59 protein-coding genes (1 of these 59 cut by a window edge) are annotated in these 56,656 nt (G+C 40.4%); 30 read left to right on the top strand and 29 right to left on the bottom strand.

Annotated features, from left to right (window positions below; genetic code table 11):
• Together EHO58_RS09365 and EHO58_RS09370 are read left to right on the top strand one after the other, a co-directional pair.
• Window positions 1-144 carry the 3' end of a DUF1761 family protein gene (locus tag EHO58_RS09365; protein ID WP_135679740.1) on the top strand. 252 nt of this gene lie to the left of the window's left edge, so only the last 144 of its 396 coding nucleotides appear in the window; its start codon lies off the left edge, out of view; it ends in the stop codon at window positions 142-144.
• Window positions 141-548 (top strand): hypothetical protein, encoded by a 408-nt coding sequence (locus tag EHO58_RS09370; RefSeq protein WP_135679741.1) that lies wholly within the window; start codon window positions 141-143, stop codon window positions 546-548. The genes EHO58_RS09365 and EHO58_RS09370 overlap by 4 nt, the downstream gene beginning before the upstream one ends.
• 4 nt (window positions 549-552) lie before the next feature.
• Here the strand turns inward: EHO58_RS09370 and EHO58_RS09375 are convergent, their stop codons facing one another.
• From EHO58_RS09375 to EHO58_RS09390, 4 genes are all read right to left on the bottom strand, one after another.
• Complete coding sequence (locus EHO58_RS09375) at window positions 553-1,494, bottom strand: MBL fold metallo-hydrolase (RefSeq protein WP_135679742.1); 942 nt, start codon at window positions 1,492-1,494, stop codon at window positions 553-555.
• 63 nt (window positions 1,495-1,557) lie between these two features.
• Window positions 1,558-2,730, bottom strand: a complete 1,173-nt coding sequence (locus EHO58_RS09380) for a CaiB/BaiF CoA transferase family protein (RefSeq protein ID WP_135679743.1) — start codon at window positions 2,728-2,730, stop codon at window positions 1,558-1,560.
• 119 nt (window positions 2,731-2,849) lie between these two features.
• Entirely contained in the window at window positions 2,850-3,716 is an 867-nt protein-coding gene (locus EHO58_RS09385; protein ID WP_135679744.1) for a polysaccharide deacetylase family protein, read from the bottom strand.
• Window positions 3,717-3,876: 160 nt separating this feature from the next.
• Entirely contained in the window at window positions 3,877-4,254 is a 378-nt protein-coding gene (locus EHO58_RS09390; RefSeq protein ID WP_135616872.1) for an SMR family transporter, read from the bottom strand.
• Window positions 4,255-4,398: 144 nt separating this feature from the next.
• Between EHO58_RS09390 and EHO58_RS09395 the strand changes: the two genes are divergently transcribed.
• Together EHO58_RS09395 and EHO58_RS09400 are read left to right on the top strand one after the other, a co-directional pair.
• Entirely contained in the window at window positions 4,399-5,226 is an 828-nt protein-coding gene (locus EHO58_RS09395; protein ID WP_135679745.1) for an alpha/beta fold hydrolase, read from the top strand.
• A 15-nt stretch (window positions 5,227-5,241) separates the two neighbouring features.
• Window positions 5,242-6,024, top strand: a complete 783-nt coding sequence (locus EHO58_RS09400) for a helix-turn-helix domain-containing protein (protein ID WP_135679746.1) — start codon at window positions 5,242-5,244, stop codon at window positions 6,022-6,024.
• A gap of 72 nt (window positions 6,025-6,096) precedes the next feature.
• Here EHO58_RS09400 and EHO58_RS09405 read toward each other — a convergent pair whose 3' ends face one another.
• Window positions 6,097-6,633, bottom strand: a complete 537-nt coding sequence (locus EHO58_RS09405; protein ID WP_135679747.1) for an Mpo1 family 2-hydroxy fatty acid dioxygenase — start codon at window positions 6,631-6,633, stop codon at window positions 6,097-6,099.
• Window positions 6,634-6,790: 157 nt separating this feature from the next.
• On the opposite strand from EHO58_RS09405, the gene EHO58_RS09410 reads away from it, so the two are divergent.
• Genes EHO58_RS09410 through EHO58_RS09435 form a run of 6 tightly spaced genes read left to right on the top strand, consistent with a single transcriptional unit; the run spans window position 6,791 to window position 11,374 of the window.
• The gene (locus EHO58_RS09410) at window positions 6,791-6,970 is read left to right on the top strand and encodes a tautomerase family protein (protein WP_020771166.1); all 180 of its coding nucleotides are present in this window, start codon (window positions 6,791-6,793) and stop codon (window positions 6,968-6,970) included.
• A 2-nt stretch (window positions 6,971-6,972) separates the two neighbouring features.
• Window positions 6,973-7,797, top strand: coding sequence for a YdcF family protein (locus EHO58_RS09415; RefSeq protein WP_135679748.1), 825 nt, complete (start codon window positions 6,973-6,975; stop codon window positions 7,795-7,797).
• A 7-nt stretch (window positions 7,798-7,804) separates the two neighbouring features.
• Window positions 7,805-8,203 (top strand): cytochrome c maturation protein CcmE domain-containing protein, encoded by a 399-nt coding sequence (locus EHO58_RS09420; protein WP_086446084.1) that lies wholly within the window; start codon window positions 7,805-7,807, stop codon window positions 8,201-8,203.
• Window positions 8,200-10,383: a heme lyase CcmF/NrfE family subunit gene (locus tag EHO58_RS09425; protein ID WP_135679749.1), complete on the top strand. Its 2,184-nt coding sequence runs from the start codon at window positions 8,200-8,202 to the stop codon at window positions 10,381-10,383. The genes EHO58_RS09420 and EHO58_RS09425 overlap by 4 nt, the downstream gene beginning before the upstream one ends.
• Complete coding sequence (locus EHO58_RS09430) at window positions 10,380-10,964, top strand: cytochrome c-type biogenesis protein CcmH (RefSeq protein ID WP_135679750.1); 585 nt, start codon at window positions 10,380-10,382, stop codon at window positions 10,962-10,964. Before EHO58_RS09425 ends, EHO58_RS09430 begins: the two co-directional genes overlap by 4 nt.
• A complete protein-coding gene (locus tag EHO58_RS09435) occupies window positions 10,964-11,374 on the top strand; it encodes a zinc ribbon domain-containing protein (RefSeq protein WP_135628759.1) in 411 nt (136 codons plus the stop codon). Before EHO58_RS09430 ends, EHO58_RS09435 begins: the two co-directional genes overlap by 1 nt.
• Window positions 11,375-11,382: 8 nt before the next feature.
• On the opposite strand, the gene hisE is transcribed toward EHO58_RS09435, so the two are convergent.
• Window positions 11,383-11,661 (bottom strand): phosphoribosyl-ATP diphosphatase, encoded by a 279-nt coding sequence (gene hisE / locus EHO58_RS09440; protein WP_008593771.1) that lies wholly within the window; start codon window positions 11,659-11,661, stop codon window positions 11,383-11,385.
• A gap of 120 nt (window positions 11,662-11,781) precedes the next feature.
• Here hisE and EHO58_RS09445 point away from each other — a divergent pair, with 120 nt between their 5' ends.
• A complete protein-coding gene (locus EHO58_RS09445) occupies window positions 11,782-12,606 on the top strand; it encodes a thioredoxin family protein (RefSeq protein WP_135679751.1) in 825 nt (274 codons plus the stop codon).
• Here EHO58_RS09445 and EHO58_RS09450 read toward each other — a convergent pair.
• The 5 genes from EHO58_RS09450 to EHO58_RS09470 are packed head-to-tail and all read right to left on the bottom strand — an operon-like array spanning window position 12,603 to window position 16,862.
• On the bottom strand, window positions 12,603-13,913 hold the full coding sequence (locus EHO58_RS09450; RefSeq protein WP_135628764.1) for a UDP-glucose dehydrogenase family protein: 1,311 nt from the start codon (window positions 13,911-13,913) through the stop codon (window positions 12,603-12,605). The genes EHO58_RS09445 and EHO58_RS09450 overlap by 4 nt on opposite strands.
• Window positions 13,914-13,955: 42 nt before the next feature.
• Window positions 13,956-15,158 carry an ABC transporter ATP-binding protein gene (locus EHO58_RS09455; protein WP_135679752.1) on the bottom strand — a complete coding sequence of 401 codons (1,203 nt, stop codon included), beginning with the start codon at window positions 15,156-15,158 and terminating at the stop codon, window positions 13,956-13,958.
• Window positions 15,155-15,925, bottom strand: a complete 771-nt coding sequence (locus EHO58_RS09460) for an ABC transporter permease (protein ID WP_135679753.1) — start codon at window positions 15,923-15,925, stop codon at window positions 15,155-15,157. The genes EHO58_RS09455 and EHO58_RS09460 overlap by 4 nt, the downstream gene beginning before the upstream one ends.
• 38 nt (window positions 15,926-15,963) lie before the next feature.
• The gene (locus EHO58_RS09465; RefSeq protein WP_135628771.1) at window positions 15,964-16,635 is read right to left on the bottom strand and encodes a JAB domain-containing protein; all 672 of its coding nucleotides are present in this window, start codon (window positions 16,633-16,635) and stop codon (window positions 15,964-15,966) included.
• A gap of 2 nt (window positions 16,636-16,637) precedes the next feature.
• A complete protein-coding gene (locus EHO58_RS09470) occupies window positions 16,638-16,862 on the bottom strand; it encodes an LIC12298 family protein (RefSeq protein WP_010515858.1) in 225 nt (74 codons plus the stop codon).
• A 291-nt stretch (window positions 16,863-17,153) separates the two neighbouring features.
• Between EHO58_RS09470 and EHO58_RS09475 the strand changes: the two genes are divergently transcribed.
• The gene (locus EHO58_RS09475) at window positions 17,154-18,020 is read left to right on the top strand and encodes a hypothetical protein (RefSeq protein ID WP_135679754.1); all 867 of its coding nucleotides are present in this window, start codon (window positions 17,154-17,156) and stop codon (window positions 18,018-18,020) included.
• Window positions 18,021-19,319: a hypothetical protein gene (locus tag EHO58_RS09480; protein ID WP_135679755.1), complete on the top strand. Its 1,299-nt coding sequence runs from the start codon at window positions 18,021-18,023 to the stop codon at window positions 19,317-19,319.
• An 89-nt stretch (window positions 19,320-19,408) separates the two neighbouring features.
• On the opposite strand, the gene pssA is transcribed toward EHO58_RS09480, so the two are convergent.
• The 9 genes from pssA to EHO58_RS09525 form a co-directional block, all read right to left on the bottom strand.
• Entirely contained in the window at window positions 19,409-20,167 is a 759-nt protein-coding gene (pssA, locus tag EHO58_RS09485) for a CDP-diacylglycerol--serine O-phosphatidyltransferase (RefSeq protein ID WP_135679756.1), read from the bottom strand.
• Window positions 20,164-21,180, bottom strand: a complete 1,017-nt coding sequence (gene tsaD, locus EHO58_RS09490; RefSeq protein WP_135679757.1) for a tRNA (adenosine(37)-N6)-threonylcarbamoyltransferase complex transferase subunit TsaD — start codon at window positions 21,178-21,180, stop codon at window positions 20,164-20,166. The genes pssA and tsaD overlap by 4 nt, the downstream gene beginning before the upstream one ends.
• A 2-nt stretch (window positions 21,181-21,182) precedes the next feature.
• Window positions 21,183-22,550 (bottom strand): S41 family peptidase, encoded by a 1,368-nt coding sequence (locus tag EHO58_RS09495; protein ID WP_135628780.1) that lies wholly within the window; start codon window positions 22,548-22,550, stop codon window positions 21,183-21,185.
• The gene (locus EHO58_RS09500) at window positions 22,540-22,842 is read right to left on the bottom strand and encodes an LA_1448 family UV-C exposure upregulated protein (RefSeq protein WP_100710357.1); all 303 of its coding nucleotides are present in this window, start codon (window positions 22,840-22,842) and stop codon (window positions 22,540-22,542) included. Before EHO58_RS09500 ends, EHO58_RS09495 begins: the two co-directional genes overlap by 11 nt.
• Before the next feature lie 59 nt (window positions 22,843-22,901).
• Window positions 22,902-23,510: a transcriptional repressor LexA gene (gene lexA, locus EHO58_RS09505; RefSeq protein WP_086446331.1), complete on the bottom strand. Its 609-nt coding sequence runs from the start codon at window positions 23,508-23,510 to the stop codon at window positions 22,902-22,904.
• 55 nt (window positions 23,511-23,565) lie between these two features.
• Entirely contained in the window at window positions 23,566-24,747 is a 1,182-nt protein-coding gene (locus tag EHO58_RS09510; RefSeq protein WP_135628782.1) for an efflux RND transporter periplasmic adaptor subunit, read from the bottom strand.
• Window positions 24,744-26,213, bottom strand: a complete 1,470-nt coding sequence (locus EHO58_RS09515; RefSeq protein ID WP_135628784.1) for a TolC family protein — start codon at window positions 26,211-26,213, stop codon at window positions 24,744-24,746. Before EHO58_RS09515 ends, EHO58_RS09510 begins: the two co-directional genes overlap by 4 nt.
• 74 nt (window positions 26,214-26,287) lie before the next feature.
• Window positions 26,288-26,884, bottom strand: a complete 597-nt coding sequence (locus EHO58_RS09520) for a hypothetical protein (protein ID WP_135628786.1) — start codon at window positions 26,882-26,884, stop codon at window positions 26,288-26,290.
• Window positions 26,885-26,917: 33 nt separating this feature from the next.
• Complete coding sequence (locus EHO58_RS09525) at window positions 26,918-28,480, bottom strand: tetratricopeptide repeat protein (RefSeq protein ID WP_135628789.1); 1,563 nt, start codon at window positions 28,478-28,480, stop codon at window positions 26,918-26,920.
• A gap of 292 nt (window positions 28,481-28,772) precedes the next feature.
• Between EHO58_RS09525 and EHO58_RS19720 the strand changes: the two genes are divergently transcribed.
• The 5 genes from EHO58_RS19720 to EHO58_RS09550 are packed head-to-tail and all read left to right on the top strand — an operon-like array spanning window position 28,773 to window position 31,950.
• Complete coding sequence (locus tag EHO58_RS19720; protein WP_244241120.1) at window positions 28,773-29,075, top strand: hypothetical protein; 303 nt, start codon at window positions 28,773-28,775, stop codon at window positions 29,073-29,075.
• Window positions 29,072-29,737 carry an ABC transporter ATP-binding protein gene (locus tag EHO58_RS09535; RefSeq protein ID WP_100723101.1) on the top strand — a complete coding sequence of 222 codons (666 nt, stop codon included), beginning with the start codon at window positions 29,072-29,074 and terminating at the stop codon, window positions 29,735-29,737. Before EHO58_RS19720 ends, EHO58_RS09535 begins: the two co-directional genes overlap by 4 nt.
• On the top strand, window positions 29,734-30,639 hold the full coding sequence (locus EHO58_RS09540; RefSeq protein ID WP_135679758.1) for an ROK family protein: 906 nt from the start codon (window positions 29,734-29,736) through the stop codon (window positions 30,637-30,639). The genes EHO58_RS09535 and EHO58_RS09540 overlap by 4 nt, the downstream gene beginning before the upstream one ends.
• Window positions 30,636-30,983 carry a histidine triad nucleotide-binding protein gene (locus tag EHO58_RS09545; RefSeq protein WP_135679759.1) on the top strand — a complete coding sequence of 116 codons (348 nt, stop codon included), beginning with the start codon at window positions 30,636-30,638 and terminating at the stop codon, window positions 30,981-30,983. The genes EHO58_RS09540 and EHO58_RS09545 overlap by 4 nt, the downstream gene beginning before the upstream one ends.
• Window positions 30,984-31,002: 19 nt before the next feature.
• On the top strand, window positions 31,003-31,950 hold the full coding sequence (locus EHO58_RS09550) for a lysylphosphatidylglycerol synthase transmembrane domain-containing protein (protein WP_135628798.1): 948 nt from the start codon (window positions 31,003-31,005) through the stop codon (window positions 31,948-31,950).
• Window positions 31,951-31,957: 7 nt separating this feature from the next.
• On the opposite strand, the gene EHO58_RS09555 is transcribed toward EHO58_RS09550, so the two are convergent.
• On the bottom strand, window positions 31,958-32,476 hold the full coding sequence (locus EHO58_RS09555; RefSeq protein WP_135679760.1) for an OsmC family protein: 519 nt from the start codon (window positions 32,474-32,476) through the stop codon (window positions 31,958-31,960).
• A gap of 81 nt (window positions 32,477-32,557) precedes the next feature.
• The gene (locus EHO58_RS09560) at window positions 32,558-32,986 is read right to left on the bottom strand and encodes an LA_2478/LA_2722/LA_4182 family protein (RefSeq protein WP_135679761.1); all 429 of its coding nucleotides are present in this window, start codon (window positions 32,984-32,986) and stop codon (window positions 32,558-32,560) included.
• 178 nt (window positions 32,987-33,164) lie between these two features.
• On the opposite strand from EHO58_RS09560, the gene EHO58_RS09565 reads away from it, so the two are divergent.
• Both EHO58_RS09565 and EHO58_RS09570 read left to right on the top strand, forming a co-directional pair.
• On the top strand, window positions 33,165-34,451 hold the full coding sequence (locus EHO58_RS09565; protein ID WP_100723110.1) for a beta-ketoacyl-[acyl-carrier-protein] synthase family protein: 1,287 nt from the start codon (window positions 33,165-33,167) through the stop codon (window positions 34,449-34,451).
• Window positions 34,452-34,458: 7 nt separating this feature from the next.
• Complete coding sequence (locus EHO58_RS09570) at window positions 34,459-34,998, top strand: SiaB family protein kinase (protein WP_135679762.1); 540 nt, start codon at window positions 34,459-34,461, stop codon at window positions 34,996-34,998.
• Window positions 34,999-35,037: 39 nt separating this feature from the next.
• Here the strand turns inward: EHO58_RS09570 and EHO58_RS09575 are convergent, their stop codons facing one another.
• The 4 genes from EHO58_RS09575 to EHO58_RS09590 all read right to left on the bottom strand — a co-directional run bounded on the left by EHO58_RS09575 (window position 35,038) and on the right by EHO58_RS09590 (window position 37,972).
• Window positions 35,038-35,802: a PP2C family protein-serine/threonine phosphatase gene (locus tag EHO58_RS09575; RefSeq protein WP_135628807.1), complete on the bottom strand. Its 765-nt coding sequence runs from the start codon at window positions 35,800-35,802 to the stop codon at window positions 35,038-35,040.
• A 96-nt stretch (window positions 35,803-35,898) separates the two neighbouring features.
• Window positions 35,899-36,660, bottom strand: a complete 762-nt coding sequence (locus EHO58_RS09580) for an SDR family NAD(P)-dependent oxidoreductase (protein ID WP_135679763.1) — start codon at window positions 36,658-36,660, stop codon at window positions 35,899-35,901.
• Window positions 36,657-37,535 carry a four helix bundle protein gene (locus EHO58_RS09585; protein ID WP_135628811.1) on the bottom strand — a complete coding sequence of 293 codons (879 nt, stop codon included), beginning with the start codon at window positions 37,533-37,535 and terminating at the stop codon, window positions 36,657-36,659. The genes EHO58_RS09580 and EHO58_RS09585 overlap by 4 nt, the downstream gene beginning before the upstream one ends.
• Complete coding sequence (locus EHO58_RS09590; RefSeq protein ID WP_135679764.1) at window positions 37,532-37,972, bottom strand: acyl-CoA thioesterase; 441 nt, start codon at window positions 37,970-37,972, stop codon at window positions 37,532-37,534. The genes EHO58_RS09585 and EHO58_RS09590 overlap by 4 nt, the downstream gene beginning before the upstream one ends.
• A gap of 330 nt (window positions 37,973-38,302) precedes the next feature.
• On the opposite strand from EHO58_RS09590, the gene EHO58_RS09595 reads away from it, so the two are divergent.
• The 6 genes from EHO58_RS09595 to EHO58_RS09620 all read left to right on the top strand — a co-directional run bounded on the left by EHO58_RS09595 (window position 38,303) and on the right by EHO58_RS09620 (window position 49,046).
• Window positions 38,303-40,114, top strand: coding sequence for a CoA-transferase (locus tag EHO58_RS09595; RefSeq protein ID WP_135628815.1), 1,812 nt, complete (start codon window positions 38,303-38,305; stop codon window positions 40,112-40,114).
• Window positions 40,115-40,186: 72 nt separating this feature from the next.
• Window positions 40,187-41,164: a ketoacyl-ACP synthase III gene (locus EHO58_RS09600; RefSeq protein ID WP_135628817.1), complete on the top strand. Its 978-nt coding sequence runs from the start codon at window positions 40,187-40,189 to the stop codon at window positions 41,162-41,164.
• 48 nt (window positions 41,165-41,212) lie between these two features.
• Window positions 41,213-46,591: a protein kinase domain-containing protein gene (locus tag EHO58_RS09605; RefSeq protein ID WP_135679765.1), complete on the top strand. Its 5,379-nt coding sequence runs from the start codon at window positions 41,213-41,215 to the stop codon at window positions 46,589-46,591.
• 32 nt (window positions 46,592-46,623) lie between these two features.
• The gene (locus tag EHO58_RS09610) at window positions 46,624-47,175 is read left to right on the top strand and encodes a SiaB family protein kinase (protein WP_135628821.1); all 552 of its coding nucleotides are present in this window, start codon (window positions 46,624-46,626) and stop codon (window positions 47,173-47,175) included.
• Between the two features lie 2 nt (window positions 47,176-47,177).
• A complete protein-coding gene (locus tag EHO58_RS09615) occupies window positions 47,178-47,552 on the top strand; it encodes a DUF1987 domain-containing protein (RefSeq protein ID WP_086446050.1) in 375 nt (124 codons plus the stop codon).
• 21 nt (window positions 47,553-47,573) lie between these two features.
• Window positions 47,574-49,046 (top strand): adenylate/guanylate cyclase domain-containing protein, encoded by a 1,473-nt coding sequence (locus tag EHO58_RS09620; RefSeq protein WP_135628823.1) that lies wholly within the window; start codon window positions 47,574-47,576, stop codon window positions 49,044-49,046.
• 47 nt (window positions 49,047-49,093) lie between these two features.
• Here the strand turns inward: EHO58_RS09620 and EHO58_RS09625 are convergent, their stop codons facing one another.
• On the bottom strand, window positions 49,094-49,552 hold the full coding sequence (locus tag EHO58_RS09625) for a VOC family protein (protein ID WP_135679766.1): 459 nt from the start codon (window positions 49,550-49,552) through the stop codon (window positions 49,094-49,096).
• Between the two features lie 70 nt (window positions 49,553-49,622).
• Window positions 49,623-50,708 (bottom strand): endonuclease/exonuclease/phosphatase family protein, encoded by a 1,086-nt coding sequence (locus tag EHO58_RS09630; protein WP_135679767.1) that lies wholly within the window; start codon window positions 50,706-50,708, stop codon window positions 49,623-49,625.
• 149 nt (window positions 50,709-50,857) lie between these two features.
• Here EHO58_RS09630 and EHO58_RS09635 point away from each other — a divergent pair, with 149 nt between their 5' ends.
• Window positions 50,858-51,883 (top strand): hypothetical protein, encoded by a 1,026-nt coding sequence (locus EHO58_RS09635; protein WP_244241122.1) that lies wholly within the window; start codon window positions 50,858-50,860, stop codon window positions 51,881-51,883.
• 14 nt (window positions 51,884-51,897) lie between these two features.
• Here the strand turns inward: EHO58_RS09635 and EHO58_RS09640 are convergent, their stop codons facing one another.
• Window positions 51,898-52,848, bottom strand: a complete 951-nt coding sequence (locus EHO58_RS09640) for an alpha/beta hydrolase (RefSeq protein ID WP_135679768.1) — start codon at window positions 52,846-52,848, stop codon at window positions 51,898-51,900.
• Between the two features lie 262 nt (window positions 52,849-53,110).
• Between EHO58_RS09640 and EHO58_RS09645 the strand changes: the two genes are divergently transcribed.
• From EHO58_RS09645 to EHO58_RS09655, 3 genes are all read left to right on the top strand, one after another.
• Window positions 53,111-54,496, top strand: coding sequence for an MFS transporter (locus EHO58_RS09645; protein WP_135628828.1), 1,386 nt, complete (start codon window positions 53,111-53,113; stop codon window positions 54,494-54,496).
• Complete coding sequence (gene mtnC / locus EHO58_RS09650; RefSeq protein ID WP_135679769.1) at window positions 54,497-55,201, top strand: acireductone synthase; 705 nt, start codon at window positions 54,497-54,499, stop codon at window positions 55,199-55,201.
• A gap of 158 nt (window positions 55,202-55,359) precedes the next feature.
• Window positions 55,360-56,637 carry a tetratricopeptide repeat protein gene (locus tag EHO58_RS09655; RefSeq protein WP_135628832.1) on the top strand — a complete coding sequence of 426 codons (1,278 nt, stop codon included), beginning with the start codon at window positions 55,360-55,362 and terminating at the stop codon, window positions 56,635-56,637.
• The last annotated feature ends 19 nt before the right edge of the window (window positions 56,638-56,656 follow it).

The following is a 56,656-nucleotide window of genomic DNA, read 5'->3' on the forward strand; positions in this document are numbered from 1 at the left end:
TTGTGGTTCGGATTTATATTTACTTCCAGCTCTATCGATGTGATTTGGAAAGGTAAACATCTAAAATTATGGATTTTTGAATCTATATCCTCCCTAATTACGATCCAAGTTTTAATGTTCGTTCTATTACTATTTTATAAATGAAACAAGCTCGATTCATTCTTACACTCGATTCGACCGGTGCATTAGTAGTAGGAGTATTTATTCTTCTTTTCTCTTCTCTAATTTCAAACTTGAATGGCTGGCAGGAAAGTTTTACTCACATCGAGGGTTTTGCGAATTTGGTATATGGTTCATATTCCGGAATTCTTCTATTACTCTTCAGAAAGAAAAATCTTCATCGTGTATTTGTTTTCATATTAATTATCGCAAATTCACTTTGGGGCTTACAATGTTTTGCCCAAGCCTGGAGATTAAAAGAAGAAGCCACTCATATCGGAACCGCCGTATTATTGCTGGAAGGTATTTATCTAATAGTATTAGCTTATTTAGAGGCAAAATTCGTTTTGCCTCAATGTGTTTCCGACTCGCCCGAGTATCGTAAATAAAAAACTATTTAGAAGGAGTAGGAATACTTTGGTGTCCTGGATGGATCTGAATTTTCGGGAACTTAGCCGCTACCGCCTGCAACAAATCTAGACTCACTTTGTTCCTTTCCAAATCCTTGGTAAAACCTCCTGGAGTCACATTATTTAGCCAACCCCAGCTAGTATGACAAGTATCCCCCGTAACTAGTTGGACCCCGTTCGTGGATTTTATTAAAAATGCAATACTACCTTCCGTATGACCGGGAACGGAAATTATATAAAGAGATTGATCCCCGAAAAAATCTAAAAATCGAATCGGAGAACCTTCTCTTCCCAAGAAGTTTAATTCGGAAAGTGAAGTATCATGTCCGAGTAACGCATCAGTACTTCCTTGTACAAAAAGGTGTAGAAAACGAGAATCTCCCGGTTCGTTCTGTCCGGTATACATTGAAGTTCCCGCTGGAAAATCCTGAGTGCCTAAAATATGATCTAAATGTAAATGAGTAAGGAAGATACCTTCTACTTTTTTGGGTTCTTTTTGCAGCCATTCCTTAATCGTAGTATGAATCTTCAGCTCACCTAGATTCATTTGAGAAGCAACTATACCTGAAACAGGCCATTCTTTTTTATCTTTGCGAAATATATCGGCTAACCCGGTATCTATTACATATCTGCCGAACTTAGGATGATCCATTACATAAAAATAAATTTGGATCGACTCCTTGCCCGATTGCAAACCTGCAGCAACTGCTTTTGGATCCTTTAAATTGATCAAACCCTCACGTTCTGCCAACCAATCTGCAGCAATAATTTTTTTAACGATGATCGGTCCTTTGTCAGAAGGACTTATATCTTGGATATTTGCCGGAGTTCCTTTATTCACCAGAACGGAGCGATTGGAAGTAACTGCACAAGCTGTTAGGATCCCGATAGATATAACTGAAAAAATGATTCTTTGGATTTTCACAAGAGATAGACCTTATACATTTAAGATAGTTCGAAAAGGATTTTAAATTCCAGTCTCTTTTAATTAAATTACTTTGTCTTTCTTTAATTCTTCAATCTCAGAGTCCGTATAACCCAAAGATTTTAGGATTTCCTGATTATGCTCCCCATGATCAGGAGGATCTGTCCGGTAGGTCACCTTACTTTCCGAGAAAGGAAATGGGGAACCGAATTGTATATAATCCCCGTATTGTTTGTGCTTACGATCCAGGATCATTCCCTTTTCTCTCATTACTGGATCTTTAGAAACCTCGTCCAGGGTTTTGACAGGAGTAAGACATGAATCAGGATTTTGGAATATTGGCTCCAGGTCAGCCAGAGTTTTAGAGGAGAAGTATTCCGTCAGGATCTTTTTCCATTCTGCAAAATGTGTTTCTGCAATAGGTACTTTTTCCAAATGTGAGTCGAGGCCGGATTGCCTTAAGAATGTTTTGAAAAACATTTCTTCCAGAGCGCCTAACGCGACCCAACGGCCTTCTTTGGTTTTGTATGTGGAATAATTCGGAAGTTTTCCGGATAATAATTCATTTCCGCCTTCCGGATTTTTTCCTGTAGCAGAATATATACCGCCATATAAAGAGATGAATTGAAGAGAAGCTTCCATCATAGAAATAGCGATCTTTTGTCCACGACCCGTTTTTTCTCTATAATACAATGCGGCTAAGATGGATGAGAGTGCGGTTAACGTCCCTCCTCCTATATCCGCCAATTGGAATCCAGGTGCCTGAGGATTTTTTCCCGTTTGATCCAATACTCCTGAGAGAGAAAGATAATTTAAATCATGTCCTGCAAAATCTTTATAAGCGCCGGAATCTCCATAACCGTAGATACCGCAATATATCAGTTTCGGGAATTTTTCTTTTAGGTCATCATAACCGAGTCCCATTTTGGAAAGTCCGTCCGGACGGAACCCTTCCAAAAGTATATCAGCATCTTCTAATAGTTTGAATAAGATCTCTTTGGACTTTTCTCTTTTGAGATTAAGTGTGATCGCTTTTTTATTCCTGTTCAACATCAGATATAAAGAAGGAGCACCATTTTCCTTTTTGAACATCACTCTAGTTGCATCCATTGCTCTCGGATTTTCTACCTTGATGATCTCGGCTCCCATATCTCCTAAATACATGGAGCATAAAGGGCCAGGTAACAATAAGCTTAAATCTACTACCTTAACTCCCGAAAGTGGACCTTTGTTCATTTTTATAATTCCCTGAATATAGTCCTCTGCTTCTGAAGCCCGAGAAGACTAAAAACTTTCGACCTGTTTAGATCCAGAATGTGGGAAGAAAAGTGTTTTTTGTTTTTAAAAAACGGTGTTCAATCCGAGGCTTCTTCGCTTAACTCTTCGCTGGTTTTTCCCCAACGCCATCTTGTATAATCCTCAGCAGTAGCAAAAGTATATCCTTCTGATCTCAATTTTTCTATGATATACGGTAGGACTTCTTTGGTAGTAGGATGTGTATCATGGAATAAGATCACTACTCCCTGTCCTTCCGTTTTATATACTAATGAGTTATAGATACGATCCATTTTCTTTCTGAATTTTTCACTATCCGGATCGATCCTCGGCCCTTTTTCATACCATTCTCCCTTCACCCATTCTTTGGAATCCGTAGAATCGAATTCTTTAGTCCACATGAATACAAGGCCTTTTCCTTGTAACACTGAACTTACTCTTTTTCGAACTACTTCGTTTTTAGTTTTGATATAAGGAGACCCGAAAGGTGGTCGGATCCATATTAATTTTCCGGAATATTCTCCCAGTTCATTTTGGTATAATTTTTGGTTTTCATACAATTGACTTTCTATCTTTTTCGGAGACATGTAAGCGAAGTTCCGGTGACCAAGCGTGTGATTTCCGATCGTATGGCCTTCTTCTTTCATTCGGATCAAAACCGTTTTGTATTTTCGGAAACTATTCCCTCTGGTACTGGCCTTAGGCAACCACGCACCGCATACAAAGAATGTAGCTTTCACATTTTCTTTTTTAAGCACATCCAATACATCACCGGTCCAGTCGGAAGGTCCGTCATCGAACGTCAAGAATGCAGTTTTAGGAGGAAGTGGATCTCCTTCGTAGTATCCAATAGGGCCGTTTTTATGATTCGTTTGGGTATTTGTGGAAGTTTCGAAACTGGAACAGTAGATTAGAAACAGTAAAGATACTAGAAAGGTGGTCTTCATAAAACTCATACCATCCTATAAAGTTGAAAAACTTTAAGCTTGGACCGGTTTGAATTTTTAGCTTATCTCCTGTAATTAGACTCCAGGAGTAACGATCTCAGCCGCAAAATGAATTCGAGATCACTACTCTATTCGGTTTATTATTTATTAACTTTATGATTTAGACAAACATTTCCGCAGAAGTCAACCATACTCCAGCGAGTATCAAACCGATGCCGGTCCATTGGGTCCAGTTTAGTTCTTCTTTAAAAAATATAGCGGAAGCAACGAGCACAATGATAAATCCTGCGGAAGTGAAAAGTGGATACGCTAAGGATAATTTTAATCCATTACCTAATACCCATCTATAACCTAATAACGCGATCCCGAAAGAAGCAAGTCCCGCAAAGAACACTGGATGTAAAAATGCTTTGATCAATCCTTCTATTCCGGAAGCCGTATTTGTTTTATCTCCTAAAGAACTTGCCTTGATTAAAATATTTGCTAAGGCATTGAAGAATAATGCGACTACGAAAATGATTATCACCGTTAATTTCATCTATCTCTCTCAAGAATTCGATTATTGTTTTCTTGTAATCTCCCCTTAGGAAGAGTGTATTATCCCGCTTTGGGGAATCGGTCGAAACTCCGAATTCCTGTCCATCGAAAGCAAAGGGAAAGAAATAGCAAGGGCAAATCTTGAATGGATAGAAAAACGTTTAACTTCCGTGGGATCAAACTTTCTTATATTGATGCGGGCAATAAATCCTTAGATCCGATCTTGATCGCTCATGCTAATGGATTCTCTGCAGGTTGTTATACTTATTTAATACAAAAACTTTCTAAAACTCATAGAGTTCTTGCTTTGGATTTTTGTGGTCATGGCCAATCGGAACCAAACTTGGAATGGAAGGATTGGTTTTTCTTTAGAGATCAGATTTTAGCTCTGATTGAAACCGAAGGTTTGAAGAATGTTGTGGGAGTCGGGCATTCTTTAGGAGGGGCAAGCATGTTACTTTCTTCTTACCAAAGACCTGATTTGTTCCGTAAAATTTTTGCAATGGATCCTGTGATCTTAAATTTCGCTTACCTTCTTCTTGCATCGGCTTTCGATACTCCTTTAGCAAAGGGTGCAATAAAAAGAAGAAGAGAATTTAAAGATCTGAGCCTTGTCAAAAAAGCATTTAGAAAGACTCCCACTTTTGTGAACTGGTCCGATGAAGTGTTCGAAGATTATTTGAATTCTTGTTTTAAAAAAGAAGGAGATAAATGGGCCTTATGTTGTCCTCCTGAATTAGAAGCTAAAATTTTTAACTCTGTTAGCTTCTTAAGTTTACTACAATATAGAAGGATCAAAACAGAAACACATATCACGATTCCCAGAAAATACGAAGTATGTTCTCCTTCTGCCGCAAAAAGGATTATCAAAGGAAATCCAAACTCAAGTTTAGAGTTATGGGATGGTGTATCTCATTTTTTTCCGTTCGAGCGTCCTGAAAAAACCCTGGAAAGAATCATTCAAAAATTATAATCCGGTATTCGGGAAATGGAAGAATCTCAAATCGGAACATTATTCTATTTCGGAGCCAGAGTATTCTTGGCCCAAAAAGGACTGACCACAGATCCCCACTCTCACTATGCAGTTTCCATCTTAATCTCTTTGACTTCTAAGTTCAAAGTGATAGAAGAATCCGGCAATGTGTTGGAGTTCCAAGCTGTGGTTTTAGCTCCGAATACTTATCATACTCTTTCTGCAGAAAATTCCGATATGATCGTTTTGCAGATCGACCCCTATGGTATCGACTATGCATCTGTTGCTGATAGGTTTGGAAGAAAAGGAATCTCAGAGATCCCTTTTGAAAATTTAGAACCCGTTCTCTCAAGATGTAAGAATCTATTTCATGAAAATATAAATTGCCAAGCCGCCAAAGAACTTTTCGAAGATATTCTTGCTTGTGTAGGAACTGAAAAACCTTCCAGAGTTTCTTTAGACCCCAGAGTTCTATCAGCAACTCTTAGGATGAAATCCGCTCTTCCCGGTTCCATCTCCGTTCCGGAACTTGCAAAAGAAACAGGGTTCTCAGAAACAAGGTTTATGCATGTTTTCAAATTGCAAATGGGCCTTCCTGTAAGACAATACCAACTTTGGTTGAGACTACATGAAGCAGCAAAACTTTTGAAGGAAGGCGGAAATCTGACCGAAGCTTCTCATGCTGCCGGTTTTGCAGACCAAGCACATTTAAGTAGGACTTTCAAAAGAATGTTCGGTGTACAACCTTCTAAGTTTTTAGGTGCGAACACGAACGTTGCAGTCCATTTTTGCGTTTAATAAATATTGAATATTATAGAAAAGAAAATCGCCCGCTAAACGCGGGCGTTTGCGTAAAAGCAAGAGAGAATGTTAATGAGCAGTGCTGAAGTTTTTTAATTTGCCTTGTGCTGCGAGTTCTTTACGAACCGCTTCTTGCACATCTTTTCTGAGTCCCAATTCGAAAAACACATCTGCAATTACGAAAATAGGAGCAGAAACTACTGCTTGGAATAAATTGTCGAACAATGCAGGACGGCTTTTTTCAAAGATAAAATGTCCGTAGAATTGAGCTCCCCAACCTATCAACTGAGCGACTGCGAATATGCTCCAAGCAGTGGTAGCGGTCAATGATAGGGTGATGTATTGAGCGAGAAACATTAAAGATCCGAAGACCACAGTAGTCGCCGCAGCAAAAATAAAATCCAAGGTGAAATAGTAGGCAAGCACTACGATCCCAAATACGGTAGCAGCGGTTACTGTATAACCTAAAACATTAACTAACTCTAATCTATTCAGCACCAAAAATAAGGTGAAGGTGATGGTAGGAACTCCTAACACGTGGATCCACACGTTTCTTTTTTCTTGGTGGTACGCGGAATAGAAGGCCATTTCCTTAGCGAATTTCATGGATAAAACTCCTCACAATTTCAGTTTCAGTATATACCCGATTCCCAGGTTTCGGCTTGAACGAACCTGCCATTTTAGAAAAAAAATCCGTTGCGTAATACTCGTTCGAAATAAACCATTGAGTCGGTCCTCAAACCTATTCAAACCAGGGAATTATATGCCATATATCAATTTAAAAGTAGCCGGGCCTCTAACCAAAGAGCAAAAACAGCAGATAACTAAAGAATTCACAGAAACTCTTACGAAAGTTGCCGCAAAACCTCCTGAATCCACATATATCGTGATCGATGAAGTTTCCAGAGAGAATTGGGCAGTGGGTGGAAAACTCTTAGAGTAAAAATGGATACGATCTTTTTTGCGGCCTCCAAACTTGCAGGGGCCTTCTTATTTCCCCTACCCGCTTCCCTTCTTTTGTTGGTACTTTTTGCCTTCAGACTTCCCAAATTCAAACATAAGGTCTGGGTTTTAGTTCCTACACTTATTATCTGGGTCGCCGCCACTGATAGTTTTTCCCAATGGTTGGTCAAAGGCCTGGAAGAAAAACATCCTCCGGTCCGTTTAGAAACTCTGGAAAACTCGGATGCAATTTTAGTTTTGGGCGGGGCCGTAGACAATCTTGCCTTATACGAACAACAGGTACAATTGACTTCTGCTGCGGAACGAATGACTGACGCTGTAAGGTTATTTCAAAAAAGAAAAGCGCCACGTATCGTTTTCACCGGAGGTTCCGGGAATTTATTCTTCCAAACTAGAAAAGAATCCGACTTCGCTCTTCAATTTTTCGAATCTTTAGGAGTTCCTACAAAGGTCGTTTTTCTGGAGACTGAAAGCAGGAACACTAAGGAGAATGCGGAAAAAACGGCAGAACTTTTTAGTAGAAATAAATGGAAGTCCGCAATCCTGATTACTTCTGCATTTCATATGGAAAGGTCTCTACTGGTATTTGCAAACACTGGGATCAAGATACATCCTTGGCCAACAGACTATAGGTCCAGAGTCAAAATTCTGACTATAGACGATTTTATACCTTCTTCCCAAAGTCTGGAGAATACAAGCATCGCTTGGAAAGAGAGAATAGGCCTATTCGTTTACGGATTTAGAGAGAGTATTTCCACTTTTCTTCCCCTCCGTATCCGATATCCTTGGTCTAAGGACTGGAATTAAAACACAGATGAACGTGAAATTTACCGTACTTGCGAGTATCATCGCACTTTCCTTGGGAACAATCGCATTCTTTTCTTCTAAAGAAACTTCTTATACTTTATTAGATGCTTCCGATTTAGCTGCAAATACCACTAAATACGAGGCGGATGATCTATTAAGAGTAAGAGGATTCGTAAAATTAGGTTCTCTTATCCGGGAAGGAAAAACTGCCAAGTTTGTTCTCCAACTGAACGAAAAAGAAGTGCCAGTTTTTTTTACGGGAGCTACATTATTACCCGACGCATTTAAAGAAGGTGCCAGAGCAAGAGTGGACGGAGTTTGGAAAAACGGAGTCCTGGTTGCTGATAAGGTAGAAGCGAAATGTGCATCCAAATACGAAGCAGGTTATAAAGAAGAAGAACAATGAATGATTTAGGCGCAGTTTGTCTCATCTCCTCCTTCTCCATCCTATTATTTTCCATTATCCAAACAAGTTACGGGATTTTTAAAAACGATTCTAGGGCATTAGAATTAGGCCGTTATACTTTGATGGCTAATTTTGCGGTCATCCTTCTGGCTTTTATAGTGTTGGTTGTCCAACTAATGAGGACCGATCTATCCAACTATTATGTTGCGATGCATTCCAGTGAACATCTTCCTTTATTTTATAAGATGACATCCGTTTGGTCTGGATCTTCCGGTTCACTTCTATTCTGGAATTTATTACTCTCCGGATTTACATTCGTTGTTCTCTGGCAAACAAAAGATCTGCTAAACGAAAGAATTCCGGTTATGCATCTTTCTTTGGCAGTGATCACCTGTTTCTTCTCATTCTTAGCGATCTTTTTTCCGGATGCACAACCTTTTCGTGAATTCCAACCTGCTGCAGTCGCCGGCAGAGGATTAAATCCGTTATTACAACACTGGGCAATGATCATTCACCCGCCGATCTTATACATAGGTTATGTGAGTTTTGCGATCCCATTCGCGATCGCTTCTTCTGCATTGATCACAGGGCAATTATCAGAGAACTGGTTTAGATTCGTAAGAAGATGGAGTATCTTCTCTTGGTTTTTCTTAGGAACTGGAATACTTTTAGGTTCTAAATGGGCTTACGAAGAATTAGGATGGGGCGGTTATTGGGCCTGGGACCCGGTTGAAAACGCAAGTTTAATGCCTTGGCTTCTCTCCACAGCATTCTTACATTCGATGATCATCCAAGAAAGAAGGGGAATGTTAAAGTTTTGGAATATGCTTCTGATCATTCTGGCATTCCATTTCTGTTTACTCGGAACCTGGATCACTCGAAGCGGAGTTTTAGAAGGACCACATTCTTTCTCTAAGTCCAGTATCGGAACTCCGTTTATAGTTTTTATCGGCGTAAGCTTCTTCTTCTATCTAGGAATTTTAATCTATAGAAAAGAAAGACTGAAACCGGAGAGAAATTTAGAAGCAATCACTTCCAAAGAAGGAAGTTTTTTACTTAATAATTTCCTTTTGGTGATCGCAACACTTTCCATTCTATTGGGAGTATTCTCTCCTTTATTGTCAGGAGTAGAATATAAAGCTCCTTGGTTCAATTCCTGGGGAGTTCCTGCTGGAATTCTACTCATCCTACTTATGGGAGCGGCTCCACTACTTGCATGGAGAAAAGGCGCTGACCAAATATTTTTCACTACATTATTAAAACCTCTGATCGCTGGAATCATTGGAGCCGGGATCTATATTTTATATTATAAAAACAATTTCTCCATCAGTGATTATAGCCTGGGTGATGTAGTAGGAGAAGTTTATAGCGTTCTGACGGTAGGACTGGGGATCTTCACGATAGCCGGTATAGTACAAGAATATCATAATGGAATCCAGGCGAGAAGGTCCGCTATCCAAGGAGAAAATTATCTCCAAGCCGGATTCAGAATGCTTCTGAAAAACAAAAGAAGATACGGTGGATATTTGGTTCACTTATCCATGGTAATTTTGTTTATCGGTCTTGCAGGAAACGCATTTAAACAGAACACTTCCGTAAAGTTTTTCTATTTCTTAAGATTTTCTCCTACGAATGAGCTTATTTATACGAGCGATGATACTGCGATTTTAGGAGATTATACGATTGGCGCAACCACTCTTAAGATCAAACCGATTGTAAACGGAGATCCGGAAGCTGGAGTCAATCATAGAAACGTAATCGTTTCTCATGAGGCAACCTTCGAAGTCAAAAAACAACTGAAAAGTTTTGATACGATGGTAACCGAAAGAAGATATTATCCTCAAATTTCACATTTGAGCGGGGACTTTGAGACACATATTCCTACTAGTGAACCTTCTATCTCTTCTACCCCTAAAGAAGATCTTTATATCCAATTGGGAGCGATAGAGCACGCGGATCTTTCGGATGAGAATCCGGATCTTCCAGGAATGTTCCTGGACTTTTTCTTTACTAGAGATCCTGCGATCAAGGCTGCAAAATATCTGAAATTCCCGAATCAGATCGTAGCGAATTTAGAAGTCTGGGTCAATCCAATGGTGAAATTTATATGGGCAGGATCTTTGATGTTCTTCTTATCCGGACTATTGATCCTATTACCGATAGGAGAAGATAAAAAATGAAAGTTTTAGTCTCTTCTAACCTATATAAGAAAATCCTAATTTCAATTTTTGGATTTTTCATTTGGATCGGTGCAGTAAATGCAGATTCTACTTTTACGAATCTGACCGACCAAGAACAAATCCGCACATTCCATAATGTGACTGAAAGAATACGATGTATTTGTATTCCATCTATCGCGATCAAAAGTTGTTCCTTCAATAACTGTACAGTTTCTGCAAAACTCAAACTTTTCATAGAGAACAGGATCAGAGCTGGAGAATCCGCGGATTTGATCGTGGACAAAATGGTCCACGGATTTGGCCAAGATATTGTTTCAGATCCTATCATCGCAAAGTTTATCGAAACCGGAAACCAAGGAATGGCTCAAGGAGTCATCATGGGTTTTGGTCCCGACATTCTGGCCAAACCGGATTCTTCTTGGATCGATTTTAGTATCGCTGCTGCCGCTGCATTCGGGATACTTCTTATCTATCTGTATTTAAAAAGAAGGACAGCTCCAAAAGCAGCAATCGCAACAGAATCGGAAAACCATTCTTCTTTTGATAAATACATCTCCGAAATAGAGGAGAAACAGAAATAATGGATTTTTTATTAATTTTCTTTTATATAGTTTTGGTCGCTATTATCGCGGCACCATTCGTTTACGTGAGTATGTTCGCAAAACAAATCCCTTACGAAACGGATCCTAAAAGTTCCGAGTTATTTGATAGAAGGGACGTTCTTCTGGATAACCTGAAAGATCTGAAAATTGAATTCGATACCGGAAAATTGACCGAGACAGAATTCAAATCTATCTCTTCCGGTTTAGTAAAAGAATTAGAAGAGCAGGACAAAAAGATCAGCCAAGGTGCAACCACCACAACTTCTTCCAAAGCGGAAACTTCCGCCAAACCTCAGCTTGGTGGAAAGTTCTGTCATAACTGCGGATTTAAAATAGAAATTTTTGGAGCGAAGTTTTGCCCTGAATGTGGGACAAAACTCCAAGTCTGAACTGATTTTTAAGAATGTCTTTTTTTAAGTTCTTCTACTATGTCGGAAAGAGAAAGACCTCTTTCCACAAGAAGAACTTGTAAATGAAAGAGTAAATCCGCGGACTCGTGAGTGAGTTCTTTTTTGTCCGCGTTTTTTGCCGCGATAATCACTTCTCCAGCTTCTTCCCCTACTTTTTTAAGGATACGATCCACGCCGCCTCGAAAGAGGTCCGCAGTATAGGATTTTTCGGGAAGTTCTTCTTTTCTTTTTTTAAGGATTTGCTCTAACTGAAGCAGGAAGTCCATCATTACCACCGGAGATACTTCGAATATTCGGGCCCGTTCTTGACGGTAAACAAAAAATTCCGTATTTCTGCATTTCCTTAAAAACGAAACGGAGAAAAAAAGGTCGAAGAGATGAGACCAATGCTCCCTTTTTCAAAAACCCGATCCGTCCTAGTCTTGATCTGCCTTGCACTCGCATCCGAAATCAGCTCCGAGGTTTGGGAAACTTCCGTCGAGACAGCTTTTAATAAGGCGAAGAAGGAAGGAAAACCCATCTTTATAGATGTATATGCAGATTGGTGCGGTTATTGCAAAACCCTCAAAAAGGAAATTTATCCTAAAAAAGAGGTAAAACAGGAATTATCCAAGTTCGTACTACTTTCTCTGGACGGGGATAGATTTCCGAACTTAAAGAAAAAGTATGATGTCACGGGATATCCTACTCTCTTATTTTTAGATAAGAACGGAAGTCTTACAGAGAAGATCGCAGGAATGCCAGATCATAAAATGGTGATCAAGACCTTAAGATCGGCGTATTCAAAAAGAGACAAAGAAGTTAGCCTACTTGCAGATTTAGAAAAAGATCCTGAAAATAATCTTCTTCTTTTAAAGGTGGGAGAATATTACTTCGAAGCAAAAGAATACAAAAAGTCAGCAGATTACTTCTACAAATCATTCGCGTCAGAAGATCCAAGAATGCCTGAGAATAAACATAAGGCTTTATTCAATCTGGGACTTAGTTTTACAGAATTGAAAAATTGGGAGAAAACGATCAAAACGTTTTCTTTATATTTGGATAAGTTCCCAACGGGACATTCCAAAGCGGCTTTGTATTATAGAGGAGGAGCTTACTCTTCGCTCGGCCAAAAAACGGAAGCGAAAGAAGATCTGAAAAAAGCCCTGGAACTCAGCTCTGATCCGGAGGAAAAAAAAGAGATCCAGGACTTATTGAATCGGTTGAATTAAACCGATTGTTTACCGATAGAGAAGTATTTGAATCCTTCTTTTTTCATATGATCCGGACGATATTGGTTTCTACCGTCAAAGATCACATGACCTTTCATTAATTTTTTAATTCTGGAAAAATCAGGTTCTCTGAATTCTCTCCATTCGGTAAGAAGAAGAAGTGCATCCGCTCCCTCTAACGCGTCATACGCGTCTTTCGCATATTCTATCTTGTCTTTAAAATAGTATTCGGAAGTTTCTTTCGAAACGGGATCGAATGCCTTGATCTTAGCGCCTTCTTCATGCAATTTTAATAATAAAGGAATAGAAGGAGCTTCTCTCATATCGTCCGTGCCCGGCTTGAATGCGAGTCCCCAGACCGCGAGAGTTTTTCCTTTGATCTGGCCTTTCCCGAAGAAGTCCTCTATCTTAGTATATAGGCGGACCTTTTGGTCTTCGTTCACTCTTTCTACTTCTCTAATAATACGAAGAGAAGAAGAAAAATTTTCGGAAGTGCGGATCAATGCGCGAACGTCTTTAGGAAAACAAGATCCACCGTAGCCGATACCGGCATATAAGAATTGGCGACCAATCCTAGAATCGGTTCCCATTCCTTTTCTTACATCTTCGTAATCTGCGCCCACGGTTTCGCATAAGTTCGCGATCTCATTTGCAAAAGAGATCTTAGTAGCTAAGAATGCGTTACATGCGTATTTAGTTAACTCTGCAGAAACGGTTCCCATTTTGATGATAGGATTTCCGTTCAATACGAATGGAGCGTAAAGTTGAGCAACAAGCGATCCAGCTCTTTCGCTGTCTGCGCCGATCACAACTCTTTCAGGTTTCATGAAGTCGTCGATCGCCGCACCTTCTTTCAAAAATTCCGGATTGGATACGACGTCGAATTCGTGTTTGGTGTTTTTAGAAATAATTTCTTTTACTTTAGCAGCGGTCCCTACTGGAACTGTGGATTTATCCACGATCACCTTGTAACCGTTGATTGATTTTCCGATCTGTTCTGCTACAGCAAATACGGCGCTTAGATCGGCGGATCCATCGTCCGATGTTGGAGTTCCAACGGCGATAAAAATGATTTCTGAGCCTTCTACACCTTCTTGGATAGAAGTGCTAAAACCCAGTCGATTCTCCTTATGGTTATTCAAAACCAATTCGGAAAGACCAGGTTCATAAATAGGTATGATTCCTTTTTTTAAGTCCTCTATTTTTTTAGAGTCCTTATCCACGCAGATCACATGATTTCCATATTCAGCGAAGCAAGCCCCGGCCACAAGACCCACATAACCGCTTCCAATTACGCAAACTTTCATACGAAAACCAGAATCCTTTCAAAGGGGAGGCTGGGAAGGAATTTATCCGGAAAAATCCCCTTTTTTCGCCTCAACTTTGACCGGGATCCAAGCGGCGCCTTCAAATTTGGGGACATCCAATCTTTCTAGCTCGAATTGTAAAACCCCATCCTTCCAAAGATAAGAACCTTCCGCATGACTTTCACCGGAATGTAATGCAATTCCCAAAGAATATTTCCCAGGAGAAAGATTTAGTGGAAAACGAAAATCTATCCGAACAGGTTCCTTGGGTTTTAGATCTTTTTGGCGACCACCAATATGGAATGTATTTGTTCCGAACACTCTGATCCCTCTATGATCATCGATATGAAAACCGACGGTTAGATCTTCTAGAGAAGAACGAAATGATGCTGCTACTCTTAATAAAACTTCCGCGCCCACCGGCAAGATAGAAGGATTTGATTTACCGGCATATTGGATCTCTACATCCAAAGATTCCACCAAAGAATCCTTATCCTGGATCTTAGTGTTTCCTTCTAAGGAAGAAGAAGCAATGATCTGCATATATTCCCTAAAGCCGTCTATCGGATCTCCGTCAAATACCAGCTTTCCTTTTTCCAAAACAATAAGTCTAGTGCAGACGGATTTTAAAAGTTCCAGGTCATGACTTACAATTAAAGTAAGAGTTCCTTCTTCCGAAAACTTACGAAATCGGTTTAAACTTTTCTGTTGGAAGCTTGCATCACCTACAGCCAAGGCCTCATCCACGATCAAAATATCAGGACGTTTTGCAGTCGCGAGTGCAAATCCCAATCTCATAGTCATTCCCGAGGAATAATTCTTTAAAGGACTTTTGCGGAATTCAGACAAACCTGAAAAACGGAAAATTTCCTCGGAAGATTTGATCAACTCTTCCGGATCCAATCCCCAGACTAGACCGTTATAGTATAAGTTTTCTTCTCCGGAAAGTTCAGGATTAAAACCGACGCCCAATTCTAAGATAGAACGAACAGTTCCCTTCTTCTCCAATTTTCCGGAATCCACTTTGGAAACTCCGGTCAGCAATTTAAGTAGGGTGGATTTTCCGGCACCATTACGACCGATGATACCGATGACTTCTCCCTTCTCCGCAGAAAAAGAAATTCCATCTAACGCCTTGTATTTTACATCCAAGCCGAAATATCCGAATGTAATCGCACTTAATAACCGATTCCAAGGTTTACTATAACCTTGGTAGGTCTTTGAAATATTCTCTATCTTAATCAAAGGTGATCCAACACTATCTGATTTAATTTAGTACGACTGAAAAAAAAGATCCCGAGGAAAATCCCAAAAAAAGGAAGAAAGTCCAAAATGTTTCCTTGAGGAGTATATCCGACAAGCAATGCAGATCTAAAAACTTCCAAAGGAAAAAAGAATGGATTGAATACATTCAATTTTCCTAAAATACCTTTCGACTCGTAAAGAATAGGAAGACCCCAGAACAAGAATTGGGTCAATAATCTCACTAAAGGGGAAATATCCCTTAAAATAATATTCACACGAGCAAGATAACTTTGGAGGCATGCCAGAAATAATCCGGTGCAGAACATAGATAAAAAAGAAAGAGGTAAACTCCAAATCCCGAGCTTACCTGCCCAGGCCAAAAAGATAAAGATAGGAATAGAAGTCACAAGCCAATGAAGCAAAAATTGCACAAATGGGATCCAAAGAAAAATTTCAGGACCAAGAGGAGATCTTTTGATCAATTGCCTGTTATCAGTCAGGATCCCCGTACCTCTGATCAAATATTCCTGCAAAGGGATCCAAAATAAAAGTCCGCTAAGTACATTAGAAAAATATTCTATGGAATTTTCGCCTTGGGACCTGATCCCAATAAAATAAAATACGACCGTATAGATCAGGATTAAACTTACGTTTTGTAGGAACATCCAGGCCAGGCCCAATGCGGAACCTGCGTATTGCAATGCATAATCCCTTCTTACAAGAACCGATAAAATTCTGAGATTACGCAAAAAAAAGAAAGAGGTCACTCTATAACCTAGGACTAGAATTTAAGAGGAGAAATCGATCAGTTCTCTCCTAGTCGAGTAGATTGTCTGCAGGAAAAGATCCCGTCAATTCCAAAAATCCAATGGTCCAAAAGCTCCACATCCAAATTAGAGAGTATATCCTTTAAGTTGGTATAAACTTCCCAATCTTCTTGGCTAGGAAAACAGATCATGCCGGGATGATTATGAGCCAGTATCGCCTGGGAAGCCTCGTCATTGAGTATGATCCGGACCAAGTCTCTTGGAAGAACTCCCACTTCTTCCAAACTACCTTTGGAAACTGTTTCCACTCTTAAAAGATCTCCTGCCGGGGAGATGGTGGCTAAAACAAAACATTCTCTTTTTAAAGGGGAGAATAGACCCTGCAGATAAGAAGAAAGTGTGGTCGGGTTATAACCCGCCATTCGGATGGATTTATATTTAAGCCTTTTAGCAAGTTCTAAAGCAGCAAGTAAGATGCTGACTTTTACCTTACCTAAACCGTTGATACGAAAATTTCTAGGAATATTGGATGAGAGAAGTCCTCCCAACCCTCGGGACTTTTTTAGAATATCTCGGCTGAGATCTTCGATAGGAAGGCCCCTGCTCCCTTTACCCAAAAGAACGGCAATCAGCTCCCAATCTTCCAAATTCTCCGCATCATGAAAGATACGGGATCTAGGATCCGGACCTGAGCCCCAGCGCTCAGCCAAGTTTAAATTTTTCTCAGGTTCTTCTTGCTCAACTCGGAAAGTGTTTCAGAAAACCAATTTCCGTCCTGGACCAAGTCCCCTTGGAAAGATTCTTCCAAATAATCCGCGAAGGTCTTAGAGTTCGGTTCAGAAGAACGAACTTTTTCCCTCCAATCGAATCCCGCCCCAGCGAGACCTTTACGGTTTCTCTCGTAAGCACCTGAATCTTGTAGAGATCGAATCATCATAACTTTTCTCTCCCTCGCCTAATTAGTTAGACGACATAAATTGAATTTATTACACCAATAATCTACTAAACGGTTATTTATATACTATACGAATTTATAGCTACCGTCAAGCGTTTACCGTGTTTTTTTAGAGAAATTTCCGAATATCTGACCGGAAGTTTCTCACTCACAAGATCCATTCTACCCCCAGCCCGGACAAATCCTGAATTCAACCTGGTTTCATTTTGGAAAAAATAGGCCAATTTCCAAAAAATCGCACTCGGCCCTTACTGAATTGGACCCGTCTCTGGAATGAGGTTCCACCATTTAGTCATCCTTCTTCTTCCCAGCGCTTTTGTTTTCGGATCGGATCTAAACATACCGGCAGAGATCTGGTTCAGACCTTGGTGGAACGGAGGAGAAATATCCTTTTTCGGAATATACGAAAAAGAAGAAGTTCCGCTCTCCGGAATTTCTCTCCAGCTCCCATTCTCATCAGGCACAAAAGAAGAATATAGACTCTCCTATGTTCGCAGCGGCCGGACCAAAGAAGGGAAATTTTTCGAAACAGTTTCCTTAGGTTATCAAATAGAGCTAAGCCGTAATTTAGGTTTTAGGTTTCGCTTTGGAGCAGGAGGTTTTGGGCCTTCTTCTTATTTTACTTCTCTAGGGATCTATGGTTCCAAATTAAGTTGGGAATTTTTTGGAAGAAAGGCTCAGGAAGAAAATTCATTAGGAATATTACTCAACTCTTCTCAGGACTCAGAATTTCGGATCGGTTTAGGTTATGAAAGAATTAGAAACAGCTCTTTAGATTTTGAAGATAGAGTCTCACTCGGGGTCTATTGGAGCTGGGAAGGATTTTTAGGACAGTTAGAAGGATTCGAATCGGAAAAAAGTCCAATCGGATTTGTCGGACTTGGATATTCTCCATTTTATAAAAGAGAAGAAGATCCAAAACCTAGTCCTCCACCGCAAACGCCCGCCGAAAAAACGAATATATATCCATCTCTAAAAGTAGAAGAACTTTTGAAACTTGGATTTTCCTTACAAGAATCCATTTCCATTTCTTCGCATTCCGAAGGACCTGCTGAAAAATTCGGAACCTATTTAGATTCACTTCCGGAACCCAAAAGAAGAAAAATCAAAAGGCTGATCCGCTCCAAAAGAGGATTTTAAATGAAAAAATCCCTTTTTGTTTTATTCATTTTTTCGAATATTCTATCCGCTGAGAACTTACCTACTCCTTTCTCTACGGGAGTTTCCTTTTCAGGATACGATTCCAGATATTATACAAAAAGACAGGAGACCGTATGGTTCAGAGGAGAAGTTTGTTTTAAAAATTTCGTTTTAGCTCTTCCCCATGAAGAATGTTCCAAACATAAAGTATTTTTAGAAAAAAGAGGAGAAACATATTTAGGCTCCTATCTATTTGAAAATAAGAATATGTATCTTTCTTATGGAAATCGATTCAGACCTTTGAATCATTTTTTCTTTTTAAGAGAGAAATTTGATTTTTCTTCTTTCTGGTTCTTAGAACAACCGACTGTCAGAACCGGATTTTTAGGCTTAAAATTTGGAGAGAGTATATTAGGTACTTATTATGCGGAAAATTCTGCAGATAAACGGCCCGGCTTCTTCTTCAAACCATATAAAAATTATCTGGAACTGGCATATTCTCCCCAAACGAAAGAAGGATTTATACTTTTAGAATTCCCTTCTTCCGAAGAAAGAAAATCTGAAAAGAAACCATACTGGTTTAGGACTGAAATTTTCGGCACCAAAGACGATCTTCAAGGAATTCTATCGGCAGCATGGTCGGACAAAGAGAAAGATAAAAGAATATTCGTTTCAGGATTTAGGGGAAGATCGGGGCAATTATTCCAACTTTCAGAAAAAACGGATCCGGAAGAAAAAGCGGAATTATTCAGATTTGTTTGGGAACCGGGACCATATAGAAGATTACAATTCGCGGAATCCAGTCGATATTCTTCGGATGGGAAAGAATTGTACTCGGCTAAATCTATTTTGGGTCGGATGGAAATTTTAGAATTCCCATGGTTTGCAATCTTAGCACAGGTTAGAGCCTACTCTTTTTCGGATCATTCTTCTTGGATTTTTGGAAAAGGTTTATACCTATCTTACCGGAAAAAATTTTGGAGATGGGAATTAGGGCAAGAGTGGAGAAAGAATGGGGACAGACTTACTGAAGCAGGGGTACAAATTTCTGTGGGTAAAAACTGGAAAATCTACGCAAGCCTCATCTATGCAGAAGAGAAAAATTTATATCCTGCGTTCGCTGAGGAATCCATCACTCCGGAGGAAACAGGGTTAGTTGTAACCGATAAATCTTTTTATTCTTTTTTACGGATCTCTCATTCTTACTTTGCTATTCATATTCGCCACACTAGAGAGAAGGAAGGTAAAGGAGACGGTTTAAGTATGAGATTCCAGGTGTATGTTCCGCTCTTTGATTAAAAAATCTAAATAGATTGTCGGAATAAAAAAAGGAGAAGTGCTTTTGGGCAACTTCTCCTTTCCAAAAATAGAAAGTTCTAAAAAACTATTTAATCTAGTTTGACTCTCAATTCTTGCAGAATATGGATTAGGAAAGTCAAAATCCCGGAGAAGATATAAAGACAGATCAGTCCATAAACAAGCCAAGGCCAGCGAGGAAATCCTACAAAGTATAATGCAATCAAAGCAGCGCCTAACATTAAACCTGCACGCAAAGGAGTTAGCTTGGAGCGAATCGCAACCTGAGGTTTGCCATATCGAATATTAGAAACCATTAAAAAAGCAATTAGGATAAACAAAGGAATTCCCAACCAATGAGGAAGAGTATGATCTTTTCCTAAAAAGATAGGAAGAAATCCGATAGTAATTCCTGCGATAGGAGATGGCAGCCCGGTAAAAGAAGAAGGGTCATGAGCCACATTAAATCTTGCTAATCTGTATGCAGCACAAGCAGGGAAGATAGCAGCGATCAACATTCCGATCGGAAAAAGATCTTCTTTTCCGAAAACATCTATCTTATATTCACCCAGAACCATATTATAAAAAAGGAATCCAGGTGCGATACCGAATGCGGTAAGATCTGCAAGACTGTCTAGGTCTGCACCGAGTTCGCTAGTTGCATCCAAGGCTCTTGCAGTCATTCCATCCAATCCGTCGCAGATCGCTGCGAGCAGGATGAAAAATCCGGAGAGTATATAGGATTGAGGTCCGTTACCTGTTGCCTCGGAAGCAATAAGTATGGAAACAAATCCCATACTCAAGTTCCCGAGAGTGATCATATTTGGAATCCAATGTAGCCTGCGATTCATATATAGGTCTCCTGCCTTACCGGACTTACAGTAAAGTCCAAACTCTTAGAATATCCCTGTTTAAATAGATAATAACCGAGGGCAGCAACCATCGCGCCGTTATCCGTGCAGTAGATCTTTTTTTGGGGAGAAAAAAATTCCAGGGAATTTTTATCCGCGAATTTGGATAATCTGTTACGAAGTGTAGAATTCGCCAAGACCCCTCCCCCTGCCATGATCCTTTTGATCCCGGTGATAGAAACCGCACGTTTTAGATTCCTCTCCACAAGTTCAAATGCTGTCTTTTGGAAATGATAACATACTGCCTGAGAGGAAAGATCCGGTTGTTTTGCAATCAAATGAGAAACAGCAGTTTTTAAACCTGAAAAAGAAAACGCAACACGATCCTGTTCCAGATTCCTAAGCAAAGGAGGTAAAAGATCTTTCTCCTTTGGCTCAGGAACATACTTGGATGCTTCCTTTTCAATTGGGGGTCCACCGGGATAAGGTAGGGATAATAACCCTGCAACCTTATCGAATGCCTCACCTAAGGCATCATCCATCGTATCTCCCACCACTTCCATTTTACCAAAATGAGGAATCTTATAGATTGCGGAATTCCCACCGGAAAGAAGTAAACCTAATACCGGAAAAACAGGCTCCACACCTTCTAAATGTAATACTGCAAAATGAGCCTGTAAATGACAAAGTGGAACGATAGGAGTTCCATATACTGCATGAATAGACCTCGCCAATTGAGCACCGATCATTAGTGAACCGGTCAAACCTGGGGATCTGGTCACAGCCACATAGTCCAGATCGGAAAGTCCGAGTTTGGATTCTTCTAAAACTTCGGAGAGAAGAGGATTGATCTTTTCTAAATGAGCACGAGAAGCGATCTCCGGAACAATCCCTCTAAAAGGTTTGTGAAGATCTATCTGGCTAAAAATTTTGAGGGAAAGTAATTCTTTCCCATCTTTTACGATCGCTAGACTGGTTTCATCGCAGCTAGTCTCTATTCCAAGACCGATCATAATTAGGATTTGGAAGAAAGTAGATCCACTGCTTTTTTCAATTGAGGATCCAATTCCAAATCGGTCATACTTCTGTCTTTTTCTGCTTGGGTTTTATTTTTAAAAACCGCTCTGGCAACATCCGAACTGAGTTTGATCCCTTGTTCTTTAAGCGCCTTTTCAAAATTCAAAAAGTTCTGCTCATTATAATCAGGGTATTTAGAAGCAAGTTGATCTAATAATTTTTTCTCGCTCATCTTTCTGAGATAGAAACGATCATCTTCATTAGGTTCTATCCCTTTTACGATCACATCCGGTTGAATCCCTTTTCCATGAAGTGATTTTCCGGAAGGAGTATAATACTTTTGGACCGTAAGTTTGACGGCCATTCCGAAAGAAAGTGGATAAACAATCTGTACCGAACCTTTCCCGAAAGAAGTAACTCCTACAATTTTTCCTCTTTTGTGGTCCTGGATCGCTCCGGCAAAAATTTCAGAAGCGGAAGCAGAACCTTCATTGATAAGGACGACTAAAGGTATAGAGGTATATTTATCTCCCTTGCCTGTAGACTTGGACACGTCCGCAAGTTCTCCACCTCTTCCTCTTACGGAAACTATATCCAATCCTTCCGGAAGAAAAATATCGGACAATGCAACAGATAAAGGTAATAAGCCGCCCGGATTCATTCTTAAATCCACGATTAGACCTTCGGATTTTTTATCTGCGAGTAACTTCAGATGTTTTTTAAATTCTTCTAATGTGTTTTCTCCCATAAACTGGTTCAAACGGAGATAACCCACTTTTTCTTTTTCGAAGAAATAAGAACGAACATATCGTATCTTAATGTTTTCACGAACTAATGTGAATTGCAGAGGTTCTTTTATATTTTTTCTTTCTACTTTAATGCTTACGGAACTTCCCGGTTTTCCACGCATTAGTTTGATCCCTTCTGCATAGCCCAAGTTTGCCGTACTTTTTCCGTCTATCTCAATGATCCTATCTTGAGGTAAGATACCCGCTTTCATCGCAGGAGTATCTTCGATAGGAGAAACAACTACTATAGCTCCGTCAGTATAAGCCACTTCCATTCCGACTCCGCCGAAAGATCCACGAGTCTCTTCCCGCATTTGTCTGTATTCTTCTTCTTCCAAGAAGGAAGAATGAGGATCTCCCAGAGATCCGAGCATTCCTTTGATCGCACCTAAGAATACTTTTTCTTCGTCTACGGTTTCTACATAACCGTTTTGCATGAGTCCGAAAACTTCATGGAATAATTGCAGATATTTTTCAGCAGTTTCTGAAACCGCTTTTGCATGTACCGGACGAAATACAAGCGTAGTAAATAAGATCAGAACCAAACCGGCCCAGGCAAATCTTTCCTTACTCTTCATTTTTGCCGACCAATGCGAAGTAAGTCTTCGGATATTTGATTCGAATTTGTTCCATTACGGAATCCTTATCTAGTTGGTATCTTTCGCAGGCAGCTTCCAAAATTTCGGAATCCTTTCGAATGGTTTGTTCGGAAGCGTAATTCAATCTTTCCGCAAGGCGGGCCTCGGTCAGATATTCAAGGACTAATTTTAAGTCCCTGTCTCCGATCTCTTTTTTTCGGGAGGCGCAATCGAATAATAGAAGTAATAAGAAGAAGGCCGCGAATACGCGGAAAAAGGAAAGATTATTCACTCTTTCAAAATCTTTCCTCTCTCAAGGGTTAATGTCAACTCCGAAATCCGGAGAGCTTATCAATAGGAGCGATAAAGGCCGATCAACTTTCCTACGATGGTTACTTTTTTACTACGGATCGGTTTGTATTTTGGATTTCTAGCTTCCAAACGAATATGATCCGCTTCTTTAAAATACACTTTTAAAGTTGCCTCGTCTTCGATCAGAGCAACTACGATCTCTCCGTTCCGAGCTATATCCTTTTTCTGGATAATCGCCACGTCTCCGTCATTGATCCCGGCTTCTATCATGGAATCCCCTTGCACTTTCAGGGCGAAGGTGATTCCTTTGGAAGCCATCTCTTCCGGAACTGGGATATAAGCTTCTATGTTTTCTTCCGCTAAAATTGGAAGGCCGGCAGCAACTCTACCTAAGAGGGGAATGCTCGGAGTGGGAACTGGTAAACTTTCGAATGGACTTTGGCGGGTAAGCTCTATTGCTCTGGATTGGTTTTTGGAGGTCTTGAGATATCCTTTTTTCTCGATGGCTTTTAGGTGATCGTAAGCACCCTTTGCCGTAATCCCAAACTCATCTCCGATCTCTCTGATCGTTGGCGGAAAGCCTCTTTCTTTGATTACATTGGTAATAAACTGTAAAACAGCGAGTTGCTTTTCCGTTAGATCTTTCATGCTTAACAAGTTATTAGTGAATAAATGTTGTGCAAGTACTTTTTTGGTGATATGATTAAAACTTAAGGAATTCACTCTTAAGAACGAAGGAACCTTTCGAGACAACTTCTGCGCCGTCAGGAAGCCCACCTAAGATGATAATATCATCTTCTATCGTGTCCCCTACTATGACGTTTACCGCTTCAAAACTGCCTTCCCCATGAGGAATGAATACGAAAAATTTTCCTTCTATCTCGTGGACTGCTTCCAGAGGGATCATCTTTCGTTTCCCTCCACCGGTGCTCACAACAAGACCGGCCACTTTTGCAGTAACCGTTTGGCCGGGTTTTAATTTATTTCCTTTATTCGAGACCATGATCCTGAGTTTTGCAGTACGTTTAATATTGTCCAAAACCGTTCCTACATAACCCACTTTTCCTTGGATCTGAACGCTACTATGTTCGTCACCTAAAGGAAATATAGTTGCCTGCGCACCTTCTCTCACTCCGCCCAGATCTTTTTCATATACATCTAATAAAACCCAAAGATGATTTAAGTTAGCAATCGTGAATAACTCTTCGTTACGATTGATCTGCTGGCCTAGAACAGCTTTTCTTTCGGTAACTTCTCCGTTGATAGGACTTCGCAGAATAAGATTAGAAGATACATAGATACCTCTTTCGATCCCTTCGATCTCGGAAGGAGTCAGACCGTAATTGTCCAACTTGATACGAGTGGTTTCCACTTCTGTTTTTGCAGTTTTGTACTGCATGGTTGCGAACTCATATTCTTTTGCAGAGGTAACTTTCATTTCGAAAAGTTCCTTAGCACGATCCGCTTGCATCTTCAATGCATCCAAAGATGCTCTTGCTTTTACATATGCCGCTTCTACTTCTCCCAATTGAATGGAAGAAAGAATTGCTAACGGGGATCCTTGGCTGACCTTATCCCCTTCTTTAACCAAAACTTTTTTAATCCTGGCTTCGACCTGAGAGCCTACTTTGGCCATACTTTCCGGATCGTAGGTGATCCTACCCGGTAATGCAAGTTCTTCGAATTGGGAGACTTCTTTTAAGCCAACATAAGTGAGTGGATGTCTTCTGATCACGTCTTCCGGAACAGTGAATACGTTTTTGTTCTCTTCAGTGATCTTTTTTTCAGGTTTTTTTTTGGAGAAGTATTTGAACCCGAAAAATGCGATCGTAATTCCCAAGGCTAAAACGATCAGAACTTTATATTTTTGGAATAATAGTTTCATTGTGATTCTCCCTTCGCCCTGTTTGCCGAAGAAATTTCCGCGATTTTTCCGGTTGCGGCTTTATAATTTTCTACCGCATTAAAATATAAATATAGTAGGTCGTAATATTCTCTGAGGATGGTGAGGTAGTTTTTTTCTGCTTGGAGGAAGGTTACTTGATCGGAGGCGCCGCGGACATATGCAATTCTGGATTTCTCTTCCAATTGTTTGTTTTTCTGGAGAAGATTGATCCTTTCGTATTTGGTTAAGAGTTCTTCTCTCGCCAATAATTCTTTTTTAGCGGCCTCGATCTCGGCGTTTACTTCTCTTTTTTTTGCATCTAAGGCGAGTTCGAATTTTCTATATTCTTCTTTTGCAGAATATATTTTTCCTTGGCCTCTATCATTCAAAGGAATTGGGATGGAAGCGAATACTCCTCCATAATTTTCCCCACCTTTGACCCTCCACTCTCCACCTAACTGCAACCAGCCTAAGGCTTCCTTTCTTTGCAGTTCAATGTTCATCTTCTTCTCTTGTAACCTTTGCTCGAGCGCAGTAAGGTCAGGACGTTCTACAGAAGGAAAATTTTCTTTTAAGTGTAGTCCCATTTCTTCCAAAGTTCTGAACTTCATGGAGTCCACTTTGAAAGCGAATACACCTTCTTCCTCAGATAAACCGGAAAGGATGCGTAGATCTTTTTCGATAGCCTGCCTGCGAACGATCGCATCACGGTAGAATTTTTCTACCTGTATCCTTTCTAACTCTAAACGTTCGAATTCGAGAGGAGAGATATCTCCCTTCTGCACTCTAAACTTTGTGAGTTCTAAAAGATCGCTATAGTTTTCGTAGAATTCTTTGTTTGTATCTACAAGAAGTGTAAGAAATACGAATGCCCAATAATTTTGGCGAAGCCTCATCCGGAAGATACGATCGAAATTCCAGAAATCTTGGATTGAAGCTTCGAATCCTTTTTTGGCTACTCTTGTTCTAAGAGGAACAACTCCATACACGTCCAACTCTTGGTACATTCCGGGTGCTGTTTCCGGACTTCCACCTTGTGAGTTTGGAGTTCCGCCAATGAACTGTTGTTGGAATTGAAGGACTGGATTTCGATATAAGGAAGCGGTGATCACCCGTCCTCTTTCGATCCCCATATTTTGTTTTTCGGATAAATACAGAGGGTTGTTTGAGATCGCATATTCAGTTAAACGATCCACATCCCAGTCTATGACCTTGCCCGCAGTTGGACTAGCATTTGTAGAACTAGTGGTTACCGGACTGGCGTTTTGGCTCGGCTTATTAACCGGATTTCCCTTTTTATCTTCGATAGTCGTTTCGAAAGGAATTGTTTCTGGAAATACAAGTGTTCCGAAAGGGAATAAAAAAGAAGAAGCAGCAAAAATAGAAAGAAGGATCCAACTTCTGTTCTTATTATAGGAAGTTTTATCGAGTAGATCTTGTTCGTGTCCCGATTGGAAGTCTCGCATCCTCTTTCCTTATGGCTATTTCAATATCAAGCCCTGGTACCGCAAGTCCGTTTGCCTTTTTAGAAGATTTCATTTTAGAAAAGCCGGAATAAGTACCATTTCCCGTCTTGCTTTATGAAATACGGATTGATCAGTTCCCTTTCTAGTTTCTGGTTCTCTTTAAATTTGAGTTTTAACTCGCAAGCGTTCTTGCTCTCGTAATAGAAATCGACCTCTATCCCTCCGGAAGAGAGTAACAAATCCCGAACAGTTCTTACTTCTTTCGAATTTTTCTGTTTTTCTAATAGTTCTCTATCGAAGAAGTATATGCGAAAATAATTATCTGGACTAGAAAGCTCTTGTATAAGTTGTTCTCTGGTCCAATTCCCTTTTACGTCTATATACACCCCATCTTTTCTGGAAACAATCTCAGGTAAAAAATTTAGATCTCTAGCTATGGTTCCTGAAACGAGTCTTTGTAATAATTTCAGGATCTCTTCTGTGTTCTTGGAATGTTCTCCAGTATGTCCCGCTAAAAAAACTTTTCCTTGAGTAATAGATGGAGGGATTTCGGGACTTCGCTTAGCAGAAAGAGGAGATTCTCCTCTTGCAGTAACGCAAGAAACTTGTAATAATATTAGAAGTAACAGTCCTCTGAACAAAACGGATCCGTGTAAAGATAGATGGAACATGTTTAGGACCCCGAATAAAGCTGAAGGTTCCCTTTAGCCCTGGGATTTCAGCGCCTTTTTTAAAAGTTCTTCTAAATCTCTTCCGTAGAGTACGGAGAGTCTGGATGGATTATCCGCCAAAAATCTGCGAGCTCCTTCCGTGAAGTCCGCGTCTCCTATGATAAACGCCTTGTCCAATGCCATATCTTTTACTTGGCCCAAGGTATCTCTTAAGAATATATCCGAAATTTTAGCGTCCTTCCATTTTCTGAATTTGAAAAGAGCACGAGTTTCTTTGTCGGTTTTGTTCAGACCTTGGAAATTGACTCCATCCCCTTCTTTGTTCGGGATCTCTCTACTTACTGTATAATTTAGAGCTATGACAACCTTAACGCATAAGTTTTTGAAATCCACACCCTTTAAGGATCTATAATGATCCATGGCGCTGATCCCGATCTTATTCACGTCGATCACGATCTTGTTACCTTCTTCGTCTATAATCCCTTTGATGTGAAAGGACTTGGAAGATTTTAAACCGGAGATCTCATAATAACGTTCTACTGGAAATAGTTCTGTGAATAATTTTCCTAGTTCTTGCTCTGGAAGAAATCCACTCTTAGCGACTTTTCCAAGTTCTAATCTTTTGGTTTCAACTTGGTATTTATAATTTGCAAGTTCTATGATCCGATCATCATCCACTCTTTCGGATTCGGCTTCGATCAGATATTCGCTGGCGTCTTCCAATCTTCCCATATGAACCGCAATCAGGGAGAAATGGAAATCGGAGTCTATCATCTCCTGTTTCCATCCATTATTCCTTGCGATCTCCATGCATAGTCTGGCATGTTTTAGAGCTTCGTTCCAATTTCCTTTCAGGATAAATTCCAACATGATAAATTGGAATAATGTGTAACGAACATACTCGTCTGTGACAACATCTACCACAGAGTTTGCTACACGGATTGCCTCGTCATGTTCTCCGGCTCTTGACAAAGAGACCGCGTATAAAAATCCACCTACGGAAGAAGTAGGATCTTCTTCGAATGCTTTTTGAAAATAAGTTCTGGGATCTCCCTTTCTTAAGATACCTGCAACCACACCTTTTCCTATGAGCAATGCAGGCATTTTGATCTTCTCATCCGGAATCCTGGAGAGGAATTTATCTGCGATCCCGAATTCTTTTTGGCCGATCGCCATAAAGCCGATTCGGATACATGCCTCTAGATTATCAGGGTCTACGGAAAGAGTATCCGAATAATGAAATACAGCTTCTTCATATAGATCTTGTTGGTAATATATATCAGCGAGACGATTAGATACCGCTATTTCCGAAATTTCCTTATCGAAGTTACCGATCTTTTTGATCTTATCTAAATGTTTTGCTTCGTTATTATAATCACCTTCCATGGCGTAAATTTTCGCCATGATAAAATGAGCTCTGGTATTAGATGGATTGGAATCTAAAATATCTCTGATCAGGATCCGAGAGTCGACGTAGTTTCCCATAGCCGCCAAAGCAAGAGCCTTCTCAAAAGAATCCTTTTTGGATTGAATGAGAAAGGAACCTGCTGCGACGATCAGGATGATTCCAGCTGCAACGAGAATTACAAAGATCATTTTTCGGAATTTCTGCTATTAACTAAATAAATGTTGGATAAAATCAAACGTTTTCAATATCCTGCTCCCGATGGGAAGAATCACTTACCTGAGGTTTGCATTTTCCCTTTTTCTCCGGGACTGGATCACCAGTGTACTGCACGTCGTATTCTCGACGTTTTTCGCCTACGGATTTTTATTCGGATTTTTCTCCCTTCGTACGGAAAAAAGACCCACGGACATTTCTAGTATCGATCTATTCCTGAATTCTCCGTACTTGCTTTTATCTCTTTGTGGCCTCGCTTTAATTTTTATGAGCATAGTCAGGGTAATGACTCGTTCCGGGGATAACGGAATTATGATGGCTGTAGGCGGGAATAGACAGGGGGTCGTGCTCCTACAAACCGTGGAACTTTGGATCATCCACGGGATCGGGTTCTTATTTTCTTTAATTTTAAGCGTTTTTATCCCTATCGGAAAGTCAGAATTGGTCTCTCCTCTCGACTATCTTGCAAGTTTGGCCGCCGAAGCGATCTTAATCGGTGGAATCAGCGCACTTGTAGCCTATTTATACACCTTGGTTGATCCTTATAGATCGATCAGGAGGGGAAAATGATCCTAAGGATTAATAATCTCTCCAGACATTACGGTTCCACCAAAGCAGTTAACGGAATTTCATTCGATATCAACCAATCCGACTATGTCGCGATTGTGGGACCTTCCGGTTCCGGAAAAACCACACTTCTTTCCATGATTACAGGTATGTTATCCAGTAGTGCGGGAGAAATTTACTTCGACACTTTAAAACTTTCCTCCATGACCAAAGGGGAACTCGCTCGGTTCAGAGCGAAAAATATAGGATTGATCTTTCAATTTTCGGAACTTGTATCTCATCTAACTGTAGAAGAGAATATTCTTCTTCCTGCATTATTAGTTGGAAAATTCGAAGAGCAGGAATATAGAGAAAAATGTGAGTATTTAATCTCTAGTCTGAATCTTCATACAATACGAAATCAACTTCCAAGCAGTCTCTCCGGTGGACAAATACAGATGACTGCGATAGCAAGAGCACTCATCAACGAACCGGAGATGCTTCTCGCAGATGAACCTTCCGGTGACCTGGATCCGGAAAATAGTGAATTAGTACGTAAACTTCTCTCCGATTTTAATTCCAGAGGACTCACGATCCTACTCGTGACCCATGATATGAATCTGGCTTTTGATGCTAAGACGATCTACGAAATGAGAGAAGGAAGTTTTACCAGAGTCGTTAAATGAGTTCTATTATAGGCGTGGATATCGGCGCCCAAAGTATAAAGGCCTGCCTTACTAACGAATCCGGCAAAATAATTTCTCAATCCGATTGTAAAACCGGACCGGAAATGGATTCCAAACTTTTTCTGTCTTCTTTGGAAGAACAGATCTCTGAACTTATCTCAGGCGCCAAAGATCCGGTGAATGGTATCGGACTAGGAAGTCCAGGACCAATAGATAAAGAAAATGGAATATTGATCTCTTCAGCAAATCTTCCTTTATTAAAAAATGTTCCCTTGGTTGATTTTTTAAAGAAGAAGTTCGGCATTCCGGTATATTACGATAATGACGCGAACTGCGCTGCGTTAGGAGAGTATTGGTTCGGAGAAGGTAAAACTTCTTCCAATCTGATCGTTCTTACATTAGGGACAGGTTTAGGTGGAGGATGGGTTTTCCAAGGCAAACTATTCGACGGCTATCTTGGAAATTCCATGGAGGTAGGACATACCACTATTCATCCTGGCGGAGCACTTTGTGGCTGCGGGCAAAGAGGATGTACGGAAGCTTATTTTAGCGCGAGCGGATTCTCTTCTAGGTTTTTAGAAAAAACAGGCTCCAAACTTTCCGATGTAGAAACTCTATTCGATCTGGCTTCTAAACATCATAAAGAAGCAAACGAGATCCTGGAAGAAGGAATAGAAAGTTTAGCGCAACTCATTCGTAATCTAATCCATTTACTCAATCCTGAGCATATCGTATTGTCCGGAGGGATTGCTAAGTCCTATTCATTCTTCGGAAAACGACTTGAAAATAGGGTGAGAGAAATCATATTTCCCATATTCAAAGAATACGTAAAGATCCTTCCGGGAAAATCGGTCACCGGTGCCCTGGGAGCTGCAAGTTTATGTTTGGACAATAAAACATGACAGATTCCTGTATATTTTGTAAACTTATCAATAAAGAGATCCCGGCTAAGATCATTTTCGAGGACGAGAATCTATTAGCTTTTCATGATATTTCTCCCCAAGCACCAACTCATTTTCTGGTCATTCCCAAAAAACATATCATAGACATAGACAAAACCGATTCTGAGGATAAGGCTCTTCTTGGAGAAATTTTATATAGAGCCACTGAAATTGCCAGATCCCTCGGGCTCAATAAAGACGGTTTCCGTATCGTAAACAATATGGGTGAATTAGGTGGCCAAACGGTATTCCATCTTCATTTCCATGTACTTGGCGGAAGACAAATGAAATGGCCTCCGGGTTGATCTGTAACGAGGATCTATTTTGAAAAAATTATTACTCGGATTCGGGATCAGTGTTTTATCTCTGGGTTTTCTATTTTGGAATCTGGATCTATCCGGTTTTACTTCTATTTTAGAAAGATGGAAACCTATTTTCTTAGTTCCATTCTTCGTCGCAATTCTTTGGGGATTATTTTTATTCTCTTGGAGATGGTATTTACTACTCGGCAAAAAAGTTCCGTTTAGAACTGCACTTCTTTCCGCCTATATAGGAGTGGGAGCCAATCAATTCTTACCGGCAAGAGGTGGAGATATTTTCCGCCTCTATCTCTGCAAAAAGGGAGAGAATATCGGTTACGGAAGTTTGGTCAGTGGGATCTTTTTAGAAAAGGTCCTAGACTTCTCCTTTATATTCTGCGCGGGGTTAGGCGCACTTTTTATTTTAGGAGTTAACGGATCCGAAACCAAGATACTATTTCCGTTACTTGGGATCTTAGCGATCTTCTCCGCTCTAATAATCGTTCGTTTATTTTACAAACGCCTTATTTCTTTGGGAGAATTCCTATTTTCTAAAATAAGGAAGAAGGAATTTTTCTCTGAAAAATTAGCTCCTCAAATTACGGAACTAGGAAGTTTTTTAACTTTTCGTAATGTTTCCAGCTACGGAGTTTTGACAGCTTGCACCTGGCTTTTAGGATATGCAATCCATTATACTCTTCTACAATACTTAGTGGGGATCCATTTAAGTCCTTTAGAAACCGTATTTATTATGTTCTGCGGAGCTGTAGGAGTAATGGTACCTTCTGCGCCATCAGGGGCGGGAGTATATCATGCTTCCATTACATCTGGATTCGTATTATTGGGAAGAGAAAGTTCGGAAGGTCTTGTATATGCAACCACCGTTCACCTTGGACAGATGGTTGCACTCGGGATCTTAACAGCTATACTTTATGTTTACTGGTCTTTTACCGAAAAAGAAAAAGCGAAATAGTCATCTCTCAAACAAGAACTGAACTGTTTGTAATCTTGGTATCGATCTTAGTTCCGGAAACGATCGTCTGGTAAACTACACAATATCTTTCTGTAAGTTTTAACAAGGTCTGGATCTTCTCTTGGTCTGCGTCCGAATTCAAATCGAAAAATAATCTAATATCTTTGAATCCTACCGGGATCTCTTTAGAAACTCCTAAAGTTCCTCTAAAATCCAAATCCCCTTCTGCTCTTACAAAACCTTCTTTGATATTTATTCCGATAGAAGTTGCAACCGCACCTAATGTAACACCTGCGCATGCAACCAGTGCTTCTAAAAGTAAATCTCCGGAACAGGCTAACATTCCGTTTCCGCCGGTTGCAGGATGAAGTCCAGCATCTGCTAATGCTCTGCCAGTCTCTATTTTACAAGAGATGCCCTCGCCTAATTTACCTTTTGCTTTTAATGTATAAACCGCAGAGTCCGGAGTTTCGCGGTATTTGTCTTTTAAAGGAGTTTGGATTTTTTTTAATTCTTCGGAATTCATGTATCTGACTATCTGACCTATATGGGATCTTTATCCTGATATAGGTCTAACAATCGGACCTTTGATAGAAACCGGAAATTTTTAAGGAGATTCCGGTTTTGAGATCTTTTCTAAATTCTCGCAACCCGGCACTCCCAGTCTTGGGCCTCTTTGTCCTTTAAAAGGTTCGCAAGTAGTAGTTTCCAATCCTACTATACAAGCTTCGAAAGAAGCGACAGTTTCCTCGGTCAATTCTCTCTTTTGGGTCTTTCTTTGTTCTCTCGCCTTATCGAAATTCTCTTTAAAATAAGAAACACATCCTTCTTCGGACTGCATAAATACAGGAAGAGTAGCTCTGTATTGAGGAGGTATCTTTGCGATATCGTCCTTACTACATTCAATCATTTTGGAACAAAGAGCTTTCTGGAATCTAGGCGCTAATGCCATAATCTTGTCCTCGGGAGATTTAGAACAAGAGATCATAAGGACGATTCCGGAAAGGAATAGAATTAAAACTCTAATATGTATCATTGGGTGCCTCAAAATAAATTTCCAACAAATTAGAAGGCCGACCCCATTCGAAAATCCTTTTTCCACCTATTTCCGGTTTTATGAGAATTTTCTCTCTTTTTTGCGTCAGATATGTTTCGGAATGATTTTTTTATTTCCAAATCTAATCCACATAGGTAATTTCTAAACCCGCTATTCTATGGATAAATCTAAAAACGGAAAAAACTCCCGGGTAGTCATCACCGGCATCGGAGTCATTCTCCCTAACACTTTTTCAGTACAAGACTTTTGGACAAATCTTTCAGAAGGAAGATCCCAACTGGATTTTATCACTCGTTTCCCTACAGAAAACTTTCCGATCAAGGTCGCAGGAGAGATGAATACTTTCGACTGGAAGAAACATCTGCCCGATCTGAGTGATAAATATTCTAAAAATTATAATACGGAAACTCTAGCATTAATGTCCGCTATGGAAGAGGCAAATAAGGATGCAGGTATCACAAAAGGGGATTTACATCCTAGCAGAGTAGGTTTTATAGATTCGTCTTCCAGAGCTTCTATGGCCTGGTGGGATTTTGCCTGGAGAAAATATTTAGAAGAAAAGGATCATAACGTGTTCGATCGTTATTCAGTTCTGACTTCTATGGCTTCTAACCCCACGAACCTGACTGCTATTAACGCGAATATCCAAGGTTTTGTGACCACTGTATCAGCAGCTTGTGTGGGTGGCCATCATGCAATCAGTTTATGTTACCAAGCGATCCGTAAAGGTAGAGCGGAAGTTATGTATGCCGGTGGTCATGAATTTCCTCTTCTACAACCTTTGATGATGATGTATTCCGATCCGATGAGCCGGGTAATGTCCCTCGAAAAAGATAATCCTAAAAAAGGGATCCGTCCTTATGATAAGAATAGAGACGGGTTTTTATTGGGAGAAGGTGCAGTCGTTCTTGTAATGGAAAGATTGGACAGGGCATTACAAAGAGGCGCTAAGATCTATTCGGAAGTTTTAGGAACTTATAGTTATAATGAAGCGGACCATGCGATGAGAATGGACTTAACCGGGAAAAAAGCGACCACAGGTTTAAGACATTTGATGAAGATCAGCGGACTTCGTTTGGGAGATATTGATTATTTCTGCGGACATGGAACTGCAACGCATAATAATGATTTAGCGGAGAGCCGTGCGATCGGTCATTTGTATGAGGGTCGTCCTAAATTCCATTGGGCACCTGTTGGTTCTATTAAACCGATATTCGGTCATACATTCGGAGCCGCAGGAATTATCAATGTGGCCGCAACTTCTCTTATGTTGAAAAACCAGACTCTATGTCCTACAATCAATTTAGAGGATCCAGATCCTGAATGCGATCATGACCATGTCGCAGAAGGAGCCAGAAAGGCGAAAATCAGATATGCAATTTCCATGGCGTTCGCGATCGGAAGTCAATCTTCATTCGTAAGTTTGGCAGCTCCGGAGTTTTGAGGGGTATATGCAATTATCAAAACAATATAACGTTCTTAAAAGAACCGGAGTGGCTCTTCTTTATAAAGGGCCTTTTTCAGAGACCACCATTTCTTCTTTAAATGATCTTCTAAAAGAAAAGTTAGAAGAAGAAAAGAAGAAGAACCGGATCCTCACAGTATTCGTGGAAATGGCTCAAAACGTCGCCCACTACTCCATAGAAAGGGATGAAAAGAGCGGGATCGGGATTTTAGTTTTAAGAAGAAAGGCTCATAACTGGGAATTAAACTGCGGAAATGCAATCACTCAAGAGCAAGCTACATACTTAAAAGGTAAAATAGAAGAAGTTAAAAAACTTTCCCAGGAAGAACTCAAACAAAGATACAATGAACAAATCCGTTCTGACCGGCCTGAAAAAAGTAAAGGCGCAGGTTTAGGATTTTTCGAAATAGCAAGAAAATCGGATATGCCTTTGGTGTACCAATTAGAGGAGGCGGACAACGGGGATTTATTCTTCCGATTGACCGCCCGATTTCTGTTAGAAGGCGCCTACTCTTCCGGCTTATGAGTGTTAAGTAAAAACGACAGCCCTCTGCGGTATTCGCATTCAAACTGAATCTATCTTGATGATCACAATTGTGTGGTTGTCTCTGGTCAGTCTAAGATTCGCTTCTTCCGAGAGGATTCTACAAGTTTCTCTTAGATCCTCATGTTCTCTCATGATTTTTTCGATTTGGTCGATGTTTAGGACTTCCGTAAGACCGTCTGTGCAGATCAGTATAAAATCTCCAGGCGATAGTTTTCCTGAATAATCGAATGTATCTACTTCTATACTTTTTGTTCCGCCGCCTATACAACTGGTCAAAAGATTTCGACCATAACTGGAACCTAACTCCTCTCCAATATTATGATCTACTGTTACTTTACTGAGTCCTTCTTTGGTGAGATGATAGAGTCGGCTGTCTCCAACATTGAAGATCCAGGACTTTCTTTTTCCTAAAAGGCAACCGACTAAAGTGGTTCCCATTTTAGGTTTTCCTATGGATTCTCCATAGGCATTTACTTCATTATTAATTTTGCGGATTAAGTTTTTCCAACCGGATGAAGGTAATTCTTCGATAGGACGGATCGCTTTTTCCATCCAAGCAAGCTTTTCTAATGCGACTCTGCTTGCGATCTCCCCCGCTTCATGCCCACCCAAACCATCTGCCAGGGCGAATAATCCGGAAAATTCTTCAGTATCTAATTCACGGACTGCTTCTGATTCTCCGTGAGTTTGGCCGCATACCAAACTATCTACGGATAAAAAGGAATCCTCGTTATGAGAGCGAAAGTTTCCTTTGTCTGTGATTGCATAATACCGGAGTTTCATATTTTTTTTGACCGGAAAAACCGCTTACAATTCTTGAAACGGAATTACGCAATTTTGACTCATCTAAACTTTCCTACAAGAAAAAATATTACGTTTTTATTTAGCAGTGTAGCCGCCATCTACAGGAAGCGCCACACCGGTAATAAAAGAAGCTTCTTCGGAACATAACCAAACTGCCGCTTTTGCGACTTCACTCGGCTCGGAAAGTCGATTGACCGGATGTAATCTGGTGATTTTTTTCTCCGCCTCTTTTGGATCAGACGAAGAATGAAACAGTCCTTCTAACATTTCTGTTCGAATAAATCCCGGGCAAACCGCGTTCACTCTGATTTTTTTTTCCGCGTATTCTAATGCTGCGGATTTTGTGAGCCCGACTACTCCATGTTTTGCCGCGGAATAAGGAGCCACTTTCCAATCGGCTCCGACGAGTCCCGCAATAGAAGATACATTTACGATAGAACCGCCTCCTCTTTTTAATAGGAGTTCTATTTCATGTTTCATACAAAGCCAGGTGCCTTTTAGATCTACTGCGATTACCTTGTCCCAAACTTTTTCGGGATATTGGTGCAGATCAGTTGCGAGTCCTCCCACTGCAGCGTTATTTACTGCGTAATCCAATCCCCCAAATTCAGACTCAACTTTTTGTACTAAATCTTTTACCTGAGAATCATCAGACACATCGCATCGGAAGAACTTTACCTTTCCGCCCAGATTGGAAATTTCCTCTTCTGTTTTTTTTCCTTCTTCTTCTCTTCTTCCGCAGAATATTACCTTTGCACCTCTGGAAACAAATTCCAGCACGATTGCTTTTCCAATTCCTGCGTTCCCGCCTGTAACTAATGCGACCTTATCTTTCATCGGATCTTCCTAGTTTCTCCGGTCCTGACTTTGTTCAGATATTTTTTGAGATGAGAATTGATTGTTTGAAGGTCATCTAACTCTTGAGAAGGATCTACTTTTCCAAGATCAGCCACTAAGATCAGAAGATATCTTAACTCTTCTAAATGTACTTTTGCTCTTAGTATATTTTTTACTTTTTCCGCACGAATTCTAGTTCCCCAAGCGCCGGCAATTCTTACTGGCAATAAGGAAGAAATAGATCTGATATGTTCTAAAAGACTTGGCTCTACTTTTCCTTTCCAACTCTCACAAAGTTCGTATAAATGAAGAAGGAACACATGTGAGAGATTCCACACTTCCAATTTACGGAACCCGAATACAAATCCGTCAGGTCCGACTGCACTCGAGATCTCTTTTCCGATCTCCGGACTTTGCATTTTGATGTATTTTCCGGTATCGAATTTATTTTTGAATTCGGAAGGGATCGGAACTACTTTTCTAAGTTTATAATCAAAGAATAAAACTCTGATCTTTACGACGGAGACCTTCTCCGCTCTATTCCTTTTAGAAAGCCTGAAATATAGATCAAAAGACTTCTCCCCGAAATTATCCAGGGAAACATCTATAATCACTTTATCTTTATATAATAGTTCTCCCTGATATTGTATGGAAGCATTTGCAAATATGATGCTATTCCCATGTATATCAGTTACGGAATAACCTAAGTATTGAAAAAATTGAAGGTGAGCTTCCATCACAAGGTCCAACACACTTGCGAAAGAAACATGTATGTCCAAACTCAGATCTATTTTACGGATCGGTATCTCCGTCGAAAAATAATATTCCGCAGGAAACTCAGCTTCCGTCTGAGGAGATTGGACCTTGGAATTCATACTTCGAATTTCGCCCTAAATGCGGACGGGATCTCCAAGGTTTTTTTAGAAACATAGTCGAAGAATACTAGGGAAATTTTTGCGATTCCCACTTCTTCTTTAGAAACTTTTTGAGAAGCCGAGATATGTAATTCACAGGACTTCTTCCCTAAATTAAAAACTCCGGTAGAAAATTCTAAAACGTCTCCCGCTTTTGCTTCGGACTTATATTCCACATCCATTTTCGGAATAATGATATTTGCTCCCGCAATATTCGCCTTGGACCAGGAGTTGGATTCTAAAAATGCATCGAATACTTCGTTTACGAGAGGGATAAATGTTTCGTATGTTAGGTGAGAAACAAAAAGTCCACCTACTACAGTGGCGCTTCTAGTATCCGATCTGCGGACAACTAGCTCTGTCTTGAAGTTAAAAGACTCTTTTGGGGCTTCTGACATTTCAGCTTCTCTTTCTTGAAGGGTTCCATCTTAGTATCGGAGCCTGGAAATCCGATCTTAAAGCCTGGAGTGCCTGTATCAGATGGAATGGGAGGAAGATCTGAAATTTTTATACCTAAGTCTGGTAAAAATGAGAGACCTAATCCCTCTTACTTAGTAAACACTCGCATTAAACGATGTTAGTCTTTAAATACAAAATGTCACCGGATTTAAACTCACGATTTCACGGTATTTTCACCTTGAATTCGTATGAATTCGGCCTTTTTTCCGTCAAAAATTTAACCTTTGGTGAAAACGCCTTTTGTCCGGGCTTTTTTGCAAAATAAACGAATGCCACAAGAATCGAATCATCAAACTACTAAGATTCTTTCTGACCCTGATTCCCTTGTACGGGAATTCGTGAAACCTGGCATGTACTTACACTTGGCCACTACAATGTCTAGGCCAAATGCACTTATTTATTCTCTCTCTCGAGTTTTTGAAGGAACAAATCCTGAGTTCACTATCAGTGTTGCAGGAATTCATTCTAGCGCTCATTGCCTTGCTCTATCGGGCATCGTAAAAAAGATGATCACCGGTTTTGCCGGAGATAATTATCCTAAGCCAAGTCCTAACAGTTTGTATAAGGACTTGATGAGAGGAAAACCTTTCGAGCTGGAACTTTGGTCCCTTCTCACCTTGGTGCAAAGATTGATGGCGGGAGCAATGAAACTTCCAGGTTTCGTTTCTAATTCTTTGGTAGGGTCTGACCTGATTACGGACAAATTGGGAAAGACCGCATTCTTATATCATAAACCTACCGAAGGAAATCCTTATGGAGAAGCGGCAAGCCCTCATCTAGTTTCCGAAAGTAGAGGAACAAAAGAGAAGGACATGGTAGTTCTTCTTCCACTCTGCCCTGAGATCACATTGGTTCACGGAGTGGTGGCGGACGAAGACGGGAATATTGTTCTTTCTCAACCAGGGGGAGAAGGAGCCTGGGGTGCGCTCGCAGCTACAAAAGGTGTGATCGCTACCGTGGAGAAGATCGTACCAAGAGGAACAGTTCCTCCCGAACTAGTGCATATACCGAGTACGAAAGTTTTGGGAATAGCTCCCGCAAGATTCGGAGCACATCCTCAATCCTTAAGAGTACAAGGTTTTCCTGAAATCCCTGCATTCGAAGGTGTGGAATCTTATCTGGATGATTACGAATTCCAAATGGAAGCCAATAAGGCGGCAGGCATTCCTGCTAAGGCTGAAAAATGGTATAAAGAAAATGTAATATTGTCCGGAGGCCACGAAGAATATCTGGATCTGATCGGAGAAACGAGACTCAGACGTTTGAAGATGACTCCTCCGGAACATTCTCTTACTTCTCCTGAAAATCCTAAAACCGTAAATGATTCAGAGCAGATGATCATTCTTGCTGCAAGAGCGATCATTGAGAAGGTTAAAACAAAAGGATACAAAACGATTCTCGCAGGAATTGGAGCCGCACATATGGCTGCCTGGACAGCGGCCAAACTTCTAGAAAAAGAAGGGATTCATGTCAAGATCGTTGCAGAGCTTGGGTTTTATGGAATGAAACCTTTCGTAGGTGATGTTTTTCTTTTCAGTCAACTTCACACTCAGCACTGCTCTATGTTATCTGATATAGTAAGTATATTAGGAACAGTTGTGCCTGATGATTGTTTAGGAGTGATTGGCGCTGCGGAAGTGGACTGGTTTGGAAATATCAACTCAGTCTTAGATGGAAAAGGAAACTTCTTAGTAGGATCAGGCGGTGCGAATGATATCGTCTCCACTGCGGACACGATCGTAGTAGCAAAGGCGAACCGTTTTCGATTCGTGAGAAAAGTAAAACATATCACCTCTCCCGGAGACAGGGTGGTAGAAGCGGTATGTCAGTTCGGTAGATTCAAGAGGACTTCTTTTTCGGACCATCCTTTCGAATTGAGTTCCTGGCTTGCACCTGCATCCGACGATGAAATGGAATCGGAAGAAGCTGTTCTAAGATATACACTTTGGCTTCCTCCCGACGAGGATCTTCCAATCTCCCAAGAGCCTGAAATTAATGCAGATGAATTGACTGCTCTTAGGGAATTAGATCCGGAAAGAATTTATACAGAACAGTTTATGGTCTATACCCGTTTGCCTTAAGTATGATAAAGATGCAGCAAAAGATTGGAATTATGACTGGAAATTTATTATGGACCAAAGGAGTATTGATCCATGGCGAATTCTAAAAACCTAGTTTCGAACGGGGTTCGAATCACCGGGATTGGACATTATCTCCCGGAAAGGATCGTCACTAATGACGAAATTCGACCTAGATTAAAATATCCTGAAATGCATCCTGCCGAAAAAGCAGTTATCGGCAATATCGGCGTAACCGAAAGAAGAAGGGCGAACGAGAAAGAAACTGCCCAATTCATGGCTGCGGAAACTTCCAAAATGATCCTCAAAGACGCGGGGAAAAAAGCGGAGGATGTAGACTTATTTATTCTGGCTAACTGGACAGATCGCCTTTATCTTCCGGATCTTGCGCCTCAGGCATCTAAACTTGCAGGAACTTCCAATTCGTTAGCATTCGATATTTGTACTGCTTGTACCGGATTCGTTCATGGAGTACAAATGGGAGCCGCTTTCTTAAGCAGCGGTAAATATAAGAACGCACTTGTGATAGGAAGCGAAAGATTTTCCGTAAGAACAAGAATGAACGGTTACGGAGAATTCACTGCAGGTGATGCAGCAGCCGGAGTTCTATTAGAGTATACTGGAAACAAAGAATTCGGCATCATAGATTCCTTTCTGAGAGATGATGGAGATCTTGCAAACATCATAGAATTAGGACCAGGGCCGAATTTTTATATAAAAAGTTATCCGGAACTTGTAACGAATGCTGCTGATCTCACACTTTCCGCAATGGATGATCTATTAAAAAAGAATAATGTCTCATTAGAAGAGATAGATTGGGTCATTCCTCATCCTGGTACGGATGTTGTAGTGCAAGACGTTCTCAAAAGAACAAAATTCCCGAAAGAAAAAATACTTTTGAATTTCGAGAGAGTAGGAAATACTTCCGCCGCATCCATTCCGATCGCATTATCCGAATATTATTATAAAGGGATCGTCAAAAAAGGCGATTTAATCCTTTCCCCCGCGGTTGGAGCCGGATTTTATTGGGGCGGACTTTTGTATCGTCTCTGAGAATTCGATATTTAGAATATAATATAAAAATAAAGGTGAAGTAGAAGGATGATCGTAACAGGGTTCGAACTAAAAGAAAGACTGAATGCCGAATCTGCGTCCGAAGTTTATAAAGCTGTTCGTAAAGAGGACAATAGGTCCGTCATCATCAAATTTCTTCCGGTTTTGGATGAATTACATCCTTCAGTGGTCAATCTTAGGAACGAGTTCGAGATCCTAAATTTACTTTCTTCAGGTTATTTTGTTAAACCTATCAAGTTCGAAAAATTGCAAGATGGATTCGCACTTTTCATGGACTTCGTGCCTGGAGGCTCCTTAAAGGATTTTATCTCTAAAAAACCGATGACACTTTCGGATTTTTTCCCTATTTCTATCCAACTCGCGGAAAGATTGAGTGAGATCCATTCCAAAAAGATCATACACAAGGACTTAAAACCTGAAAACATAATATTCAATCGAGATGAAAAACAGATCCGGATCATTGACTTCGGAATTTCCACCAAATTGAATAAAGAAGAAACTTCTTGGTCGGCACCGAATATTTTAGAAGGTTCCATTCATTATGTTTCTCCGGAACAAACCGGAAGAATGAATCGATCTGTGGACTACAGAAGTGATTTTTATTCTTTGGGAATCACTTACTATGAGATGTTGCTCGGAAAACTTCCATTCGACGGGGATGACCTTTTACAATTAGTGCACGCTCATCTGGCTAAGATACCGACTTCTCCCAAAGAAGCAAGATCAGAGATCCCTACAGTACTTTCAGAAATCGTAATGAAACTTCTGGCAAAAAATGCGGAAGATAGATACCAGACTGCGAGAGGTCTCCAAGGAGATTTGGAGAAGGCTTATGCTCTTTGGAAAGAAAAGACCGACTTCCCTTCTTTCCCTCTGGCCCAAACTGATTTTTCTACCGAATTCAAGATCCCTCAGAAACTATACGGAAGGGACGAATATATCAAAACACTTTTGGATGAATTCAAATCCGTAGCCACAAACGGAAGATCCAGAATGGTTTTGATCGGAGGATATTCCGGTGTGGGAAAGTCCTCACTTGTAAAAGAGATCAACAAACCTCTCACTGAATCCAAAGGTTATTTCATTTCAGGAAAGTTCGATCAATACAATCGAAACCTGCCCTTCTCCGCTATCATACAAGTATTCTCCAGTTTGGTGGAATTGATCCTAACTGAATCTCCGGAAAGAATTGAAGCTTGGAAAAGTAAGATCAAAAAAGCGGTAGGTGCCAACGGAAAAGTGGTCACAGATGTGATCCCTGAACTAGAGATCATTATCGGAAAACAAGATCCGGTTTCCGAACTAGGCCCACAAGAGAACGCAAACCGTTTTTATATAGTATTCCAAAACTTCATTAAGGTTTTTGCAAACCCGGAACATCCACTTGCGGTTTTCCTGGATGATATGCAATGGGCGGATACCGCTTCCTTAGAACTTCTTAAAAACTTGATGGAAGACGTAACCGTAAATCACCTTTTCATCATATTGGCCTACAGGGACAACGAGGTGGATTCTTCCCATCCTTTCCAAGTATTATTGGACACTTTGGAAAAAGAAGGCCTCGATCCTTATAAGATCGTTCTACAACCTTTGGCATTAAAAGATGTAAGGCAATTGCTCTCGGATAGTCTTTATATTTCGGACGATAAAACCGTTGAACTCGCGGAAATCGTGCATTCTAAAACGGGAGGAAACCCGTTCTTTATCGGGGAACTTCTGAAACAACTCGCCAAAGAAGATTCCGTATATTTCGATCAGGGCTCCGGAAAACCTGGAGAAGGTATCTGGAAATGGGATATTGCAAAGATCAGAAACACCAAAATTTCGGATAACGTAGTAGAACTTTTGGTAAATAGGATCCGTAAACTTTCCCCTAAGATCCAAGAGACTCTGGAATTAGCCGCATGTATCGGTAGTAGTTTTGATTTAGCACTTCTAACCAGAATTTTAGAAACAGATTATAAAACCGCACTCAGTTCTTTGCAGGAAACAATCGCAGAAGAATTGATCGTTCCTATCGGAGAGAGTTATCGACTTGCGGAATCTTTCGAAGAAACTGCCGCGAATAAGGATAAAAATTACCAGACTGCAAAAACAGTTACTTTCCGATTCCAGCATGATAGGGTCCAACAAGCTGCTTACGAAATTATAGAAGAAGAAAAGAAAAAGAAGATCCGCTTACAATTGGGAAGATTCCTGATAGAAGGCGCGGATTCTAAACAAATCGAAGATAATATTTTCGATATTGCAAATCACATGAATATCGGCTCCGGGTTAATTACGGAGTCTGCTGAAAAACTAAAATTAGCCCAATTAGATCTGATCGCCGGGAAGAAGGCCAAAAATTCCACAGCATACAAACCTGCTCTCTCTTATATAGCAAAAGCGAGAGAATTACTTTTCCTTTTGCCTGAGGCTTCTCAAGGAGATGATGCTCTTTGGAATGCGAAGTATGAACTTTGTTATTCTATCTTCAGGGAATTGGGAGAAACTCAATATCTCACTGGGAATTTCGACGATTCTCAAAAAACTATAGATACACTTTTAAAATATGCAAGATCTCCGATTGAAAAAGCGGATGCTTGTAACCTTCTTATCATCCAATATTCCGCTCTTGGAAAATTCGATTTGGCTCTTCCTATGATCATCAAGGCACTCCAACCTTTAGGTGTGGATATTCCTGAAACAGATCATGAAAAAGTAACTGGAGAAGAGATAGAGATCGTAAATAAGGCTTTAGAAGAAAAGACTGTAGACTCCTTGTTGGACCTCCCACTGATCCAAAAACAAGAACAGATCATGGCAGTGAATCTTTTGATCAGCGCCATTCCTACCGTTTATAATTTTGCATTATCACTCTTTCCGATCGTTTCCTTAAAAATGGTAAACCTATTCTTGAAATATGGAAACCTTTCCGATCCGTACGGATATTCTATGTATGCGATCCTTCTCACTTCGGGATTCCAACAATATAGAAGAGGTTACGAATTCGCCGAACTTGCAATTAAAGTGAGTGAGAAATATAAGAACCCGAGCGGGATCACCAAAGCGGCTAATATTCTTGCAAACTATACCACTCCCTTCGTAAGACATTTAAAATATTCGGAAGAGATCAATCATAGAGGGATCCAGGCAAGTTTAGAGTCCGGGGAATTCCTGCACGGCGGTTACTGCGCAATGAATGATGCAGTCAACGTGGTCCTTCAATCTAAAAATCTAGAATTAGTAAAACCTAAAATAGACGGGCTTTTAAAATTCACTCGAAAGGTAAAAAACAACCTAGCGATCGATACCGTTCTCGCATCTGCACTGGTAGTTTCCAATCTAAGAGGAAAAACTTCTTCTCAACTTGAATTCTCCATCGATGATATGAGCGAGCAGAATTATATAGAATTATGTAATTCTCACCAAAGTCCTTTCCCTGTTTGTCTTTTCAAGATCATGAAGGCAAGAACACTTCTCAGCTATGGAGAATCGGAAAGTGCATTAAAAGAATTAGAAGAATCCGAAAGTATGCTTGGATTCATTTCCGGCCAGATCGCAGTAGAAGAACATGCTTATCTATATTCTTTAGCGATGGCTGCGAACTATAAACTTTCTACCCAAGAACAAAAAGCGAAGTTCTTAGAAAGGATCAAGAAGAACCAACAGAAACTGAAAGTTCTTGCTGAAAATGCTCCTGAGAACTTTGAGCACAAATTCCTTTTGGTAGAAGCCGAACTTGCAAGATTAGAATACAAAAACTGGAAAGCTGCTAAAACATACGAACAAGCGGTTCAGCTTGCGGGTAAAAACGAATATTATAATGACGAAGCTTTAGCTGCAGAACTTGCGTCAAAGTTCTGGTTCTCCAAAGGAAGTATCAAGATCGGTTCCCAGTACATCGCAGAGGCTTACCAAAAGTACGGAAGATGGGGAGCGATTAAAAAGCAGGAACTTCTAAAAGCCCAATTCCCGGAATTCATCCGAGAAAAAGGAGGAAGGGACACTTTCCGCACCACGCGCACGATCGGGACTTTAAGCACAAGAACAGCTTCTGCTACGGAAGTATATTCCGGACAAACCCTGGATTTCCAATCCATTCTAAAAAGTTCCACTGCAATCTCCGGAGAGATCAAATTAGAATCCTTATTGGATACTTTAATGCAGATCTCCATCGAGAATGTGGGCGCAGAAAAAGGAGTCATGATCCTAAGAAGGGACGGAAAACTTTTCGTAGAAGCAGAAGGTAGCACAACCGACGACGAGATCAGAGTTCTTCAAGGGATCCCAATCCAAGAGAGTAAAAATATACCTATCAGCGTTATTTACTATGTGGAAAGGACCAAAGAGGACCTGGTGCTGCGTAACGCGTTCGCGGACGAGAAGTTCAATAAAGATCCGTATATTAAAGAAAGGAAAACAAAATCCGTTCTATGTTCCCCTATCATCAAGCAGGGAGAACTGATTGGTATATTATATTTGGAGAATAATCTTTCCGAGGCGGCATTCACTTCGGATAGACTGCAGACTATCTCCATTCTTTCTTCCCAGGCGGCGATCTCCATTGATAACGCATTACTTTATGCGAATTTGGAAAGTAAAGTAGCAGAAAGAACCAAAGAATTAGCTCAGGCTAACGACGATCTGGCATTAAAAAACCAGCATATTACGGACAGTATTACATATTCATTGAATATCCAGCAGGCTATTTTACCTTCTTCTGAAGTATTAGGAAGTGCACTTTCCGATTATTTTGTGGTATTCCGTCCCAAAGATATAGTATCCGGAGATTTTTACTGGTTTTCAAAACAGGAAGATACAATATATATCGCATCCGTCGATTGTACCGGTCACGGAGTTCCGGGAGCTCTTATGTCCATGATTGGAAATACTTTGCTCAATCAGATTGTGAACGAAATTGGTATCACCGATCCAGGTTCTATTTTAGAACAATTGCATAAAAAAGTAAGGCAGGCCCTCAAACAAGACATGGACCAAACAAATTCCAGAGACGGAATGGATCTTTGTTTATTAAAGATTGAAGGAAACAATTTATACTTTGCGGGAGCAAAACGGCCTATTTTTATAGGAAAAGGCGGAGTCTTGACCGAAATTAAAGGTGATAGATTCTCGATCGGCGGAAGGCAAAAAGAAGAAACGCGAAAATTTACAACACACTCCATTCCCTTGGAAAAAGGAATACGTACGAGTGTTTACTTAACCACGGACGGCTTTATGGACCAGCCAAATCCGGACCGACAAAAAATTGGTACCAAAGGATTGTTAAACTTCTTAAGCGGGATAGAACATCTTTCCTGTGAAGAACAAAAAGAACGTTTAGAATCCTTCCTGTTAGCCCATCAAAATGGAGAGGCTCAACGGGACGACATAACACTAGTCGGTGTAATACTGGGAGGAAGATAAGGAGATGTTTCTGAAAAAGGAAGATGCTGAAGATGGAAAATGAAGTCGTAAATCTATTTAAGACTTATCAGGAAACCAGCGAATACAATCTGCTCGTATCCTTTAAGGGCAGGCTGTCCCAGGAAGTTCTAACTGAATTAGGATCTATGATCCGGACTTCTTTGAGCACGGAATCCAAAATAAAGAAAATTTTCGCGGTATTTATTGAACTAGCGCAAAATATGCTGCACTACTCCGCCGAGCGAAAAATCAACGAAGAGCAGAAAGATGCAGGCGTAGGGATCCTCATAGTTAGGGAAAATTCGGTTGGCTACCATGTTGCTTCGGGAAATTTGGTACTAAACGAGAAGATCGAGTTTTTGACCGAAAGGATCCAAAAAATCAACTCCATGAGTAAGGACGAATTAAAGTCCTTCTACCAACAGCAACTTAGATCGGAGAGGCCGGAAGATAGCAAAGGAGCAGGTGTGGGATTAATCGATATCGCCAGGAAGTCAGACGGACCTCTGGTGTTTCGTTTCGACAAATTGGATAACAAACTATCCTTTTTTACAATCTCCGCATTCTTTACGAAGGAAAACTAATCATGGAATCCTTACATATACAACAGACTAAAACTTCACCGGAAATCATCTTAGAATCGGACAAGGGGCTCGCGGAAATTATCGGAGAATCTTATCCGGAAAACGCAATGGCGTTTTACAAACCGGTCTTTGATTGGTTGTCTGCAATCCAAACTGCAAACAAACAGATCCAGTTCCGTTTTCAAATGGATTATTTTAATACCAGTTCTTCCAAAGTGATCATGGATATTTTGGACAATCTCCAGAAATATCATGACAAAGGTGGAAAGGTAGAAGTCGAGTGGCTTTATAAAGAAGACGATGAAGACATGCAGGAAACCGGAGAAGAATTCTCTTCCGATTTGTCCCTGCCTTTCAAAATGAAATCTTATAAATAAGATTTCTTTCGTGCGGAACAAGTGGAAAAGAACGAAACTTCGAATTCAAAAGAGCAGAATACTTTTTTCGAGCAGGAGTTTAAACTTCTCTCGGATGCTCAGTCTTTTTTAGAAGATTCGAATACAAAAGAGGATCCTAAACTAAAATTAAAAACCCTAGTTGGATCCTACGAGTCCCTTCTCAAACAATCTTCAAAAATTATGAAGATCGGGGACTCCACCCAGCATAGACTTCTCAAAACCCAAGAAGCATTAACCGATTCTAATATAATGTTAGAGGCCGCTTATATGGACCTCAAACTTGTAACAGAGATCGGAAAGATCATCACTTCTTCCCTCGAACCTAAAGTTATCATTCAATCAGTCTATGAGAATACCAAGTCGATCGTTCCAATGGATGTTCTCGCATTCGGAACTTACGACGAAGAAAAAAAAGAGATCAAATATAAGTTTTGCGTAATAGACGGAAGATATGTACCGGCTCCATCCGTGGATTCTTTAGAAGAAGATAATCCTTCTTCCTATTGTGTAAAACAACAGAAAGAACTGATCACTCTGGATATCGAAAAAGATTTTCCGAATTATTTATCTGATATCAGAAAACATTTCGGAGAAAATTCCCAATCCGCATTATACTTCCCACTTAAGGTAGAAGAACGTCTGATCGGGATCCTTACGGTTCATAGTTATTCTAAAAATGCATTCCAGCCCAACCAGTTGAATATTCTCAGGACCTTGGCAAACTATGTGGCGATCGGTGTGGATAACGCGGATGCCTATAGAACACTTTCCAAAAGAAACAAAGAATTAAAAGACTCTTTGGAAAAGATCGAAGTCCTGAACAAGAGTATAGAAGAAGAAAGACAAAAGTCCGAAAATCTTCTCTTAAACATCCTTCCCAGAAGTATCGCAGATCGTTTAAAAGGGGGAGAAGGTGTTATCGCTGATTATTTCCCTTCTTCTACCGTACTCTTTGCGGATATAGTCGGGTTTTCTAAACTCACTACTAAGATCCAAACTCCTACTAGACTAGTGGAGATCTTAAACCGTATTTTTACGGAATTTGATGTGATCGCCGACAAATATAAATTAGAAAAAATTAAAACAATAGGCGATTGTTATATGTTAGCAGGCGGTATTCCAGTTCCAACGGAAGACCATGCCCATAAAGCGGCCCAGGCAGCACTCGATATGTTAAATCGTTTGAACGAATTAAAACCTGAATTAGAATTCGAGTTTAATGTTCGTATCGGACTTCATACCGGAGAGGTTGTTGCGGGGGTAATCGGAAAGAATAAATTCGTGTATGATCTCTGGGGTGATTCAGTGAATACTGCTTCTCGGATGGAATCTCATGGAGCTACAGGAAGGATCCATGTTTCCGAATCCGTTTATCTTTCTTTAAAAGATAAATATAATTTCGAAGATAGGAATGTGATCGAGGTAAAAGGAAAAGGCCCGATGCACACTTACTTCCTGCAAGGCGTTAAGTAATCTTAATATAAAAAAAGGATCTCCGAAGAGATCCTTTTTTTTGATCTTCAGCCTAAAGCTTCGATTACTTCTTTAGGAGCTTGCACGAGCTCCACAAGAACTCCCTCTCCACAAAGTGGAAATTCTTCATTTCCTTTCGGATGAATAAAAGTAACGTCATGACCACCTGCACCTTTGCGGATCCCACCAGGAGTAAAACGAACTCCTTGTGCGCTCAACCATTCTACTGCTTTGTGAATATCATCCACCCAAAGCCCGATATGATTTAGTTTAGGATCATTCACCTTGGGACTTTTGTTTGGATCCACAGGTTCCATGATATCCACTTCTACAGCGTAGGGTCCTTTGCCCATCTGTAGGATATCCTCATCTACGTTCTCTTTTTCACTTCTAAAAGAACCGATGTTTTGCAATCCGAGAGTATCCACCCAAAATTTTTTGAGTTTATCCTTACTATCTCCGCCGACTGCGATCTGCTGCACTCCCAGAATTTTAAACGGTCTCATAATGCCCTATCTTTCGTTTTTTTCCAAATTCTTGCCCTCTTAGAAAAGAGCAAGGATTTGTCCGACCAGATTAACGAGATTCCTGGGAGAAGGTCGTCTCTAAAGGAAGATGATCACTGGATTCGGAAGCCTCACCTTCTTTTAACACTAAGTATTCTTTCTTAATTAAGCCCTTAGAATAGAATATATAATCTATAGTTCTATCCGGTTTTGCGATCTGAGGATCGTTAGGCACATGAGTGAAAAATTTTTCCCGGTTAGGGCCGTTCAATTCTTCCAAACTTGCAGTCGAATTCCATTTTTTGAATAAGGGAGAAATTTCCTCGTCGTCGCTATAATAATAAGCTCCGTTAGGATGTAATTGTTTTTTGGAAAATCCGGGAGGAAGAAGATTAAAATCCCCTGCCAAGACCCATTCCGATTTTTCAGAATCCAATTTTTCCAATAAACTCTCTATAAATGCAACCTGTCTTTGCATTGTATCCGTTCCCATAGAGAATGCATCCAAATGTGTATTCAAAAGTACCAAAGGTTTTTTATCTTTTACATCTATAGAGGCTTCTAAGATCGCACGTTTTAATTGCAATTGTTTAGTGATAGGATCTGCAGGAGGAGTAGGAAGTTGATGGCGAGAAGCAGAAAGAATTTTATATTTACTGAATATAGTCAGTTTCATTCCGACTGAACCCATGATCTTTGGATGAGGAACAAATCCTGCCTTCCAATAGAACGCCTCCGTTTGACATGGGTATTTATCCGAAAGTAGAGGCAGAATCCGTTCTGACTGATTTTCAGAGTAAGTTTTTTTAGCTCCATCGTCCACTTCTTGGAATAGAACAAAATCAGGATCTCTTTCTAAGATCACATTCGCAACTTTTTTGAGAGTAGATTCTATTTCTTCTCTGGATGGCCCGGTATCCGGTCCGGTTTCATCCGGAACATCATACCAAAATACACGATTTCTACCTGCGAAATATTGTATGTTCCAAGAGAGTACCTTAACCGGTTCTGAAAACTTTAGACTCGGAGCACCTTCTTCACATTTTACTTGTACTGATTCCAAATCGGATGGATGGAATGTGGAAAAATAAACCAGCAGAAGTAATAAAGCGAAAACACTTAATAACACCAGAAGGATTCTTTTGAATAATTTCAAGGCAGCCTCTTTCTATTTATATCATTCTTGGGCATCCTTTCTAACGAAATTCCCCGCATTCGTCCACAATTTTAGAGTTTTGGGATTCAAGAATCAGAACGGAAAGACTTTCCCTTTTTCAGGGGATAAGAAACATTGGAATCGGTCCCATGCAGAATAAATTTCTAATCCTATTCTTTTCTCTTTTTATATGTTTTAGCCTATCTCCCTTGTTTGGGGAGGAATTAGAACTACAGATTGTCCTCAAAAATGGAAGCACAGGCGGACCAGGGTCCGCAGAAGGGATCCGCCTCTTCGCCTTAGAAAGACAGATGATGCCTTTACCTCTTCCTGACCAGGGTCCAGTTAGAGGAAGTTTCAAACTTCCTAAGATCAATGCTCCTGATGGACTCCCCATCCTACTACAAGTGACCTATAACGGAGTAAATTATAATAAGATGATCCCTCCGGTGCCTATGATGAGGTCCCGACCACAGGAGGTCACAGTTTACGATAAGACCCTGGATCGTTCCGTAGTTAAAACAAAATCCCTTCTACAAGTAGTGAGAGAAAAAGAAGCATTAGTAATTTCTAAAGTATCTATTCTTACCAATAATACGATTCCACCTAAAAGTTTTCAAAACCCGAATGATCCGTTAGAAGTTTATGTGCCAGAAGGAGCTTTAGAGGTAAGCGCTCAGTTGACCCAGAGCACGAATAAAATGGCGATCCCAATCCAATTGACTAAAGGAAAAAACGGTTGGGTGATTGATAGAGCGATCCTTCCCGGAACTTCTCAGTTATTTGTGAGTTATGTGATCCCTTCCAATAATCTATCCCCTACTCAATTTAAGGATAGGCTCTTATTCGAGAACCAAGAAGGAGAGAAGGTGATCTTCTCTAAACCTAAGGACATGCAAGTTTCTTTTATCGGGCAGAAGGGAACACGCCCTGTTTCCGTGGATGCTCCTCCCGATGTGAATTCGAATATCGTAAGTTATGCAGGTCCTCAGTATGAGATCACTCTTTCCGTGATCGGCGGAGAACCGATCAACGAAACTGCAAACCAGGAAAGAGAGATCAATAATGGAAGTATATTCGTTTCTGCTGAGAAAACGATTTATGGTGTGATTGGAATTCTTTCTTTCTTATTTTTCCTTTCTTTTACGATCACTTATAGGTTAAGAAAAGAATAAAAAAGCGGACTTAGTTACTTCTTCTTTGCCACTGCTTTCTTTTTAGGAGAAGGTTTCGATTTTGCGACCTTCTTGACGCTCGGCTTTTTGGCGGAAGACTTTGTTCTTTCCGGAACCAGAGAATCCATAAATTCTTTGATATCCTTGAGGACCTTATCTCTTTCTCCCACAGGTTCGTTCATAAGTTCATGATAAAAACCTTTGTAAGTCTTCATTCTTTTATTCTTATAAACTAAATGATTATAGAATTCCAAACTTCCGGCAGGATCGGCGATCCCATCCGCTAAACCGTGTAGAATGAGGATAGGAGTTCTTAGGATTCCTGCCTTTCTATTCGCGATCCCACCCTGTTGGAACAATTCGTAACCCATAGAGAATGAAATTTTACCATGAACCATAGGATCATCAATATAAGCTTGGACCACTTCCGGGTCTCTACTCACCAAACTTGTATCCAAATTTGCATCCAGAGTGGTAGAAGGCGCGATCTTACGTAAGAAACCTGCCACAGAGATCTGGAATCTTTGGAATGGAGTAGTAGGGATTTTTAATGCGGAAGAACAAGCAACGACTCCATAGATATAATCCTGATTGATACCTTCTAAGGCGTAGCGGATGACTACCACTCCTCCCATGGAATGTCCTAAAAGTAGGATCTTATCTTTCTGTTCTTTTTTGCGGACCTCTTGCACGAAGTCAGCGAGATCGTCTACAAATGCTTCAAAACCGGAAGCATGACCTCTTTTACCTTCGGATTTGCCATGGCCTCTTAGGTCCAAACCGTAAAAGTTTACATCACTATCCTTAAAATATTGGATGAGGTTGGAATACCTACCGCTATGTTCTCCGAATCCATGACAAAAAACGATTACACGATTGGCTCCGGACTTGGTCCATGCTTGACCGTATAATTTGGTATTGTCTCTGGAAGATTGGAAGAAAAATTCTTTATGTTGGTAGGCCATGCTGTTTGGCTCCAGTTAAGTTAGGGCGGCATCCCTCGTAGTCGGACCGAAGCTATAGACAAGTAAACGTCGGGTCAAGTATTTATTCCAAAACAGAAGAAAGAGGATGTTCTAGGACTAAAATGGGACCGTTCTTTCTCACAAACCTCTGACAGTAAAATCACATTTTCGTTGCCGATTCCTTTTCCCTTCACCAATCTGTCGCTTTACGTGCTTCTTATAGAAGAGAGGCATCAAACAGAAACATAGTGGAGAGAATTGGATGTCTCAACCGACCTCGGAAAAAAGCCTGCTTCGATATTTCGGATTAGGCGAACTTGCCGCCCATGGAGGAAACGCGATCCTCGCCTTTTGGATGATCATGGGAATGGCCTTCTTTCTATTCGCGGACCAAAACCTGATCGCACCGAACCTCAGAAATATAGCAGGCTCTTTCGGGATCACTGACCAAAAAGAGATCGATTGGAAATTGGGAGGACTGATCCCGATTTGTTTCTTCGTATTAGGAGGATTGGTTTCGGTTTATATGGGTTATCTTACCCAAAGATTTCCAAGAAAACCTTTAGTCATCGGAACGGTATTATTGGGAGAGATCCCTTGTCTTCTTTCCGGATTCGCAAGAAATTACGAAGAATTTTTAATCCTCAGAACTCTTACAGGTTTCGGTTTAGGAGGAAGTTTCCCTCTTCTATTCTCTCTAGTAGGAGATTATTTTTCTGACAAGTCCCGTTCTACCGCTGCCGGTTATCTTTCTCTTTCTATGGGACTCGGAGTTGGACTCGGACAATTGGTAGGAGGAACCTTAGGAACTGAAGATCCAATCAATGGATGGAGACTAAGTTTTATTTATATGGCTGCCCCTTCTTTCCTATTTATGCTGATTTATGGATTATTCTGTAAAGAACCGGTTAGAGGCGGAAAGGAAAAGGAGCTGGCAAATGTTTCCACAGACATTAATTCAGAATCCGTTCGTTTAACATGGAAAGATATTCGTACGATTTTTGCCACCAAGAGTAATATCGGTATTTTCCTTCAAGGGATCCCAGGTTGCGTGCCTTGGGGAGTATTCTTCGTATTCTTGAACGATTATTACGAATTCCAATACGGAATGCCGAAAGATTCAGCCTCAGCCATGGTAATCTTTGCCGCGGTTGGGATCTTTATCGGAACCTTTTTCGGTGGGATTGTAGGCCAAAAAATATACGATACGAACAAGACATTATTACCAATCTTTTGTGGGAGCATGATCTTGATCGGAATTCTTCCTACCGTTTACTTATTACATGCAGGTAGCGTAGCAGGAAGTCCTGCATTCATTTTTATTAATATACTTACGGGTATTATTATTTCAGTAACAGGACCAAACGTAAGAGCATTGATCATGAATGTCAATCCTCCAAAAAGTAGATCTTCCATGTTTGCACTCTATAATCTGACTGACAATCTCGGAAACGGGCTTGGACCTGCAATGGCGGCATTGATCCTTACAGTTTTGCCGGATAGAACACAAGCATTTACGATCGCCATCCTATTCTGGATACCGTGTGGACTTGCATGGCTTTATATCCTGAAAAATTTCAAACATGACGAACAAAAGATGCACGAAGAACTGGCAGCAGAAGCTAACAGGATCAAAAGGACAGCATAATTGGAAGAACAAAACACCGAGTTATATTTATTTGATATAGAAGGTACAACCACGCCGATAGAATTCGTGCATAAGGTTTTATTCCCCTACTCGGTCCAAAACTTTAAACCGTTCTTCTCTGAAACCTCGGCGGAAACAAATTTCGCCGAGGAACTGATCCTTGCTTCCAAAAACGAAAACGAATATACGGAAGAAGTTTCCAATTCTCCGGAATCACTTACCCAATTCTGCAAATACCTAGTATCCAAAGATCGTAAATTAGGGATTTTGAAAGAGATCCAAGGAAGGATCTGGAAAAAAGGATATGAATCCGGTGAACTTAAAAGTACAATTTTCTCAGACGTTCCTCTCTTTTTGGAAAGGATCAAAAGATCAGGAAAACGTGCTGCCGTATATTCTTCGGGAAGTGTAGAAGCTCAGGTTCTGATCTATAAATATTGTGAAGCAGGAGATCTTACGGTATATTTCGAAAATTATTTCGATACTGCTGTAGGCGGAAAAAAAGAAGCCGCAAGTTATACTAAGATAGCCGAAAAACTTTCTTTGTCTCCAAGCTCTATCGTATTCTTTACTGACATAAAAGAAGAAGCGGATGCAGCTTTCCAAGCGGGAGTCAGACCTATCATAGTTTCTCGTCCGGGAAACCATCCCCAGGCGAAACATAAGTACCAGGTCATAGAGAACTTTAATAAGATATTGGTCTAACGAACCGCGACAGCGATGCGCAGACCTTTCTTTAGTCCTGGCTTTGCCAGGATGAGCGTGAATGCGCGAAGTCGTAGCAGCGCGGTCCGAGCAAAGCGAGGGGTCGCCCAAACCTTAAAATTTCTATTGCTATACTCCAATCCGGCCGAAAATAAAGTATGGCCCTAACCCGACCTGTAATCATACTATTACTCTGCGCCTTTTCCTCTTCCATCTTCTCCAAAGAATTCGTATATGCGTTCCGAGATGTGGGAATGCCTAAAAATACAGGAAAAGATGGAATGCCCAGAAAAGAAAAAATGGTCTTAGTCGGGGAGACCATTATGTTCGATAAGGTCAAACCGATCGAATATGAGGGAAAATACAAACGTTTCGAATTAGGATACGATACGAGACCGGATATAGTTACGGTCAAAGTACATCATGATCCAGGTATTCGTCCGGGACAGATACTCTACCTGATCGAAAAAGACTTCGATCATGAAACATTCAAAGACGGAAGTATCGTAGGGCAAATAGAAGTTAAATCCATCTTCCAAACTGCTTTCACGGGAAAACAATTAAGGGGTGTCGGATATTTAGGAATGGCAAAGGAGAAGGTACTGACTGTTGCCTATCCGGTATCTTCCGAATTAAGCGGACCTGCATTAGTAGAACGTAAAACCGGTGATTATCATTTTACAAGAGATGAGATCCCGGAAGCGATCCAATCTTTTCGAAAGGCAATTCGTTTAGATCCGATGTCTCCAGTGCCACATTACAGATTAGGAATGTTGTATTTGAACGAAGCTGGAGTGGATTCAAAAGAACCCGTGTGTTCAGGCATCCTGCCAATGAGTGCCGGAGCTGAGTTCTCATCCGCTTGGAAAAAAAGATCCAGATTCGATTCAGACCAGGACATGATCCGATTTTCCAGGGAATATGTTTCCTTCTTAAATTGTAAAGCGGACCAGGCTCCTAGTTTTTCCAAGAACAGTTTTGTTCCGGAAGAATTAGAAAGAGCACAAGAAGTTGCCAGAGAAGGATTCAGACTTTCTAAAACGGATTACGAACTTTTGATCAGAAGTGCAGAGACTTATTATAAATTATATGTTTCTTATTCATCGAGCAAAAGACCAAAAGGAAGTGTCTCTCCTGAAGAAGAACCCAAACTCAGAAATCGTCAGGAAAAGTCTTGGGAAATCGCCCAAAAACTTTTAAAAGAAGCGGGCCTGGATAATATCACGGATTATAGACTTCATAGACTCACTTCACTTCTATTCGGTAAGAGATATATGGAACTTTCAGGTGGAGCAAAGTCCAGCACGATCAGTGAAGAAGCAAACTTCTTGAGAACGAAAACGATCGAATCTATTCAGGCATATAAATTACATAGACCCAAGAATGTTCCGGGAGATAAGGATCTTCTAATATTAGAGAAAGATCTAGGGCTTTAGAATCGCGATGTTGGAATTC

The organism is Leptospira selangorensis (genome assembly GCF_004769405.1).
In the GTDB taxonomy this organism is placed as follows: domain Bacteria; phylum Spirochaetota; class Leptospiria; order Leptospirales; family Leptospiraceae; genus Leptospira_B; species Leptospira_B selangorensis.

What these genes read in the sequence shown, in the direction of transcription:
- EHO58_RS09565 (WP_100723110.1), top strand. Translation starts at nt 33,165, where the DNA reads ATGGATAAATCTAAAAACGGAAAAAACTCCCGGGTAGTCATCACCGGC.
- EHO58_RS09570 (WP_135679762.1), top strand. Translation starts at nt 34,459, where the DNA reads ATGCAATTATCAAAACAATATAACGTTCTTAAAAGAACCGGAGTGGCT.
- EHO58_RS09590 (WP_135679764.1), bottom strand. Translation starts at nt 37,972, where the DNA reads ATGTCAGAAGCCCCAAAAGAGTCTTTTAACTTCAAGACAGAGCTAGTT.
- EHO58_RS09585 (WP_135628811.1), bottom strand. Translation starts at nt 37,535, where the DNA reads ATGAATTCCAAGGTCCAATCTCCTCAGACGGAAGCTGAGTTTCCTGCG.
- EHO58_RS09535 (WP_100723101.1), top strand. Translation starts at nt 29,072, where the DNA reads ATGATCCTAAGGATTAATAATCTCTCCAGACATTACGGTTCCACCAAA.
- EHO58_RS09525 (WP_135628789.1), bottom strand. Translation starts at nt 28,480, where the DNA reads ATGATCTTTGTAATTCTCGTTGCAGCTGGAATCATCCTGATCGTCGCA.
- pssA (WP_135679756.1), bottom strand. Translation starts at nt 20,167, where the DNA reads ATGAATCGCAGGCTACATTGGATTCCAAATATGATCACTCTCGGGAAC.
- EHO58_RS09495 (WP_135628780.1), bottom strand. Translation starts at nt 22,550, where the DNA reads ATGAAGAGTAAGGAAAGATTTGCCTGGGCCGGTTTGGTTCTGATCTTA.
- lexA (WP_086446331.1), bottom strand. Translation starts at nt 23,510, where the DNA reads ATGAAAGATCTAACGGAAAAGCAACTCGCTGTTTTACAGTTTATTACC.
- EHO58_RS09435 (WP_135628759.1), top strand. Translation starts at nt 10,964, where the DNA reads ATGGATTTTTTATTAATTTTCTTTTATATAGTTTTGGTCGCTATTATC.
- EHO58_RS09475 (WP_135679754.1), top strand. Translation starts at nt 17,154, where the DNA reads ATGAGGTTCCACCATTTAGTCATCCTTCTTCTTCCCAGCGCTTTTGTT.
- EHO58_RS09615 (WP_086446050.1), top strand. Translation starts at nt 47,178, where the DNA reads ATGGAATCCTTACATATACAACAGACTAAAACTTCACCGGAAATCATC.
- EHO58_RS09415 (WP_135679748.1), top strand. Translation starts at nt 6,973, where the DNA reads ATGGATACGATCTTTTTTGCGGCCTCCAAACTTGCAGGGGCCTTCTTA.
- EHO58_RS09640 (WP_135679768.1), bottom strand. Translation starts at nt 52,848, where the DNA reads ATGGCCTACCAACATAAAGAATTTTTCTTCCAATCTTCCAGAGACAAT.
- EHO58_RS09595 (WP_135628815.1), top strand. Translation starts at nt 38,303, where the DNA reads ATGCCACAAGAATCGAATCATCAAACTACTAAGATTCTTTCTGACCCT.
- EHO58_RS09645 (WP_135628828.1), top strand. Translation starts at nt 53,111, where the DNA reads ATGTCTCAACCGACCTCGGAAAAAAGCCTGCTTCGATATTTCGGATTA.
- EHO58_RS09635 (WP_244241122.1), top strand. Translation starts at nt 50,858, where the DNA reads ATGCAGAATAAATTTCTAATCCTATTCTTTTCTCTTTTTATATGTTTT.
- EHO58_RS09385 (WP_135679744.1), bottom strand. Translation starts at nt 3,716, where the DNA reads ATGAAGACCACCTTTCTAGTATCTTTACTGTTTCTAATCTACTGTTCC.
- EHO58_RS09575 (WP_135628807.1), bottom strand. Translation starts at nt 35,802, where the DNA reads ATGAAACTCCGGTATTATGCAATCACAGACAAAGGAAACTTTCGCTCT.
- EHO58_RS09405 (WP_135679747.1), bottom strand. Translation starts at nt 6,633, where the DNA reads ATGAAATTCGCTAAGGAAATGGCCTTCTATTCCGCGTACCACCAAGAA.
- EHO58_RS09610 (WP_135628821.1), top strand. Translation starts at nt 46,624, where the DNA reads ATGGAAAATGAAGTCGTAAATCTATTTAAGACTTATCAGGAAACCAGC.
- tsaD (WP_135679757.1), bottom strand. Translation starts at nt 21,180, where the DNA reads ATGATCGGTCTTGGAATAGAGACTAGCTGCGATGAAACCAGTCTAGCG.
- EHO58_RS09515 (WP_135628784.1), bottom strand. Translation starts at nt 26,213, where the DNA reads ATGCGAGACTTCCAATCGGGACACGAACAAGATCTACTCGATAAAACT.
- EHO58_RS09470 (WP_010515858.1), bottom strand. Translation starts at nt 16,862, where the DNA reads ATGATGATTCGATCTCTACAAGATTCAGGTGCTTACGAGAGAAACCGT.
- EHO58_RS09605 (WP_135679765.1), top strand. Translation starts at nt 41,213, where the DNA reads ATGATCGTAACAGGGTTCGAACTAAAAGAAAGACTGAATGCCGAATCT.
- EHO58_RS09400 (WP_135679746.1), top strand. Translation starts at nt 5,242, where the DNA reads ATGGAAGAATCTCAAATCGGAACATTATTCTATTTCGGAGCCAGAGTA.
- EHO58_RS09370 (WP_135679741.1), top strand. Translation starts at nt 141, where the DNA reads ATGAAACAAGCTCGATTCATTCTTACACTCGATTCGACCGGTGCATTA.
- EHO58_RS09450 (WP_135628764.1), bottom strand. Translation starts at nt 13,913, where the DNA reads ATGAAAGTTTGCGTAATTGGAAGCGGTTATGTGGGTCTTGTGGCCGGG.
- EHO58_RS09445 (WP_135679751.1), top strand. Translation starts at nt 11,782, where the DNA reads ATGCTCCCTTTTTCAAAAACCCGATCCGTCCTAGTCTTGATCTGCCTT.
- EHO58_RS09580 (WP_135679763.1), bottom strand. Translation starts at nt 36,660, where the DNA reads ATGAAAGATAAGGTCGCATTAGTTACAGGCGGGAACGCAGGAATTGGA.
- EHO58_RS09520 (WP_135628786.1), bottom strand. Translation starts at nt 26,884, where the DNA reads ATGTTCCATCTATCTTTACACGGATCCGTTTTGTTCAGAGGACTGTTA.
- EHO58_RS09625 (WP_135679766.1), bottom strand. Translation starts at nt 49,552, where the DNA reads ATGAGACCGTTTAAAATTCTGGGAGTGCAGCAGATCGCAGTCGGCGGA.
- EHO58_RS09395 (WP_135679745.1), top strand. Translation starts at nt 4,399, where the DNA reads ATGGATAGAAAAACGTTTAACTTCCGTGGGATCAAACTTTCTTATATT.
- EHO58_RS09425 (WP_135679749.1), top strand. Translation starts at nt 8,200, where the DNA reads ATGAATGATTTAGGCGCAGTTTGTCTCATCTCCTCCTTCTCCATCCTA.
- EHO58_RS09430 (WP_135679750.1), top strand. Translation starts at nt 10,380, where the DNA reads ATGAAAGTTTTAGTCTCTTCTAACCTATATAAGAAAATCCTAATTTCA.
- EHO58_RS09555 (WP_135679760.1), bottom strand. Translation starts at nt 32,476, where the DNA reads ATGAATTCCGAAGAATTAAAAAAAATCCAAACTCCTTTAAAAGACAAA.
- hisE (WP_008593771.1), bottom strand. Translation starts at nt 11,661, where the DNA reads ATGGACTTCCTGCTTCAGTTAGAGCAAATCCTTAAAAAAAGAAAAGAA.
- EHO58_RS09510 (WP_135628782.1), bottom strand. Translation starts at nt 24,747, where the DNA reads ATGAAACTATTATTCCAAAAATATAAAGTTCTGATCGTTTTAGCCTTG.
- EHO58_RS19720 (WP_244241120.1), top strand. Translation starts at nt 28,773, where the DNA reads ATGAGCATAGTCAGGGTAATGACTCGTTCCGGGGATAACGGAATTATG.
- EHO58_RS09390 (WP_135616872.1), bottom strand. Translation starts at nt 4,254, where the DNA reads ATGAAATTAACGGTGATAATCATTTTCGTAGTCGCATTATTCTTCAAT.
- EHO58_RS09420 (WP_086446084.1), top strand. Translation starts at nt 7,805, where the DNA reads ATGAACGTGAAATTTACCGTACTTGCGAGTATCATCGCACTTTCCTTG.
- EHO58_RS09560 (WP_135679761.1), bottom strand. Translation starts at nt 32,986, where the DNA reads ATGATACATATTAGAGTTTTAATTCTATTCCTTTCCGGAATCGTCCTT.
- EHO58_RS09600 (WP_135628817.1), top strand. Translation starts at nt 40,187, where the DNA reads ATGGCGAATTCTAAAAACCTAGTTTCGAACGGGGTTCGAATCACCGGG.
- EHO58_RS09540 (WP_135679758.1), top strand. Translation starts at nt 29,734, where the DNA reads ATGAGTTCTATTATAGGCGTGGATATCGGCGCCCAAAGTATAAAGGCC.
- EHO58_RS09480 (WP_135679755.1), top strand. Translation starts at nt 18,021, where the DNA reads ATGAAAAAATCCCTTTTTGTTTTATTCATTTTTTCGAATATTCTATCC.
- EHO58_RS09380 (WP_135679743.1), bottom strand. Translation starts at nt 2,730, where the DNA reads ATGAACAAAGGTCCACTTTCGGGAGTTAAGGTAGTAGATTTAAGCTTA.
- EHO58_RS09410 (WP_020771166.1), top strand. Translation starts at nt 6,791, where the DNA reads ATGCCATATATCAATTTAAAAGTAGCCGGGCCTCTAACCAAAGAGCAA.
- EHO58_RS09545 (WP_135679759.1), top strand. Translation starts at nt 30,636, where the DNA reads ATGACAGATTCCTGTATATTTTGTAAACTTATCAATAAAGAGATCCCG.
- EHO58_RS09655 (WP_135628832.1), top strand. Translation starts at nt 55,360, where the DNA reads ATGGCCCTAACCCGACCTGTAATCATACTATTACTCTGCGCCTTTTCC.